The sequence below is a fragment of the Citrobacter sp. A316 genome, assembly GCF_002042945.1.
Classification (GTDB): domain Bacteria; phylum Pseudomonadota; class Gammaproteobacteria; order Enterobacterales; family Enterobacteriaceae; genus Citrobacter; species Citrobacter portucalensis.
The window spans coordinates 1-57,297 of sequence record NZ_MVFZ01000008.1 but is presented as its reverse complement, the minus strand read 5'-3'; the positions used below and the strand labels follow the sequence as shown (position 1 = coordinate 57,297).

59 protein-coding genes, 1 tRNA gene and 2 rRNA genes (1 of these 62 only partly in view) are annotated in these 57,297 nt (G+C 51.2%); 25 read left to right on the top strand and 37 right to left on the bottom strand.

Translation table 11 applies throughout. The annotated features are described in order from the left end of the window. Positions 1–89 carry the 3' portion of a peroxide/acid stress response protein YhcN gene (yhcN, locus tag BZK41_RS11565; RefSeq protein ID WP_079938247.1) on the top strand. The gene continues 178 nt to the left of window position 1, outside the view, so only the last 89 of its 267 coding nucleotides appear in the window; its start codon lies beyond the left edge, outside the window; its stop codon occupies positions 87–89. A gap of 57 nt (positions 90–146) precedes the next feature. On the opposite strand, the gene BZK41_RS11560 is transcribed toward yhcN, so the two are convergent. The 4 genes from BZK41_RS11560 to aaeX form a co-directional block, all read right to left on the bottom strand. Next, complete coding sequence (locus tag BZK41_RS11560) at positions 147–425, bottom strand: hypothetical protein (protein ID WP_003025168.1); 279 nt, start codon at positions 423–425, stop codon at positions 147–149. Between the two features lie 119 nt (positions 426–544). Further along, a complete protein-coding gene (gene aaeB / locus BZK41_RS11555) occupies positions 545–2,512 on the bottom strand; it encodes a p-hydroxybenzoic acid efflux pump subunit AaeB (RefSeq protein ID WP_079938246.1) in 1,968 nt (655 codons plus the stop codon). Positions 2,513–2,517: 5 nt separating this feature from the next. Continuing rightward, the gene (aaeA, locus tag BZK41_RS11550; protein ID WP_057067981.1) at positions 2,518–3,450 is read right to left on the bottom strand and encodes a p-hydroxybenzoic acid efflux pump subunit AaeA; all 933 of its coding nucleotides are present in this window, start codon (positions 3,448–3,450) and stop codon (positions 2,518–2,520) included. Positions 3,451–3,457: 7 nt separating this feature from the next. Next, positions 3,458–3,661 (bottom strand): p-hydroxybenzoic acid efflux pump operon protein AaeX, encoded by a 204-nt coding sequence (gene aaeX, locus BZK41_RS11545; RefSeq protein ID WP_003828816.1) that lies wholly within the window; start codon positions 3,659–3,661, stop codon positions 3,458–3,460. 184 nt (positions 3,662–3,845) lie between these two features. Here aaeX and aaeR point away from each other — a divergent pair, with 184 nt between their 5' ends. Further along, positions 3,846–4,775 (top strand): HTH-type transcriptional activator AaeR, encoded by a 930-nt coding sequence (gene aaeR / locus BZK41_RS11540; RefSeq protein WP_003828817.1) that lies wholly within the window; start codon positions 3,846–3,848, stop codon positions 4,773–4,775. An 85-nt stretch (positions 4,776–4,860) separates the two neighbouring features. Here aaeR and tldD read toward each other — a convergent pair whose 3' ends face one another. The 8 genes from tldD to csrD form a co-directional block, all read right to left on the bottom strand. Further along, entirely contained in the window at positions 4,861–6,306 is a 1,446-nt protein-coding gene (gene tldD, locus BZK41_RS11535; RefSeq protein ID WP_079938312.1) for a metalloprotease TldD, read from the bottom strand. A 163-nt stretch (positions 6,307–6,469) separates the two neighbouring features. Continuing rightward, positions 6,470–10,285 (bottom strand): AsmA2 domain-containing protein YhdP, encoded by a 3,816-nt coding sequence (gene yhdP / locus BZK41_RS11530; RefSeq protein WP_079938245.1) that lies wholly within the window; start codon positions 10,283–10,285, stop codon positions 6,470–6,472. Between the two features lie 111 nt (positions 10,286–10,396). Further along, entirely contained in the window at positions 10,397–11,866 is a 1,470-nt protein-coding gene (gene rng / locus BZK41_RS11525) for a ribonuclease G (RefSeq protein WP_003828822.1), read from the bottom strand. Next, positions 11,856–12,449: a nucleoside triphosphate pyrophosphatase gene (locus tag BZK41_RS11520; RefSeq protein ID WP_079938244.1), complete on the bottom strand. Its 594-nt coding sequence runs from the start codon at positions 12,447–12,449 to the stop codon at positions 11,856–11,858. The genes rng and BZK41_RS11520 overlap by 11 nt, the downstream gene beginning before the upstream one ends. A 7-nt stretch (positions 12,450–12,456) precedes the next feature. Beyond that, the gene (gene mreD / locus BZK41_RS11515; RefSeq protein WP_003025196.1) at positions 12,457–12,945 is read right to left on the bottom strand and encodes a rod shape-determining protein MreD; all 489 of its coding nucleotides are present in this window, start codon (positions 12,943–12,945) and stop codon (positions 12,457–12,459) included. After that, the gene (gene mreC / locus BZK41_RS11510) at positions 12,946–13,968 is read right to left on the bottom strand and encodes a rod shape-determining protein MreC (protein ID WP_079938243.1); all 1,023 of its coding nucleotides are present in this window, start codon (positions 13,966–13,968) and stop codon (positions 12,946–12,948) included. A 66-nt stretch (positions 13,969–14,034) separates the two neighbouring features. Next, positions 14,035–15,078, bottom strand: a complete 1,044-nt coding sequence (mreB, locus tag BZK41_RS11505) for a rod shape-determining protein MreB (RefSeq protein ID WP_000913396.1) — start codon at positions 15,076–15,078, stop codon at positions 14,035–14,037. A gap of 306 nt (positions 15,079–15,384) precedes the next feature. Then, positions 15,385–17,325 (bottom strand): RNase E specificity factor CsrD, encoded by a 1,941-nt coding sequence (gene csrD / locus BZK41_RS11495; RefSeq protein WP_048215442.1) that lies wholly within the window; start codon positions 17,323–17,325, stop codon positions 15,385–15,387. 225 nt (positions 17,326–17,550) lie between these two features. Here csrD and BZK41_RS11490 point away from each other — a divergent pair, with 225 nt between their 5' ends. From BZK41_RS11490 to fis, 12 genes are all read left to right on the top strand, one after another. Further along, on the top strand, positions 17,551–18,525 hold the full coding sequence (locus BZK41_RS11490; RefSeq protein ID WP_079938242.1) for an MDR family oxidoreductase: 975 nt from the start codon (positions 17,551–17,553) through the stop codon (positions 18,523–18,525). A gap of 119 nt (positions 18,526–18,644) precedes the next feature. Further along, entirely contained in the window at positions 18,645–19,649 is a 1,005-nt protein-coding gene (gene msrP / locus BZK41_RS11485; RefSeq protein ID WP_079938241.1) for a protein-methionine-sulfoxide reductase catalytic subunit MsrP, read from the top strand. Beyond that, positions 19,650–20,249, top strand: a complete 600-nt coding sequence (gene msrQ / locus BZK41_RS11480) for a protein-methionine-sulfoxide reductase heme-binding subunit MsrQ (RefSeq protein ID WP_079938240.1) — start codon at positions 19,650–19,652, stop codon at positions 20,247–20,249. It abuts the gene before it with no gap. A gap of 392 nt (positions 20,250–20,641) precedes the next feature. Then, the gene (accB, locus tag BZK41_RS11470; protein WP_003025210.1) at positions 20,642–21,112 is read left to right on the top strand and encodes an acetyl-CoA carboxylase biotin carboxyl carrier protein; all 471 of its coding nucleotides are present in this window, start codon (positions 20,642–20,644) and stop codon (positions 21,110–21,112) included. Between the two features lie 10 nt (positions 21,113–21,122). Further along, positions 21,123–22,472 carry an acetyl-CoA carboxylase biotin carboxylase subunit gene (accC, locus tag BZK41_RS11465; RefSeq protein ID WP_043017829.1) on the top strand — a complete coding sequence of 450 codons (1,350 nt, stop codon included), beginning with the start codon at positions 21,123–21,125 and terminating at the stop codon, positions 22,470–22,472. 107 nt (positions 22,473–22,579) lie between these two features. Then, entirely contained in the window at positions 22,580–22,822 is a 243-nt protein-coding gene (locus BZK41_RS11460) for a YhdT family protein (RefSeq protein WP_079938239.1), read from the top strand. Beyond that, the gene (panF, locus tag BZK41_RS11455) at positions 22,812–24,263 is read left to right on the top strand and encodes a sodium/pantothenate symporter (RefSeq protein ID WP_079938238.1); all 1,452 of its coding nucleotides are present in this window, start codon (positions 22,812–22,814) and stop codon (positions 24,261–24,263) included. Before BZK41_RS11460 ends, panF begins: the two co-directional genes overlap by 11 nt. A gap of 11 nt (positions 24,264–24,274) precedes the next feature. Then, on the top strand, positions 24,275–25,156 hold the full coding sequence (gene prmA, locus BZK41_RS11450; RefSeq protein WP_079938237.1) for a 50S ribosomal protein L11 methyltransferase: 882 nt from the start codon (positions 24,275–24,277) through the stop codon (positions 25,154–25,156). Positions 25,157–25,292: 136 nt separating this feature from the next. Next, positions 25,293–26,033, top strand: a complete 741-nt coding sequence (locus tag BZK41_RS11445) for a carbonic anhydrase (RefSeq protein ID WP_079938236.1) — start codon at positions 25,293–25,295, stop codon at positions 26,031–26,033. A 127-nt stretch (positions 26,034–26,160) separates the two neighbouring features. Then, on the top strand, positions 26,161–26,937 hold the full coding sequence (locus BZK41_RS11440; protein ID WP_079938235.1) for a carbonic anhydrase: 777 nt from the start codon (positions 26,161–26,163) through the stop codon (positions 26,935–26,937). A gap of 298 nt (positions 26,938–27,235) precedes the next feature. Beyond that, positions 27,236–28,201 (top strand): tRNA dihydrouridine synthase DusB, encoded by a 966-nt coding sequence (gene dusB / locus BZK41_RS11435; RefSeq protein WP_008785970.1) that lies wholly within the window; start codon positions 27,236–27,238, stop codon positions 28,199–28,201. Between the two features lie 25 nt (positions 28,202–28,226). Further along, positions 28,227–28,523 carry a DNA-binding transcriptional regulator Fis gene (gene fis, locus BZK41_RS11430; protein ID WP_000462905.1) on the top strand — a complete coding sequence of 99 codons (297 nt, stop codon included), beginning with the start codon at positions 28,227–28,229 and terminating at the stop codon, positions 28,521–28,523. A gap of 114 nt (positions 28,524–28,637) precedes the next feature. Here fis and BZK41_RS27400 read toward each other — a convergent pair whose 3' ends face one another. The 11 genes from BZK41_RS27400 to BZK41_RS11375 form a co-directional block, all read right to left on the bottom strand. Further along, the gene (locus BZK41_RS27400) at positions 28,638–28,895 is read right to left on the bottom strand and encodes an excisionase (protein ID WP_216350679.1); all 258 of its coding nucleotides are present in this window, start codon (positions 28,893–28,895) and stop codon (positions 28,638–28,640) included. 33 nt (positions 28,896–28,928) lie between these two features. Then, positions 28,929–31,430 carry a phage tail tape measure protein gene (locus tag BZK41_RS11420; protein ID WP_079938234.1) on the bottom strand — a complete coding sequence of 834 codons (2,502 nt, stop codon included), beginning with the start codon at positions 31,428–31,430 and terminating at the stop codon, positions 28,929–28,931. A gap of 10 nt (positions 31,431–31,440) precedes the next feature. After that, complete coding sequence (locus BZK41_RS11415) at positions 31,441–33,102, bottom strand: terminase large subunit (protein WP_079938233.1); 1,662 nt, start codon at positions 33,100–33,102, stop codon at positions 31,441–31,443. Beyond that, entirely contained in the window at positions 33,086–33,442 is a 357-nt protein-coding gene (locus BZK41_RS11410) for a phage terminase small subunit P27 family (RefSeq protein ID WP_000113647.1), read from the bottom strand. The genes BZK41_RS11415 and BZK41_RS11410 overlap by 17 nt, the downstream gene beginning before the upstream one ends. Positions 33,443–33,572: 130 nt before the next feature. Beyond that, on the bottom strand, positions 33,573–33,725 hold the full coding sequence (locus BZK41_RS27265) for a hypothetical protein (RefSeq protein WP_172313171.1): 153 nt from the start codon (positions 33,723–33,725) through the stop codon (positions 33,573–33,575). Next, entirely contained in the window at positions 33,718–34,161 is a 444-nt protein-coding gene (locus tag BZK41_RS11400; protein WP_079938231.1) for an HNH endonuclease, read from the bottom strand. The genes BZK41_RS27265 and BZK41_RS11400 overlap by 8 nt, the downstream gene beginning before the upstream one ends. Then, entirely contained in the window at positions 34,161–34,454 is a 294-nt protein-coding gene (locus tag BZK41_RS11395) for a head-tail connector protein (RefSeq protein ID WP_079938230.1), read from the bottom strand. The genes BZK41_RS11400 and BZK41_RS11395 overlap by 1 nt, the downstream gene beginning before the upstream one ends. Beyond that, entirely contained in the window at positions 34,447–34,788 is a 342-nt protein-coding gene (locus tag BZK41_RS11390) for a phage head closure protein (protein ID WP_079938229.1), read from the bottom strand. The genes BZK41_RS11395 and BZK41_RS11390 overlap by 8 nt, the downstream gene beginning before the upstream one ends. Beyond that, a complete protein-coding gene (locus BZK41_RS11385; protein ID WP_079938228.1) occupies positions 34,785–36,020 on the bottom strand; it encodes a phage portal protein in 1,236 nt (411 codons plus the stop codon). Before BZK41_RS11385 ends, BZK41_RS11390 begins: the two co-directional genes overlap by 4 nt. Position 36,021: 1 nt before the next feature. Beyond that, entirely contained in the window at positions 36,022–36,582 is a 561-nt protein-coding gene (locus BZK41_RS11380; protein WP_079938227.1) for an HK97 family phage prohead protease, read from the bottom strand. A 51-nt stretch (positions 36,583–36,633) separates the two neighbouring features. Continuing rightward, the gene (locus tag BZK41_RS11375) at positions 36,634–37,800 is read right to left on the bottom strand and encodes a phage major capsid protein (RefSeq protein WP_079938226.1); all 1,167 of its coding nucleotides are present in this window, start codon (positions 37,798–37,800) and stop codon (positions 36,634–36,636) included. A gap of 262 nt (positions 37,801–38,062) precedes the next feature. On the opposite strand from BZK41_RS11375, the gene BZK41_RS11370 reads away from it, so the two are divergent. Next, complete coding sequence (locus tag BZK41_RS11370; RefSeq protein ID WP_079938225.1) at positions 38,063–38,575, top strand: hypothetical protein; 513 nt, start codon at positions 38,063–38,065, stop codon at positions 38,573–38,575. 31 nt (positions 38,576–38,606) lie between these two features. Here the strand turns inward: BZK41_RS11370 and BZK41_RS11365 are convergent, their stop codons facing one another. The 7 genes from BZK41_RS11365 to BZK41_RS11335 form a co-directional block, all read right to left on the bottom strand. Further along, a complete protein-coding gene (locus tag BZK41_RS11365) occupies positions 38,607–38,867 on the bottom strand; it encodes a hypothetical protein (RefSeq protein ID WP_079938224.1) in 261 nt (86 codons plus the stop codon). A 9-nt stretch (positions 38,868–38,876) separates the two neighbouring features. After that, entirely contained in the window at positions 38,877–39,131 is a 255-nt protein-coding gene (locus tag BZK41_RS11360; protein WP_079938223.1) for a hypothetical protein, read from the bottom strand. 220 nt (positions 39,132–39,351) lie between these two features. After that, complete coding sequence (locus BZK41_RS11355; RefSeq protein WP_079938222.1) at positions 39,352–40,713, bottom strand: helicase RepA family protein; 1,362 nt, start codon at positions 40,711–40,713, stop codon at positions 39,352–39,354. Then, positions 40,710–41,078 (bottom strand): hypothetical protein, encoded by a 369-nt coding sequence (locus BZK41_RS11350; protein ID WP_079938221.1) that lies wholly within the window; start codon positions 41,076–41,078, stop codon positions 40,710–40,712. Before BZK41_RS11350 ends, BZK41_RS11355 begins: the two co-directional genes overlap by 4 nt. Further along, positions 41,075–41,296: an aminotransferase gene (locus BZK41_RS11345; RefSeq protein ID WP_079938220.1), complete on the bottom strand. Its 222-nt coding sequence runs from the start codon at positions 41,294–41,296 to the stop codon at positions 41,075–41,077. The genes BZK41_RS11350 and BZK41_RS11345 overlap by 4 nt, the downstream gene beginning before the upstream one ends. Next, positions 41,289–41,474 (bottom strand): hypothetical protein, encoded by a 186-nt coding sequence (locus BZK41_RS11340; RefSeq protein ID WP_079938219.1) that lies wholly within the window; start codon positions 41,472–41,474, stop codon positions 41,289–41,291. The genes BZK41_RS11345 and BZK41_RS11340 overlap by 8 nt, the downstream gene beginning before the upstream one ends. Further along, on the bottom strand, positions 41,467–41,736 hold the full coding sequence (locus BZK41_RS11335) for a host cell division inhibitor Icd-like protein (protein ID WP_172313168.1): 270 nt from the start codon (positions 41,734–41,736) through the stop codon (positions 41,467–41,469). The genes BZK41_RS11340 and BZK41_RS11335 overlap by 8 nt, the downstream gene beginning before the upstream one ends. 189 nt (positions 41,737–41,925) lie before the next feature. On the opposite strand from BZK41_RS11335, the gene BZK41_RS27260 reads away from it, so the two are divergent. Next, positions 41,926–42,111, top strand: a complete 186-nt coding sequence (locus BZK41_RS27260) for a YlcI/YnfO family protein (protein ID WP_172313165.1) — start codon at positions 41,926–41,928, stop codon at positions 42,109–42,111. 397 nt (positions 42,112–42,508) lie between these two features. On the opposite strand, the gene BZK41_RS11325 is transcribed toward BZK41_RS27260, so the two are convergent. The 3 genes from BZK41_RS11325 to BZK41_RS11315 form a co-directional block, all read right to left on the bottom strand. Beyond that, entirely contained in the window at positions 42,509–42,727 is a 219-nt protein-coding gene (locus BZK41_RS11325) for an AlpA family phage regulatory protein (protein WP_079938311.1), read from the bottom strand. 106 nt (positions 42,728–42,833) lie between these two features. Beyond that, positions 42,834–43,685 (bottom strand): DUF6387 family protein, encoded by an 852-nt coding sequence (locus BZK41_RS11320; protein WP_079938218.1) that lies wholly within the window; start codon positions 43,683–43,685, stop codon positions 42,834–42,836. Next, positions 43,682–44,905 (bottom strand): site-specific integrase, encoded by a 1,224-nt coding sequence (locus BZK41_RS11315; protein ID WP_079938217.1) that lies wholly within the window; start codon positions 44,903–44,905, stop codon positions 43,682–43,684. Before BZK41_RS11315 ends, BZK41_RS11320 begins: the two co-directional genes overlap by 4 nt. 291 nt (positions 44,906–45,196) lie before the next feature. On the opposite strand from BZK41_RS11315, the gene yhdJ reads away from it, so the two are divergent. Together yhdJ and BZK41_RS11305 are read left to right on the top strand one after the other, a co-directional pair. Next, positions 45,197–46,081 carry an adenine-specific DNA-methyltransferase gene (gene yhdJ, locus BZK41_RS11310; protein ID WP_079938216.1) on the top strand — a complete coding sequence of 295 codons (885 nt, stop codon included), beginning with the start codon at positions 45,197–45,199 and terminating at the stop codon, positions 46,079–46,081. A gap of 82 nt (positions 46,082–46,163) precedes the next feature. Further along, positions 46,164–46,328, top strand: a complete 165-nt coding sequence (locus tag BZK41_RS11305) for a DUF2556 family protein (RefSeq protein WP_003025279.1) — start codon at positions 46,164–46,166, stop codon at positions 46,326–46,328. Between the two features lie 46 nt (positions 46,329–46,374). Here the strand turns inward: BZK41_RS11305 and envR are convergent, their stop codons facing one another. After that, positions 46,375–47,031 (bottom strand): acrEF/envCD operon transcriptional regulator, encoded by a 657-nt coding sequence (envR, locus tag BZK41_RS11300; protein WP_079938215.1) that lies wholly within the window; start codon positions 47,029–47,031, stop codon positions 46,375–46,377. A 413-nt stretch (positions 47,032–47,444) separates the two neighbouring features. On the opposite strand from envR, the gene BZK41_RS11295 reads away from it, so the two are divergent. The 7 genes from BZK41_RS11295 (at position 47,445) to BZK41_RS11260 (ending at position 56,839) form a co-directional block, all read left to right on the top strand. After that, positions 47,445–48,605, top strand: coding sequence for an efflux RND transporter periplasmic adaptor subunit (locus tag BZK41_RS11295; RefSeq protein ID WP_079938214.1), 1,161 nt, complete (start codon positions 47,445–47,447; stop codon positions 48,603–48,605). Positions 48,606–48,616: 11 nt separating this feature from the next. Further along, a complete protein-coding gene (locus BZK41_RS11290) occupies positions 48,617–51,730 on the top strand; it encodes an efflux RND transporter permease subunit (RefSeq protein WP_079938213.1) in 3,114 nt (1,037 codons plus the stop codon). A gap of 270 nt (positions 51,731–52,000) precedes the next feature. Next, positions 52,001–52,222 carry a lipoprotein gene (locus tag BZK41_RS11285; RefSeq protein ID WP_003025292.1) on the top strand — a complete coding sequence of 74 codons (222 nt, stop codon included), beginning with the start codon at positions 52,001–52,003 and terminating at the stop codon, positions 52,220–52,222. A gap of 461 nt (positions 52,223–52,683) precedes the next feature. Further along, positions 52,684–53,709 carry an amino acid ABC transporter substrate-binding protein gene (locus BZK41_RS11275; protein WP_079938212.1) on the top strand — a complete coding sequence of 342 codons (1,026 nt, stop codon included), beginning with the start codon at positions 52,684–52,686 and terminating at the stop codon, positions 53,707–53,709. Between the two features lie 69 nt (positions 53,710–53,778). Then, positions 53,779–54,960, top strand: coding sequence for an amino acid ABC transporter permease (locus BZK41_RS11270; RefSeq protein WP_079938211.1), 1,182 nt, complete (start codon positions 53,779–53,781; stop codon positions 54,958–54,960). A 9-nt stretch (positions 54,961–54,969) separates the two neighbouring features. Next, positions 54,970–56,073: an amino acid ABC transporter permease gene (locus BZK41_RS11265; protein WP_079938210.1), complete on the top strand. Its 1,104-nt coding sequence runs from the start codon at positions 54,970–54,972 to the stop codon at positions 56,071–56,073. 7 nt (positions 56,074–56,080) lie between these two features. Next, on the top strand, positions 56,081–56,839 hold the full coding sequence (locus BZK41_RS11260) for an amino acid ABC transporter ATP-binding protein (RefSeq protein ID WP_079938209.1): 759 nt from the start codon (positions 56,081–56,083) through the stop codon (positions 56,837–56,839). An 89-nt stretch (positions 56,840–56,928) separates the two neighbouring features. On the opposite strand, the gene rrf (BZK41_RS11255) is transcribed toward BZK41_RS11260, so the two are convergent. The 3 genes from rrf (BZK41_RS11255) to rrf (BZK41_RS11245) form a co-directional block, all read right to left on the bottom strand. Continuing rightward, positions 56,929–57,044: ribosomal RNA gene (gene rrf / locus BZK41_RS11255) — 5S ribosomal RNA — on the bottom strand. A gap of 38 nt (positions 57,045–57,082) precedes the next feature. Continuing rightward, positions 57,083–57,158, bottom strand: a tRNA-Thr gene (locus BZK41_RS11250). Between the two features lie 14 nt (positions 57,159–57,172). Continuing rightward, a 5S ribosomal RNA gene (gene rrf / locus BZK41_RS11245) occupies positions 57,173–57,288 on the bottom strand. Positions 57,289–57,297: the final 9 nt, after the last annotated feature.

The following is a 57,297-nucleotide window of genomic DNA, read 5'->3' as shown; positions in this document are numbered from 1 at the left end:
AAGCTGAAAAAGCAGGCGCCAGCAGCTATCGCGTCACCGAACTCCGTGAAGGTGCTCACTGGCACGCTACTGCAGAACTCTACAAATAAACCCTCGTCGTCTAAGTCCGACGACTTGCCCCCGCCTGCCGGGGGCTTTTTTATGTTTTACATCGAGTGACGAACGTTAAAACGCAACTGCCCTTCCAGCTCTTCTTCCGCTTCATCGAACAGTAAAATCAACGCGCCGTATCGCCTGCGTAGTTTGTCAGGCAAATGGACAAATTCAATTTCCAGCGGCAGCGGCAAGACTTCGCCGATCACCACCTCCCACAGAGAATCCAAATCAACCACCTTTTCCCGCGCCAGACCGAACGTGCGCGTAAACTCGCGGTAGAAATCACCCTGATCTTCTATCTCGTCAAAATCAAATGTATAGATGTTCATCTATAGCCACCATCCCGACGCCAGCTACTCTACAGACCGCCAATATGTAAGGGTCTCTCGCATTTTCAGGTAAGTATAGCCATAAAAAAACCGACGCTTTTAGCGTCGGTTTTCAACTCTTAATTACTGACCAGCGCATGCTGGTATTTGTGCAGCATCCCGCTGAGTCGCTTTACTGGCTCGGTCACCTGCGGTGGTGCTTGCCAGATAATTAATTTTTCCTGGTAGATATCAAGCTCCTCCAGTAACTGGCTAAAGTAGCGTCGGCGCTTGTCGTCATTTCCTGCTGAAATTACGTGATCGGCAGTTCGACGAAGCTGGCGATGGAATGCGGATAGATCCTCGTTTACCGGTACCGGCGCATCACGCAGGCGCTGGTGCGCGATGATCATCGTCAGCGCCAGGCGAAACTTCGCCAGATCTCCGGGAAACTTGTTCATCAGCAAAAACAGCTGCTGATAAAGTGCCGGAAGATGATTTTCTTTACGACGGACTACGTTGGTGGTCATCGCTGAAACCGCCGCCGATACAAACTGGTTGAGCAACACACGACCCGTTCTGTCACGAGAGTTATCACGCACCAGCAGAATGACGATAAACGCCAACACGCAGCCAACAATCTGCCCCAGCGCACTGTCAAGGAATTGGCTAAAGTGAAAGGTCATCGGGTTATCCAGCACAATGATATTAATGGTGCTGGCCAGCGCCCCCATCGATCCCAGCCGTCGTTTCTGTACCTCAATCCCCAGAAAGAATCCCAGCACCGCCAGGCTCAGGCACAGTAGGAACATACTTTGTTGCGTATTGGGGATAATCACCAGGAAATAGAGCGCTCCGAGCGGTAACGCTGCCAACGTCCCATAGATAAAGTCTATCGCCACCATGCGGGGATTTGGCAAACGCATTGCCAGCGAGGTGACGACCGCAATCATCACCATTGCGCCGCTACCGGAGGTCCATCCCGTCCATAGCCAGAATAAGGTTCCCAGCACACAAGAAAGCGTGGTACGCCAGAAGTTAACCATCGCATGATGACGCTCGGCAGACTCCACTTTCACCACCGGCTCACCTTGCAGGATCTCTTCTTCCGTAGCGCTAATTTTGGTATTACTCACCACACCGCGTTTGAGCAACAGGTAGCGCGTCGCGGCTCCCGCCCAGCTGTATATGGTGACCGGCGTTTCGCGCTCGCCGGTCCAGGCAATCACCCGACGCATCCGCTTCAGCTGTTTGTGGACATCCTGCGCCGTTTCAACCGACGTATCGAACAACTCGCGGAAAGTATCAGTGATCAGTTCTGGTCGGGTGTTCTGAATAAGGTAGGTTTCACAGGACTGCGTGATGAGCGTGAGAGACAGCGTGTTCAATGCTTTAAGCCTGCGGTTAGCACGCCCCCAGCGTGAAGACTCCATATTCAGGTTACTGCGCATGCCTTCCAGTGCTGCCGTACGACGGACTAAATCGCCCCAGGCTTTATCCACGACCTCGCTGTCGCCATGCTTAATGCACAACTGCATAAGCTGATATTGCGCCACCAGCAGGCTGTCCAGCTCAACATCAATCTCTTGTTTTATCGAACGGGGAGAGAAAAGCAGATCGGCCACAATGGCGCAGACAATCCCCACCACAATTTCACTGCAACGTTCGAGCGCAAATTGCGGCGTCAGCAGCGGTTCGGCCTGAATGGTAATGACGATGATCAGCGCCGTATAGCCCGAAAGCCCCCAGGCATAGGAGTTCTCGATCTTCACCAGTGACGAGATCCAGGTACAAAAACCGGCCCAGATACAGCACACCAGGATCATCAATAACGGAGCGCGGATCATGCTGATGATAATGATCAGTCCGGCAATACAACCGATAAATGTCCCGACAATACGCAGCATGCCGCGATAGCGAATAGCACCAGAATAAGGTTCTCCGCCAGCGGCAAAGGCCGGACCTGCCGCCACAATGGCCGCGGTCAGCACCGCCCAACGCGGGGTCTCAAGTTGGAAGTGAAAGCCAACGAACAGCGCCAGTACAATCGCGCACGCCAGTTTTACCGCAAAGCGGATATGCTGGTTGGCAATGGAGAAAATACCCATCGCAATTAACCAAACTCGCGCAGGCGGTGCGCCATTTTACGGAAAAAGGACTCCTGGCTGGCATCACGGTCCTGTTTACCGGTAATGACAACGGTAGCCGTTGTCCCGGCAGGCCACAGAGTTCCCTGCTGCTCATCAAGGCGGATTCGCACCGGGACACGCTGCGCCAGACGCACCCATTCCAGATTGGAATCAATGGTCGCCATACCTTTTGCATCCTGCGTACTGCTGGCATTCGTGACCCCCGCCGCCACGCTATCAACGGTGCCTTTTAAGACATTATTACTGCCAAGCGGGGTGATCTCAGCTCGATATCCAGGGCGAACGCCTTCCAGTTTGGTTTCCTCCATATAGGCCAGCACATAGAAAGAATGCTGCTTGACCAGCGCCACCGCTGTGGAACCACGCGTAATAAATTCGCCGCTATAGACGTTCAGGTTAGTGACCCAACCGTCTGCTGGTGCGCGAATGACGGTACGTTCCAGATCTAATTTTGCCAGGTCGCGGGTCGCTTGTGCTTTCGCAAGCTGGTGTAATACGGTTTGCAAGACGTTGTTTGACTGGTCAATCTCTTCACGAGACATGGCCTGCACGCCCAGGCGGTTACGGCGACCAGCCTCCTGGCGTTTTTCCTGGGCCAGAACCTGATAATAAGAAACATCAGCTTCGGCCTGCTCAAGGGCTTTCTTATAGCGTGGCTGATCGATGGTGAACAGGATCTGATCCTTTTTCACCAGTTGGTTATCATGGACGTTAACGTTGGAAATAAGGCCCGCAACATCTGGCGCAATAGCGACGACATCTGCGCTGAAACGCGCATCACGTGTCCATGGTGACTCGGTGTAATACACCCATGCGCGAAAAATAGCGATGAAGGCCAGAATGACCAGTACGAGAGTCGTGGCCGTACGGGAGAGTTTTTTTGTTAGTGTTTTCACTTCAACCTCAAACGAACAGGCGCGTTATTAAATAGAACAGGCAGCAATACAGCGCGGTGTTAAACAGAGCCGGATGCCAGACAAAATCATAGATGCCGGTTGGAACCAGCATCCGGCGCACCAGCCAGAAAATCGCCAGTGACAAAAGTAATTCGAAAAAAATCGGTGGGAAGGACAAGCCAAACACCACGATAACGGGAAACAGACTCATGTTGACCTTGGTAACTTAAGAGAGTGCAGGTGATAGATTTTCTAGCGTATGTCACCGCAGAGAAGGGCAAGGATGAGCCAGGCGAGAGCGACATAGCTGTTATTTGAATAATAATATATTAACGTAACTGTTATGCTGTTATCTATATTATGTGATCTAAATCACTTTTAAGCCAGAGTGAACAATGGAACGATTAAAACGTATGTCGGTGTTCGCCAAAGTCGTCGAACTGGGCTCCTTCACCGCCGCAGCAAGACAGCTACAAATGAGCGTTTCATCGATAAGCCAGACAGTCTCTAAACTGGAAGATGAGCTACAGGTCAAGCTGTTAAACCGCAGTACACGCAGCATTGGGCTGACCGAAGCTGGTAAAATTTACTATCAGGGCTGCCGGAGAATGCTGCACGAAGCACAGGATGTTCACGAGCAGCTTTATGCCTTTAACAACACTCCCATCGGTACGCTGCGCATTGGTTGTTCTTCAACCATGGCACAAAATGTCCTCGCCGGATTGACCGCGACAATGCTGAAGGAATACCCCGGTCTGACGGTAAATCTGGTAACAGGCATCCCGGCACCGGATTTAATCGCCGATGGTCTGGACGTGGTTATCCGCGTCGGTGCGTTGCAGGACTCCAGTCTGTTTTCACGTCGCCTGGGCGCTATGCCGATGGTGGTCTGCGCGGCTAAAAGCTATCTCGCACAGTTTGGCGCCCCGGAGAAACCCGCCGATCTCAGCAACCACTCGTGGCTGGAATACAGCGTACGCCCGGATAATGAATTCGAGCTTATCGCTCCGGAAGGAATTTCCACCCGCCTGATCCCAGAGGGTCGTTTTGTGACTAACGATCCGATGACATTGGTGCGCTGGCTGGCCGCAGGCGCGGGTATTGCCTATGTGCCGCTAATGTGGGTGATCAATGAGATCAATCGCGGTGAAGTAGAGATCCTGCTCCCCCGCTACCAGTCGGATCCGCGTCCGGTCTATGCGCTGTATACCGAAAAAGACAAACTGCCGCTCAAGGTCCAGGTAGTGATTAACTATCTGACGGATTATTTTGTCGATGTGGCGCAGCTTTTTCAGGGGATGTACGGCCGGGGAAAAGAGAAATAAAAGAGTGTCGACCGGATAAGGCGTTGACGCCGCATCCGAAAAGATGCCCGATGGCACTGGTGCTTATCGGGCATACATCATGATGTTATGCAGTACCACCCACCGTCAGGTTATCCACCTTCAGCGTCGGCTGGCCCACGCCCACCGGCAGGCTCTGCCCTTCTTTACCGCACACACCAACCCCGTTATCCAGCTTCAGGTCGTTACCTACCATCGAAATCTGCTGCATCGCTTCGATACCAGACCCAATCAGCGTCGCGCCTTTCACCGGTTTGGTTACTTTACCGTTTTCAATCAGATACGCTTCAGACGTCGAGAACACAAATTTCCCGGAGGTGATATCCACCTGGCCGCCGCCGAAGTTAGGCGCATAAATACCGTATTCAACGGATTCGATGATTTCCTGCGGCGTGGATTTCCCAGGCAGCATGTAGGTGTTGGTCATACGTGGCATCGGCAGGTGCGCGTAAGATTCACGGCGACCGTTACCCGTTGGTGCGACGCCCATCAGGCGCGCGTTCAGTTTGTCCTGCATGTAACCTTTCAGAATACCGTTTTCGATCAGCACGTTGTACTGACCCGGTGTGCCTTCATCATCAATAGCCACAGAGCCACGACGGTCCGCCATTGTGCCATCATCCACAACGGTACACAGTTCCGACGCCACCAGCTCACCCATGTGACCGCTGAATACCGAGGTACCACGGCGGTTAAAGTCACCTTCCAGACCATGACCGACCGCTTCATGCAACAGAACGCCAGGCCAGCCAGCGCCGAGTACTACCGGCAGTGTACCAGCAGGCGCCGCTACCGCGGACAGATTAACCAACGCCATGCGTACGGCTTCTTTCGCCCAGGCGTCAGCACGAACTTCACCATCGAGGTCGCCGAGGAAATAGTCATAGCCAAAACGACCGCCACCACCGCTGGCACCACGCTCGCGCTTACCATCCTCTTCGACCTGTACGCTTACGGACAGGCGTACCAGCGGACGAACGTCAGCGGCCAACGTGCCGTCGGTCGCAGCTACCAGGATCAGTTCATAAACACCGGTCAGGCTGGCGGTGACTTCCTGGACGCGTTTGTCAGCGGCACGGGCCACGCTATCAACGCGACGCAGAATATCCAGTTTCTCTTCGCGGCTCATGCTCTGTAACGGATCAACCGAGGTGTAAAGCGCCTGATGCTCAACCGCTCCCAGCGTTTTTACTTTGCCGTCACCGCTGTCACGCACGATAGTACGGGCAGCATGAGCACTTTGCTCCAGCGCCAGCAGGCTAATCTGGTCTGCATAGGCAAACCCTGTTTTTTCGCCGCTGATGGCGCGCACGCCAACACCCTGATCGATATTGTAAGAACCGTCTTTAATGATGCGGTCTTCTAAAACCCAGGATTCGTGATAGCTCGACTGAAAATAGAGATCGCCGTAGTCAAGACGGCGTTCGGCCAGTTGGCCCAGAATGGCAAACAGATCCTGATGTTTCAGGCCATTCACCGCTAGCAATTGTTCACTTACCAGGTTCAGACTCATCGTTTTGGTACTCATTAGTTTCTGTTGTAGGCCTGATAAGACGCACCAGCGTCGCCATCAGGCACTTCAATGCCGGATGGCGGCGTGAACGCCTTTTCCGGCCTACGGACTGCGGTAGAAGATCACTGTACTGAGATTGGGGCAATTACTCGCCCCCGTCAAATCATTGCTGGCTTTCTTTGCGCGGCTGACGCAGAACTTCGTTAATCTGCGGTTTATCAACCGGACCGGTGATGCGATAACGCAGAATCGAAACTTTGCTCCACAATGGTCCCAGAACCTTACTGGCAGCAAACACCGCCGCGCCGACAATCGGGTTGACAGCAAACGCAGCGGCAACCCCTACGGTGGCAGAAATTTCAGGCGCGACAATGGCTTCCATATCCAGTTCCCGACGGACCAGATTCACTGAGCCTTTCATCGCAATGTCTGCCTCCAGACCATCCACCAGCGTGTCGTCGGTATGCATCACACCATCTTTGATCCACGCCGTACTGCGGATCGAATCGAAATAGAAACCTTCACTGAAGGTATCGCTAAAATCAAAACGCAGTTTACGTAGCAACGCATCAAAGCTCAGCAGTCGCAATAGTTGCCCCGCATGTCCGGTGCTGAGTTCGGTTATCTCACCTTTGCCCAACCGGGTACGCAAAATCCCATTCAGCGAAGCTTCATCCGGATCCCATGGCGGGTTACGCCAGTGCAGGTCATACTCCACGTTGAACGAAGAGTTACGAATCGGGGTCGATACGCCAAAGAAACTGGCAGCGGAGTCAATTTTATTACCGCTCAGTTTACCCTTCAGTGACGTTCGTTCTTTGCCCGGCACATTCACCCACACACCATCGGTGGTCAGTCTGGCAAAGCCTGTATCCAACAGACCGTTGCTCAGCGTTAGCGTGTCGCCTTTAATCGCTACATCGGCATCAATGCGCCCATATTTCTGCCCCCACATCCAGCACTCGGCACAGCGTAGCTGAAGGTCCGGCCAGCCGCGGAAGCTGAAGTTGTCCACGGCGGAAAACGGCGAGGCTGGAGTACTATTCAGTGCAGCTTTCGTCGGTGAAGCTTTCGCCGTGCTGGGGTTGTAATAAAGATACTTAATATTGGCCAGCCATGGCGCATTATTGCGCATCGCCAGCGTGGCGTTAATTTCGCGCCCCTGCGCCTGCACGATGGAGCCATTGCTCGCAGGCTCGGACACAATACTCAAATTATTCCACTGCTGACCGCCCAGGGATAACGATGGCGTACGCACGGTGATGCGTTGTGGGAAGTTGGCATTAGTGCCAACGTTATCCGCCGCGCCTTTTTGGAACAACGCCAGCCATTGCGCGCCATCCATAGGGGGAAGATTAAGCTCAATGCCTTGCTGCTCAGGTAACGCGGGCACAGTACGGCTTTCCGACGTCCAGATTGCGCGGTCAAGCGTCAGTTTCTGATTCAGCAACCAGCTGCTGTTAAAGTGGTTCTTACTGCCAGCATTACCGGTCAGATCAAAGCTGCGCAGATTACCATTGGCCTTAATATTCACCGGCAACGCTTCACCGGCCGCCTTATTCAGCGGAGCAGGTAAGTGACTACTTACATTCTTCAGATCGCCTTTTAGCTCAATGTCGTAGGTCGGTCCGGCATGATACGGAAGATCGATACCCACCTTGCCATTCCACGCCATGCTGCCGCTTAAGGCATCGTTGACCTGCGCCGGTAAAATCCCCATGCGGGTTGGCTGCCAGTCGCCTTGCAGGTTCACGGCTACCTGATAGGCTTTCGCCCCTTCGGTGGTGGAGAAGTCGACGTTCAGCGGCTGATTAAACCAGTTCGCCGTCATCGGGTCGCTCTTCAGATCGCCGTTGATAAAGCTGAATTTACCATTCAAATTCTTCAGCGTGCTGTCGAGCGGTTTAATAAACAGGCTGTTATTACGCAGGTTGACGTCGCCTTTGGCGGTAACCAACGAGCCGTCTAGCGGAATATCAAGATGTAAGCGAGCATTCACATCACCGTCAATTTGCAACTGTTCCAGCGTGGCGCCGAGAGAATCCTTCAATGGAGTCTCATCAAAATAAGGTCCAACCGCCTTGCCTGGCCCGTTGATATCGGCATCAATCAGCAGCTTTTCTTTTGCATAGTCGGGAATATTGGCCGTCAGGTTACTGGCCTTCACACCGCCTAAATTGACGCTATCCGTCTTCATCCACAGACCATCGTTAATGAAGTTCAGTTCGATATTGAGATCGGTCAGCGCAGGCCAGTCGGGCTGGAAAGCAAATTTCGCATTGCGTAGCGGCACCAGAACCTGAAACTGCCCTTCATTGTGCAGATACGGGAACAGATGCGGGTTGCCGCCATACACCAGCGTGGCGTTATCCGCTTCCCCGCCCTGAATAGCACCGCTGAGGTAGTCAACCAGCTCTTTGCCCATCAGGTTTTCCGGGAAATAGCGCCAGGCCTGAGAGCCATCGTCGGTGCTGATGCCTGCCAGAATGCCCAACCATGGCTCATCACCGGCGGGCTGCAGATAGCGAAAACCACCGCGCGCGCGTACCGCTTTCGCTTTAACATCGATGTTGCGCCCATCCAGCTGGAAGCCTTTATCATTCTTCAGCCAGCTTAGCGTCGCCACACCGTTCTCTATTTCTAGCGGCGCGCGAAAGACGGTTTCATACGGCATTTTGGCTTGCTTCATGGAGGCGGTAAGTGCCCCATTTTCAACGCTGCCCGCAAGCGTACCGGAGAAATGTTCTGCCCCCGGCAGCAGCTTCCACTGTTTCCAGGCCAAATCGGTCCACGAGGACAGGAAGCGGGTTTTTTCTGTCGCCTGTAACGGGATATCCAGTGCCAACACATCGATCTTGCCACTTGGTTGCGTGGCCCGCCAGATATCACCCAACGCAGGCGATAACCTGGACGCCATCGGACGCAGCCCTTCTAACCCGGCCAGTTCCAGATTGCTGGCGCGAATGCGTAGCTCGTCGCTGCGTTTGTTATTCTCGCCACCGACTTCCTGCTCAGGGATCCAGGCCAGCGTTAATGCACCGCTCGGCCAGGGTTTATCATCCATGGTGATACGGGTATCGGGAATAGAGAATTGCCAGCCCGGCCCTTCATGGCTGATGTGCGCCGTCAGATTATCGACGGAGAGCGTGTGCGTACGATTTTCACCCAGCCAACTTGCCCCGCCTTTTTTTAGCCAGACATCGCCACCAGAAACGACGCCTTTGCTGATCGTCATCCATGCTTCCAGGCTAAAACGCGCGGTTTGCAGCGCGACATTATCCTGCATCCATTTACCCAGCCACGGCTTGACGTCGATATCGTCGGCCTGCAGCCAGACCCGACCGTTATTCAACAGCCCGTTGTCGTCACGCAGATCCATACGCACCTGCATAACGCCATGCTGTCCGGTCAGGCTGGAGAGGCTGACCTGACCCTCAGCGCGATGACGATTTTTACCGTTCAGCCAGGTAAGCTGTGGGATCGCCAGTTCTGCACGCTGGCCTGAGACGGTTAAAAAGCTAATCTGGCTGTCGCGTAGATCGAAATGATCAAACTGGCGCAGGAAGAGATCGCTGAGATGGTCAGTTTCAATTCCATCTCCGCCTTCGCTGCGCTGGATAGGAGTATTGGTGCGCAACTGCAGTTGCCAGAAGGTGAGATCGCGAAACTGCCAGCGCATATGCAGCAAACTTTGCCAGACATCCAGCGCCAGCGTGACGCGTTTTACCGAAAATTCGCCCCCGTCTTTCAGCTGCGCATGGATATTGCGCGCTTCAAGCGTAGGGCCGAAATTTTGCCAGCTGGCAGAAAGCTGACTGGCGGAAACAGGTAGACCTGTGGCGGATTCAATCTTGCCAAGAATGGCCGGACGCCAGCTATCAAGATGAGGTAACGCAAGGCGCAGTCCACTGACCAGCAGCGCTGCGATGACAACGAATGCGGCTCCAGTGAGCAGTAATATCCCCGGCAATCGCCTCACGCGCCTCTCCTTGTCTACCAAAAAATATGACTCACACCCCTTGAGTGAATGTTGCCGGATGACGGCGCTTGCGCCTTATCCGGCCTACATGCGCGGGTGCCACTACACGATTTACATCATGACGACGTCGAACTGCTCCTGGTTATACAGCGGTTCGACTTGTACTTTGACCTGTTTGCCGACAAAGATCTCAACTTCCGCCAGCGCATGTGACTCTTCACCTTTCAGGGTTTCAGCCACTGCCGGAGAGGCATAAACCAGGAAACGATCGGAGTCATATGCATGGTGTACCCGCACGATTTCGCGCATGATTTCATAGCATACGGTCTCCACCGTTTTCACCGTACCACGCCCATGGCAGGTCGGACACTCGTTGCACAGTACATGTTCCACGCTTTCACGTGTGCGCTTGCGCGTCATCTCCACCAGGCCCAGCTGTGAAAAACCGTTAATGCTGGTTTTTACGCGATCCTTGCTCAGAGCCTGCTCCAGAGAGTGCAGCACCCGGCGGCGGTGATCTTCATTATTCATGTCGATAAAATCGATAATGATAATGCCGCCGAGGTTACGCAGACGCAGCTGACGAGCAATGGCCTGCGTTGCTTCAATATTAGTATTAAAGATAGTGTCGTCGAGATTACGATGCCCAACAAACGCGCCGGTATTGATATCGACGGTGGTCATCGCTTCGGTTTGATCGATGATCAGATAACCGCCGGACTTCAGCTCAACTTTGCGTTCCAGCGCGCGCTGAATTTCATTCTCTACGTCAAAGAGATCAAAAATAGGCTGGCGCCCGCTGTAATGTTCCAGCTTGCTGGTCATCTCGGGGATATATTCCGCCGTAAATTCCAGTAACGCCTCATAGGTCAGACGGGAGTCGACGCGGATGCGGTCAAGCTGCGCATCGGCAAAGTCACGCAACACGCGCTGTGCCAGTGCCAGTTCACCATACATCTGGTAGCGCGTTTGCGGGCGCTTTTTACGCTCCATGACTTTCGTCCAGACGCGCTTCAGGTAGGCAGCATCCGAAGCCAGATCCTCTTCGCATACGCCTTCCGCCGCCGTGCGAATGATGAAGCCACCCTGCTCATCGCAGTAATCCGCTACCACTTTTTTCAGGCGTTCACGTTCGGTTTCGCTTTCGATACGTTGGGATACGCCAACGTGCGAAGCACCCGGCATAAAGACGAGATAACGGGAAGGCAGCGTGATGTCCGTTGTCAGGCGTGCGCCTTTAGTTCCCAGCGGATCTTTTACCACCTGCACCATCAGATCCTGACCCTGGCGCACCAGTTCAGAAATGTCGCGTACAGTGAACTGTTTTTGTTCTTCACCCGCCACGCATTCGGTGTGCGGCATGATGTCAGAAGCGTGAAGAAATGCGGCTTTATCCAGTCCAATATCTACAAAAGCCGCCTGCATACCCGGAAGTACACGACTTACACGACCTTTGTAGATATTGCCTACGATTCCGCGTCGCGCCTCACGTTCAATATGAATTTCCTGCAGAATACCGCCATCAATGTAAGCCACCCGAGTTTCCGATGGCGTTACGTTTACCAACAATTCAGCCGTCATGTTTATCCCTTTTCTCACGCAGTGCGTTAAAATTGGTCAGCAACTCATACGTTTCTACCAGCGGTAAGCCGACTACGGCGTGATAGCTGCCATTTATCTTCCTGACAAAACAGCCACCCAACCCTTGAATACCGTATGCACCTGCTTTATCCATTGGTTCACCGCTGGCAACGTAGCCCGCGATGTCCTCATCGGTTAGTGCTCTGAATGTCACTTCCGTCACTACCAGGCAGTCCAGACTGTGCTGGCGATCGGCCAGTGCCACGGCCGTCATAACTTGATGCGTTTTGCCCGACAGTTTGCGCAGCATTGCTGCGGCATGGGCGGCGTCGTGCGGTTTTTCCAGCACTTCGCCATTAAGGATAACGATGGTATCCGCACCCAATACCGGCAAATCGCGCTGTGCCAGCGCTACGCCAGCCTGCGCTTTTTCGCGCGCCAGACGGGAAACGTACTGCTGCGCGCTTTCCTGCGGGTGCCGCTGTTCTTCAATCCCAGGGACCAGTCGTTCAAACGTAACACCAAGCTGAGCGAGCAACTCCTGACGACGTGGAGAACCTGAAGCAAGATACAGAGTATTCATATCAACCTTATTGCACCGCAAACTGCTGACGGACTTTACGCATCAGTAAGAATAGCCATGGCCAAAGCACACCATTCACTACACTACTCCAGAACACTTCAGGTCTGAAAGAGACGTTGATCACTAAAAACTCGGCCCAGAAAACAATAATATCCACGACCAGTGATAACAACATGACCACCAGCGCCTGTTGCCAAAGCGCGAGGTTTCGGAATAGCTGGAATTTCAGCGCGACCAGATAAGCAATGATACTCATCGACAATGCGCGCACGCCAAGCGTGGAGCCGCTGATGAGATCCAGTATGGCACCCACCACAAATCCCGTGCCCACATTTACGCGATGCGGCAGCGCCAGGATCCAATACAACAAGATGAGCAGCACCCAGTTTGGCCGGAAAACCAGAATGTCATCCGGCCAGGGCATGACTTGCAGCAACAGTGCAATAAGGAACGAGAGCCAAATCACCCAACGTCCCTGGCTACGATAGCTTGCCACTTACTGTCCTCCCGGCTTACGCGGAGCAGGTTGTGGCGGCGTGGTATCCACAGGCGCAGAAGTCACGCCTGTTGCGGGAGCTGGCACTGGCGCAGGCGGCCCCATGGCATCTGGCGCCGGCAGCACTTGCGGCATCATTTGCATCAGACGTTCATTAGCAACGCGGTGAACTTCTTCCGGCGTCATCGGGTTTGCGCCATTACGATCGGCACCCCACAACAGCAGCAGATAGCGCAGACGCTGCAGACCCGCGGTCGGGCGAGCCTGAATCACGGTATAAGCGCGCTGAGTGTCCAGCTTAACGGAAGAAACAACAGCAACCGGATAGCCTTCAGGGAAACGTCCGCCCAGACCCGAGGTGACCAGCACATCGCCAACACGAATGTCGGTATTGGCCGGCAGATGTTCGAGCTGAAGATCGTCTGTGCAGCCGTTACCGGCAGCGATCACGCGAATATCGTTACGCAGTACCTGAATGGGCAGCGCATGCGTCGCATCGCAAATCAGCAGCACGCGGCTGGTCAGTTTAGCCACCGCCACGACCTGGCCTACTACGCCTTTGTCGCTAATAACCGGCTGACCTTCGTAGACGCCGTTAACGCTCCCTTTGTCGATCACGACCTGATCGCTGTAAGGGTCATTAACCGTTGAGATAACCTGCGTCACCATCTTTTGTTCGTCCTGACGCAATGGCGATCCCAGCAGCTCACGCAAACGCGCGTTCTCCTGTTTGTATTGCCCCAGCATCAGCAGTTCGCTGTTTTTCAGCAACAGCTCCTGACGCAACGCCCGGTTTTCAAGTTCGAGTTGATCACGCGAAGCCAGCGTTTGCGACACGCCGTCGAGTAATTCACGAGGACCATTTGAGATAAAGTAGAAAGGACTGACGGCGGTATCCATGTACGTTCGGATTTGACTAAACGTACCCAGGCGGCTGTCGGCAATAATAACGCCGAGCGCCACCAGCACCGCCAGAATAAGGCGAATCTGTAGCGACGGGCCACGGCTAAAAATTGGCTTCATAGTCTATGCGTATTCTCGTATCAGAGCGGAAGGGCAACCCGCGGGGGCTACCCAACCTGCATCCGATTACTCTTCGCTGAACAGGTCGCCGCCGTGCATATCGATCATTTCCAGCGCCTTGCCGCCGCCGCGCGCCACGCAGGTCAGCGGATCTTCAGCAACAACAACTGGAATACCGGTTTCTTCCATTAACAGACGGTCAAGGTTACGCAGCAGCGCACCGCCACCGGTCAGCACCATACCGCGTTCGGAGATGTCAGACGCCAGTTCCGGCGGGCACTGTTCCAGTGCAACCATTACTGCGCTCACGATACCGGTCAGCGGTTCCTGCAGGGCTTCCAGAATCTCGTTAGAGTTCAGGGTAAAGCCGCGCGGAACGCCTTCAGCCAGGTTACGACCGCGAACTTCGATTTCGCGCACTTCGTCGCCCGGATAAGCGGAACCGATCTCGTGTTTAATACGTTCTGCGGTCGCTTCACCGATCAGAGAACCGTAGTTACGACGAACATAATTAATGATAGCTTCATCGAAACGGTCGCCGCCAATACGGACAGAAGAGGAGTAAACCACGCCGTTCAGGGAGATAACGGCAACTTCAGTGGTACCGCCACCGATATCCACAACCATTGAACCGGTTGCTTCAGAAACTGGCAGACCCGCACCGATCGCGGCCGCCATCGGCTCTTCGATCAGGAACACTTCACGAGCACCTGCGCCCTGAGCTGATTCACGGATCGCACGGCGTTCAACCTGAGTTGCTCCAACCGGTACACACACCAGTACGCGCGGACTTGGGCGCATGAAGCTATTGCTGTGCACTTGCTTAATAAAGTGCTGGAGCATTTTTTCAGTCACGAAGAAGTCAGCGATAACGCCATCTTTCATTGGGCGAATTGCAGCGATATTGCCCGGCGTACGACCCAGCATCTGCTTCGCATCATGACCTACTGCAGCCACGCTTTTCGGCGAACCGGCACGATCCTGACGAATGGCCACAACAGAAGGCTCATTCAATACGATGCCTTGTCCTTTTACATAAATAAGGGTATTCGCGGTACCCAGGTCAATGGACAGGTCATTGGAAAACATGCCACGAAATTTTTTCAACATACTAAGGGATAATCCTGAAAGCTGGGGCGGAAAACAAAATCCGCTTACTTTACCAACCACACGCAGCAGCGACAAGGCGCAAAAATCATCTGCTACGGTGAAAATTAGTGCAGTTCGTTTCCTTTGTTACAAAACCGGCCTGAGTCCATCAGGGCTGAATAAATCAGCAGCACTCCTCGCTTTTGTTTGCAACCTGTCAAAGGTCATTCACCTGCATGTTTGCTGTTACAACCTGGCGAGCAGGCAAGCACACCCCCAGAAGGCACAGCGCGCGTTATTCTACGTGAAAACAAATTAAACGGCAGGTTAAACCGAGTATCTTTGCGAATATTTTTTCACGTTAGTGTCAAGTGGTTGTGATGCGGCAAAAAAATCCCCTTGCCCACCCGCAACTCCGCGTTCTGTCAGCGTATGCCACTCACTACGCGAACGTACGCCCGTGGCGTAAACCTGCGTGGGTGTTCCCGAACAGGCTTCCACCAGGCTTTGAACCAGAAGCTGATTTTCCGTTCGCTTATCAATGTTCCTCACCAGACTTGGATGCAGCTTCAATAACTCAACGTTAAGCTCTTTGATCCAACTGGTGCTCACCAGCGTTAACCCCGCCTGCGTAACGGCAATACGCACGCCCAGCGCATTCATCAATCTGATGACGGGCTGTAACCGGCTGATATGTTGACAGACATCTGCCTCAGCAAGTTCAATAATTATGCGTTTACGTAATGATTTTTCGCACTGCATCAGCGTATCACGCAGCCAGCGCTGAAAACGTGGGCGAATGAGCGATTCGACCGTTGTCTGCATCGCCAGATTTTCCTGCGGCCAGTAACCCAAAAGCAGGATCAGACGGCTTATCTGCAAACGGTCATACTCTTCAGCCAGGCCAAATTGCAGGACCATCGGCATATATTCCGCCGAAATAACCTCTTCATTGCCATCAAAAATACGGCACATCAACTCCCGATGGTGCACCCGGCCTTCACGCGTTACCGCAGGCTTTTGATAAATTCTCGGCCCGCCCCGGCTGAGCATCTGTTCGATCAGCGTTCGCCAGCGCACATTGCCCCGACCTTTTTCCGGCAGCGAGTCATCATAGACCGACCAGCTGTTTCCGCCCTGCAATACCGAATTCCGGGTGGCGGCTTCAGCATGATCCATCACTTGCTCTGGCGACTGACCGCTACGGCAAACGCAAATGCCAATATGAACCATATCGGCACGATCGATCATTTTATTAGCCGGAAGCGCATCTACCGCTTTTAATAGTTGCCCGGCGATGCTTTCCGCCTCTTTCAACGTGCGGTGTGGCAGCAGGATTGCAAAATCGCTACGGTGGTAGCGCGCCAGCAACGCGCCCGGATAGCGGGTCATAAAAGTCGACAACAAATTGATCAGCGTCGAGATTTGTTCTTCCGCGAGGGTGATTCCCCAGCTATCGCGCAGCAGCGTAAAGTCCGGCAGGCGCACCATCATCACGACGCCATGCGAGCCTACTTTTTCCTGATCTTCCAGCAGTGTGGCCAGTTGGTTATCAAAGAACAAGCGGTTGCTTAGCCCGGTTTTTGTATCCTGCGCGACATAGGAACGAATCAGCGTATCCAGGCGGCTGCGTTGCTCGCGGGCATTTTGAATTTCAGTCAGCAGCATATCGAGCGCACTGCTGGTGCGCGCAGGCCATTCATAGACCGTTCCCCGCACGTTCGGCCCACGCTCGCCGTTCAGAATACGTGTGGAACGAATCTCCAGCAGCTCCTGGCCCGAAAGCTGGCGCTGAAGCCAGCGCACAGACAAAAAGAGCATCAGAATAATGAAAGCAATGGCTATCGTGAGCGGTGCGGTGGTCAGTAGCGAATGGAAATAGTTACCCATCGGATCCTGATAAACCAGACGCAGTGACATGCCCGGATGCTTGACCAACGGTACGGTAATCTCGCGGTAGAGATTGTTCGTCCCTGCCGGTCGGTAGCTGCTGGTACGTGAGTGGTCATACACCACGTTTTCGCCCTGCAACAGTTCGATGCGCACGATATCAACTGAAACCATCAGCTCATCGATTTGCGGGGTTAACGCAACGACATCTCTGGAGACCAGATGCGTATCAATCGCCGTCGCGACCGCATGAACGCGCGTGGTGAACTTATATTGAATAGCGTTGTAGAAACTCAGCGAACAGCCGATCAGAGTCACGAAGATCGTTAACCCAGTAAGCAGCGTGACAAAAGCTGAAAATTTCGTCGTTAATCGCATCCTTGTGTTAACTCCGACAGTTATGAAACAGGCCTGAAAGTAATAAATCGACTCTAAAATGCAAAACTGAAGGCAAAATCCGTCAATTTATACAAACTGTGAGGGCATACTACCAAATCAGGTATATCTGGCAATTTATTGCGCAGAATCGGCATCATGTTTTGATTAGCGAGTATAGTCTTCATTATTAATTTTCCAATCCACTATACGAATTGAGGACAGGTTATGCAGGCTTTGATCTTAGAACAGCAGGACGGAAAAACCCTCGCATCCGTTCAACCCCTCGACGAAAATCAGCTACCGGAAGGCGATGTTACGGTGGATGTCCACTGGTCAAGCCTGAACTATAAAGACGCCCTGGCTATCACCGGCAAGGGAAAAATCATTCGTAATTTTCCGATGATTCCTGGTATCGATTTCGCCGGTACCGTGCGCGCAAGCGAAGATCCCCGTTTTCATGCGGGTCAGGAAGTTTTACTGACCGGCTGGGGCGTAGGTGAAAATCATTGGGGTGGACTGGCAGAACGCGCACGCGTGAAAGGTGACTGGCTGGTTGCGCTGCCAAAAGGGCTGGACGGACGTAAAGCTATGGTCATCGGTACCGCTGGCTTTACCGCCATGCTTTGCGTCATGGCGCTTGAAGATGCAGGAATTCGTCCGCAAGACGGTGAGATTGTCGTCACTGGCGCCAGCGGAGGCGTGGGCAGCACGGCCGTTGCGTTACTGCATAAGCTGGGTTATCAGGTTGCGGCGGTTTCGGGCCGTGAAAGCACCCACGATTATCTGAAGAGCCTGGGCGCTAACCGTATTCTTGGCCGCGATGAATTTGCTGAGTCTCGCCCGCTGGAAAAACAGCTGTGGGCTGGCGCGGTGGATACCGTTGGCGACAAAGTTCTGGCGAAAGTCCTCGCGCAGATGAACTACGGCGGCTGTGTTGCCGCCTGCGGTCTGGCGGGCGGTTTTGCTCTGCCAACCACGGTGATGCCATTCATTTTGCGTAACGTTCGTTTACAAGGAGTGGACTCGGTGATGACCCCGCCGGTACGCCGTGCAGAGGCTTGGGCGCGTCTGGTTAAGGATCTGCCAGAATCTTTCTATGCTCAGGCGGCAACAGAAATTACGCTGGCGGATGCGCCGAAGTTCGCCGATGCCATCATCAATAATCAGGTGCAAGGCCGTACGCTGGTGAAGGTGAAGTAACAGACCCTGGCGCAGAAATTTACACTTAATTAACGAAATTTCGCGGCATATCTCCAGACTCCCTGCCATATTAACTACGCGTCCCCTGTCAGTTATGACGCGTAAGCCGGGAGTCTGTTATGAAGAAATTACGTCCATTTACAGAAGCCGACGTCACTGACGAGTCGGCTTTTTTTATGCAGCGTCGCCAGGTGCTGAAAGCACTAGGGATCAGCGCGGCCGCGCTGTCTTTACCCCACTCTGCGCAGGCTGACCTTCTGAGTTGGTTTAAGGGTAATGACCGCCCGCCCGCGCCCGCGGGTAAGCCGCTTGATTTCAGCAAGCCCGCCGCCTGGCAAAATTCGCTTCCTTTAACCCCAGCGGATAAAGTTTCTGGCTACAACAACTTCTATGAATTAGGTCTCGACAAAGCGGATCCGGCAGCCAACGCAGGTAGCCTGAAAACCGATCCGTGGACATTAAAAATCAGTGGTGAGGTCGCCAAACCACTCACTCTCGATCACGACACCTTGACCACCCGTTTCCCGCTGGAGCAACGAATTTACCGCATGCGCTGCGTGGAAGCCTGGTCAATGGTTGTCCCGTGGATTGGCTTTCCGTTACATAAACTGTTGGCACAGGTGGAACCCACCAGCAATGCGAAGTATGTCGCATTCGAAACGCTGTACGCACCGGAGGAAATGCCAGGACAAAAAGATCGCTTTATTGGCGGCGGGCTAAAATATCCCTATGTTGAAGGACTGCGTCTGGATGAAGCGATGCACCCACTCACACTGCTTACCGTGGGGGTTTATGGAAAAGCCCTTCCGCCACAAAATGGCGCACCCATCCGCCTAATTGTGCCGTGGAAATATGGATTTAAAGGCATTAAGTCGATCGTGAGTATCAAACTCACGCGTGAACGCCCTCCGACAACCTGGAATCTGGCCGCGCCCAATGAATACGGATTTTATGCCAACGTGAATCCGCATGTCGATCATCCCCGCTGGTCCCAGGCCACTGAGCGTTTTATTGGCGCTGGCGGTATTCTGGACGTACAGCGTCAGCCCACGCTGATGTTTAACGGCTATGCCGAAGAGGTTGCGTCACTGTATCGCGGACTCAATTTACAGGAGAATTTTTAAGTGCGTCTGACCGCAAAGCACATTACCGGGCTAAAAGTTTGCCTGCATCTTGCCGGTTTTTTGCCGTTTATCTGGCTATTTTGGGCGGTAAATCACGGCGGCCTGAGCGCCGATCCGGTCAAAGATATCCAGCACTTTACCGGTAGGACAGCTCTGAAATTCTTGCTGGCGACCTTGCTGGTTTCTCCACTCGCGCGCTACGCTAAACAGCCATTATTGATACGCACACGTCGCCTGTTAGGGCTATGGTGTTTCGCCTGGGCAACGCTGCATTTAACCAGCTACGCGTTACTGGAGCTGGGCATTAATAATCTGGCGTTGTTAGGGCGGGAATTAATTACGCGACCTTATTTAACATTGGGCATTGTCAGTTGGGTCATATTATTCGCCCTCACCTTAACGTCTACGCAGGCTGCACAGCGAAAGCTGGGTAAAAACTGGCAGTATTTGCACAACTTCGTCTATCTTGTGGCGATCCTGGCACCCATACATTATCTGTGGTCGGTAAAAATTATCTCCCCTCAACCGATTATTTATGCAGCGCTCGCTGCGGTGCTGTTAGCGTGCCGTTACAAGAAGTTTCGCCAGTGGTGGCGGTAGTTTCACGATATGTGCAGTGCGTTGCAAAACACGGACGATCCGATTTTCTTTACATGTTAACGGTTGATTATCTTCCCTGATAAGACCAGTATTTAGCTGCCAATTGCTACGAAATAGTTATAATGTGCGACTTTGCTATCCCCGGTAGCGTTTTTACGCCGCTGAAAGGGTGACAATCGCATATTGAAGGTATATTTTGTCTTTTACCCGAAAATGGCAGAAGATAGCCGCACAATGACTAACAAGTCTGGCAATCTCACTTAATGGCAGCAGCACCCAGTGCAGCGCCTGAGATGCGTGGCATCTTGTCACTCACTGTTATAAAAATGCTATACAGACGGCGGTAAAACGCCTGTCACAATCTCACTAAACAAAGAGTACGGAACCCACTCATGGATATTCGTAAGATTAAAAAACTGATCGAGCTGGTTGAAGAATCAGGCATCTCCGAACTGGAAATTTCTGAAGGCGAAGAATCTGTACGCATCAGCCGTGCAGCGCCAGCTGCAAGTTTCCCGATGATGCAACAGGCTTATGCTGCACCAGTGATGCAGCAACCAGCTCTGTCTAACGCTGTCGCACAAACTGCCTCTCCAAGTATGGAAGCTCCGGCAGCAGCGGAAATCAGTGGTCACATCGTACGCTCCCCAATGGTTGGTACGTTCTACCGCACCCCGAGCCCGGATGCTAAAGCGTTCATCGAAATCGGACAGAAAGTGAATGCGGGCGATACCCTGTGCATCGTTGAAGCCATGAAAATGATGAACCAGATCGAAGCCGACAAATCCGGCGTAGTTAAAGCGATTCTGGTAGAAAGTGGTCAACCGGTAGAATTTGACGAGCCGCTGGTCGTCATCGAATAACGAGGCGAACATGTTGGATAAAATTGTTATCGCCAACCGCGGTGAGATTGCCCTGCGTATTCTTCGTGCCTGTAAAGAACTGGGCATCAAGACTGTCGCTGTGCACTCAAGCGCGGATCGCGATTTAAAACACGTATTGCTGGCGGATGAGACGGTCTGTATCGGCCCGGCTCAGTCCGTAAAAAGCTATCTGAACATCCCGGCTATCATCAGCGCCGCTGAAATCACCGGCGCGGTGGCAATTCACCCGGGCTATGGCTTCCTTTCTGAGAACGCCAACTTTGCTGAGCAGGTAGAGCGTTCCGGCTTTATCTTCATCGGCCCGAAAGCCGACACTATCCGCCTGATGGGCGACAAAGTGTCTGCAATCACCGCGATGAAGAAAGCGGGCGTACCAACCGTCCCAGGCTCTGACGGCCCGCTGGGCGATGACATGGACGCTAACCGCGCCCATGCTAAACGCATCGGCTACCCGGTTATCATCAAAGCCTCCGGCGGCGGCGGCGGTCGCGGTATGCGCGTTGTGCGCAGCGATGCCGAACTGGCACAATCCATCTCCATGACCAAAGCGGAAGCGAAAGCCGCTTTCAATAACGACATGGTCTACATGGAGAAATACCTGGAAAACCCACGCCACATCGAAATTCAGGTGCTGGCAGACGGTCAGGGTAACGCGATTTATCTGGCAGAACGTGACTGCTCCATGCAGCGTCGTCACCAGAAAGTTGTCGAAGAAGCACCAGCGCCGGGCATTACCCCGGAACTGCGTCGCTACATCGGCGAGCGTTGCGCCAAAGCCTGTGTTGATATCGGCTATCGCGGGGCGGGTACTTTCGAGTTCCTGTTCGAAAACGGCGAGTTCTACTTCATTGAGATGAACACCCGTATTCAGGTTGAACACCCGGTAACCGAAATGATCACCGGCGTTGACCTGATCAAAGAACAGCTGCGCATCGCAGCGGGTCAACCGCTGTCCATCAAGCAGGACGAAGTTGTGGTTAAAGGCCATGCGGTAGAATGCCGTATCAACGCCGAAGACCCGAACACCTTCCTGCCAAGCCCGGGTAAAATCACGCGTTTCCACGCGCCGGGTGGTTTTGGTGTGCGTTGGGAGTCTCATATTTACGCAGGCTACACCGTACCTCCGTACTATGACTCAATGATCGGTAAGCTGATCTGCTATGGCGAAAACCGTGACGTCGCTATCGCCCGTATGAAAAACGCATTGCAGGAACTGATCATCGACGGTATCAAAACCAACGTTGACCTGCAGATCCGTATCATGAATGACGAGCACTTCCAGCACGGTGGAACCAATATCCACTACCTGGAGAAAAAACTCGGACTTCAGGAAAAGTAAGCGTGCGTTAACCGAAAAGGCCGGAAATTCCGGCCTTTTGTTTTTCTCCCCTCCCGCACGTGCCATAAGGTACAATCCCCGCTTTCTTTATCCACAAGGGACAAAAAATGGACGCTCGTTTTGTTCAGGCCCATAAAGAGGCGCGCTGGGCGCTGTGGCTAACCCTTTTATATCTGGTCACATGGTTAGTGGCCGCTTACTTACCTGATTCAACGCTGGGTTTTACCGGCTTACCGCACTGGTTCGAAATGGCCTGCCTGCTAACGCCGCTGGCTTTTATCGTGCTGTGCTGGGCGATGGTGAAGTTTATCTATCGCGACATTCCGTTGGAGGATGACGATGCAGCTTGAAGTTATTTTACCGCTGGTCGCCTATCTTCTGGTGGTCTTCGGTCTCTCAGTTTATGCCATGCGTAAGAGAGTTACCGGTACCTTCCTGAATGAATATTTCCTTGGCAGCCGCTCCATGGGTGGGGTCGTGCTAGCGATGACGCTAACGGCAACCTACATTAGCGCCAGCTCGTTTATTGGCGGTCCTGGCGCCGCGTATAAATACGGGCTGGGATGGGTTCTGTTGGCGATGATCCAGCTGCCTGCCGTCTGGCTGTCGCTGGGGATTCTCGGCAAGAAATTCGCGATTCTGGCGCGACGTTACAACGCCGTCACCCTCAACGATATGCTGTTTGCCCGCTATCAGAGCCGTTTGCTGGTCTGGCTGGCGAGCCTCAGTCTGTTAGTCGCCTTTGTCGGAGCAATGACCGTACAGTTTATTGGCGGCGCACGTTTGCTTGAAACCGCAGCGGGCATTCCTTACGAAACTGGACTGCTGATTTTTGGCGTCAGTATTGCATTGTATACGGCGTTCGGCGGATTTCGCGCCAGCGTACTAAATGACACCATGCAGGGCATGGTGATGCTGATTGGTACTATCGTTTTGCTGGTCGGCGTCGTTCATGCTGCCGGTGGCCTTAGCAATGCGGTGGTAACCCTGCAGACTATCGACCCAAAACTGGTCTCGCCGCAGGGCGCTGATGACATTTTGTCACCCACGTTTATGACCTCATTCTGGGTGCTGGTATGCTTTGGCGTGATTGGCCTGCCGCATACGGCGGTACGCTGCATCTCTTATAAAGACAGTAAAGCGGTACACCGCGGTATTATCATCGGTACCATCGTAGTGGCGATCCTGATGTTTGGTATGCATCTGGCGGGCGCTCTGGGACGGGCGGTAATCCCTGACCTGACGGTACCGGATCTGGTTATCCCTACGCTGATGGTCAAAGTCCTGCCGCCGGTCGCTGCCGGGATTTTCCTCGCCGCACCTATGGCTGCGATTATGTCGACGATCAATGCCCAATTGCTGCAAAGTTCCGCTACGATCATTAAGGATCTGTACCTAAACCTTCGCCCGGAACAGCTGGAAAACGAAACCCGACTCAAGCGCATGTCTGCAGTGATTACCCTGCTGCTGGGCGCGTTACTGCTGTTGGCCGCCTGGAAACCGCCAGAGATGATTATCTGGCTTAACCTGCTGGCGTTTGGCGGGCTGGAAGCGGTCTTCCTGTGGCCGCTGGTGCTGGGCCTGTACTGGGAGCGGGCGAACGCAGCAGGCGCGTTGAGCGCGATGATTGTCGGCGGCGTGTTGTATGCCGTACTCGCTACCTTTAACGTTCAGTACCTGGGCTTCCATCCGATTGTGCCTTCGTTACTGATAAGCTTGCTGGCTTTCCTGATCGGCAACCGTTTCGGTTCTGCCGTCCCGCAAGTCGCCATATTGACTACTGATAAATAAAGAGTTTTGCCATGCCATGGATCCAACTGAAACTGAACACAACCGGTGCCAACGCTGAAGAGTTGAGCGATGCGCTGATGGAAGCGGGCTCCGTTTCCATTACTTTCCAGGATACGCATGATACGCCGGTATTTGAACCTCTGCCGGGCGAGACTCGCCTGTGGGGTGATACCGACGTTATCGGCTTGTTCGATGCAGAAACCGACATGAAAGAAGTGGTTGCCACCCTGGAACAGCACCCGCTGCTGGGTGAAGGCTTCGCGCATAAAATCGAACAGCTCGAAGACAAAGACTGGGAACGCGAATGGATGGATAACTTCCACCCGATGCGCTTTGGTGAACGTCTGTGGATTTGCCCAAGCTGGCGCGATGTCCCGGATGAGAATGCTGTCAACGTGATGCTGGACCCGGGTCTGGCGTTTGGTACAGGCACGCACCCCACTACCTCTCTGTGCCTGCAATGGCTGGACGGTCTTGATCTTAACGGTAAAACGGTTATCGACTTTGGCTGCGGCTCCGGCATTCTTGCCATTGCGGCACTGAAGTTGGGTGCGGCGAAAGCCATTGGCGTGGATATCGATCCGCAAGCGATTCAGGCCAGCCGTGATAACGCCCAGCGTAATGGTGTTTCTGAGCGTCTGGAGCTTTATCTGCCGAAAGACCAGCCAGAGGCGATGAAAGCCGACGTGGTGGTCGCCAACATCCTTGCTGGGCCATTACGTGAACTGGCTCCGTTAATCAGCGTGCTGCCTGTTGAGGGCGGTTTGCTGGGTCTTTCTGGTATTCTTGCCAGCCAGGCGGAAAGCGTCTGTGAAGCCTATGCCGATCTCTTTACGCTCGATCCGGTTATCGAGAAAGAAGAGTGGTGTCGCATTACTGGCCAGAAAAAATAACCCCTTCTCGTGGCCTCTCTGTAGGCCACTTTTCCCCTTTTTTGTCTCTCCCAGCCAACGTCGTAATGCTAAGATAAACGCTTAACTCATTGAAGTTAAAATATAAAAAGAATTTATCATTCATTGGACGAATTACATGAAAACAACTTTTGGTAAGGCAGGGCTACTGGCCCTAAGCATCATGCCCGTAACGGTATTTGCCTCTCACTGGGGCTATGAGGGGGAAGGCGCTCCTGAACACTGGGGCGCACTCAGCGAGGGGTATAAAACTTGCCAAACAGGGATGAACCAATCCCCCATTAACATCGACACTACGCTTAAAGCGCATCTCCCGCCGCTGAACGTTCACTACATTGATGGACCCACTACATTCATCAACAATGGTCATACCCTCCAGGCGGGTCTGACGACCTCGACCAAAAACACCGTTACCCTCGATGGAACGCCATTCACCCTGCAGCAGTTCCACTTTCACGCACCGAGTGAAAATACCATTCATGGCAAACATTACGCTATGGAAGCACATCTGGTACACAAAGATGCGAAAGGGGATGTAGCCGTCGTCGCGGTAATGTTCGATGTTGGAGGAGAAAATGCAGAACTGAATAAGCTATGGACAGCAATGCCTGAAAAAGCGGATCAGGAGGTCAAAGTAACCACTCAGATGGATCTTAACGCACTGCTACCGACCAATAAAACCTACTGGCGCTTCAGCGGCTCCCTGACGACACCACCCTGCACCGAAGGCGTAACCTGGATTGTCCTGCAACACCCAATGACGCTTTCCGAAGCGCAGCTTAAAAAATTCACTCAGGCAATGCATCACAACAACAACCGGCCAACACAACAGCTTAATGGTCGCGCGATCGTGGAGTAACACCTTCCGGCGTGGTTACCTGACCACGCTATTTTCAGACAATTGACCAGCACAGCAACACACCCCATCGAGATATAATATTTAATTGATTTTGTTAATTTTATATTGCCTTTCGTTGAGTGTATGCATGCGTTTCAACCGTTTTACCACAACTTTACTGGCAACATGCCTGATGCCCCTGACCACGCTGGCCGCACCATGGGGCTATACCGGAGAAACCGGCCCTGCTCAGTGGGGAGAAATTAGCAACGAGTATGCAACGTGCCAGACAGGCATAAACCAATCCCCCATAGACATCCAGACCACCCCTGCCAGTAAACTCGGTCTTCCCGCGCTCAACATACAGTACGTCGATGGCCCAACCAGATTTCGGAGCATTAACCATACGTTGCAGGCAACGATGAGTAGCTATGCTTCTAATTCTATTGAAATTGATGAAACGCTTTATTATTTAAAACAATTTGATTTTCATGCCCCGAGCGAACATACCCTCGATGGTAAAACCTACCCGCTGGAGCTGCAGCTGCTCCACAAAAATCAATCCGGAGACATCGCTATCGTGGCGGTTATGTTTGAGGTCGGCGAACCGAACCAGGCGATTCAAAATTTGTGGGAGTCCTTTCCAACCATGGAGGACAGCAGTATGCCCATCTTCTCACCAGTTAATATCAATCAGCTTTTACCCGACAATAAAACCTACTGGCGGTATCGTGGTTCGTTAACAACGCCTCCCTGCACCGAAGGCGTCACCTGGGCTATCCTGAAAACGCCTGTTGCTCTTTCAGCCGAACAGTTGGATAAATTTCACTCCATTGTTGGGCCAGCGAACAATCGCCCGCTGCAGCAGTTGAATGAACGCGAGATTACGGACAGCCATTCAGGGGATACCGAGATCCTGTACTAAAATGAGGCAGCGATCACACAATGGCGAGGTAATTTGCTGATTAATTCAGCAGAATATCTTGCCAGTACCTTCTGCTGCTGAAGAAAAAATGAGAAGTTACGCAAAATTATATGTGTATATAAAATCGACGCATTTTTATAATACGATGATTTATATGATTAAATATTTTTATGCGTTCACATTTACGGCAATTCATTGATCCACCTCAGTGGATTGGTCAAAGTTTGGCCTTTCATCTCGTGCGAAAAATGCGTAATATACGCCGCCTTGCAGTCACAGTATGGTCATTTCTTAACTCATGCGCATCGGACAATACCAGCTCAGAAATCGCCTGATCGCAGCACCTATGGCTGGCATCACTGACAGACCATTCAGGACGCTGTGCTATGAGATGGGAGCCGGATTGACGGTATCCGAGATGATGTCTTCTAACCCGCAGGTTTGGGAAAGTGACAAGTCTCGTTTACGGATGGTGCACGTTGATGAGCCAGGAATTCGCACGGTGCAAATTGCCGGTAGCGACCCTGTTGAGATGGCCGATGCCGCACGTATTAACGTGGAAAGCGGCGCCCAGATTATTGATATCAATATGGGGTGTCCGGCTAAAAAAGTGAATCGCAAGCTCGCAGGTTCAGCCCTCTTGCAGTACCCGGATTTAGTGAAATCGATACTAACCGAGGTCGTCAATGCAGTGGACGTTCCTGTCACACTCAAGATTCGCACCGGCTGGGCTCCGGAACACCGTAACTGCGTAGAGATTGCCCAACTGGCTGAAGACTGTGGCATTCAGGCTCTGACCATTCATGGACGCACCCGCGCCTGTTTGTTCAATGGAGATGCTGAGTACGACAGTATTCGGGCAGTTAAGCAGAAAGTTTCCATTCCGATTATCGCGAATGGCGACATTACTGACCCGCATAAAGCCAGAGCTGTACTCGACTATACGGGGGCGGATGCCCTGATGATAGGACGTGCAGCTCAGGGAAGACCCTGGATCTTTCGGGAAATCCAGCATTATCTGGACACTGGGGAGCTGCTGCCCCCGCTGCCTCTGGCAGAGGTGAAGCGCTTGCTTTGTGCGCACATTCGGGAACTGCACGACTTTTATGGTCAGGCAAAAGGGTACCGAATTGCGCGTAAACACGTATCCTGGTATCTCCAGGAACACGCTCCGGATGACCAGTTTCGGCGCACATTCAACGCCATTGAAGATTCCAGCGAACAGCTGGCGGCGTTGGAGGCATACTTCGAAAATTTTGCGTAAACAGAAATAAAGAGCTGACAGAACTATGTTCGAACAACGCGTAAATTCTGACGTACTGACCGTTTCTACCGTTAACTCTCAGGACCAGGTAACTCAAAAGCCCCTGCGTGACTCGGTTAAACAGGCACTGAAGAACTATTTTGCTCAATTGAATGGTCAGGATGTTAATGATCTCTATGAGCTGGTACTGGCTGAAGTAGAACAGCCCCTGTTGGACATGGTGATGCAATACACCCGCGGTAACCAGACCCGTGCTGCCCTGATGATGGGCATCAACCGTGGTACGCTGCGTAAAAAACTGAAAAAATACGGCATGAACTGATACTAATCAGTTAAATGTTTGTTTTAAAAGGCGCTACTCGGCATGGGGAAGCGCCTTTTTTATTAAACTGACTGCACCACTGACTGCACAACCAGACGAACAGTGTTGAACAACTCACTTCTTTTTCTTTCTTAAAACTCTCTTGGCGGTCATGTGTTCCAGAGCCTCAAGATTAAATCCTAATTCTTTATCCGTTAGTGGAACTGAATGTAATCTTACCCAGCGATTAACCTCATCCAAATCAACCCACCAATCCTTACATCCTGGAATTTTTATAACATGCGTTCCCAAACGCCATGCTTTCGATTCAACCCTTCTTTTTACTATCTCCGTACTCTCACCAGTTAACAAGCAATAAGCGTTCAGTGGCACGCATTCTAATCCGCACATAAGCCCCCATTTTGTTTAAATTCCTAATAGACGACGCCCATGTCCTCTGGTCTGAAAATCTTTGAGCATTTGTTGATAGCCCTGCTTAGCTCCTTCTCTGGCTCCCTTGGCAGAAGCTTGTTCCATAGCCTGTTTGAGTGCCGCATCACCGTTCCCTGAAATATTAAAATGATTGGTTTGTTGCACAATAACCCCACCAGGTGAGCCACCTTCAGGATTCACTTTGCTAACAGCATCATCAACGGCCCTGATCCCCAACGTACCGTCAGCAGTTCTGGTTAATGGCATGATGGCTTCCGGGCCCGCTTCCCCCATTAACCCAGCCCCCTTGGCGAACGCAAACATTGTGGGGCTGCTGACAATGCTACCACTGAAGCTACTGAGGTCGGCAGATTCGTAAACACCACCTTTTGCATTCAGCGTTAAACCAGACGCAGCAGAATTGTAAGCTCCTGACGGTGTGCTTCCACCAGCCGAAGCACTGGATCCAAACATTCCGCCAAAGATACCGCTTCCACTGGCAGACTGAATGGTGTTAATTAACATCGCGCGTAACAAAATCTTCTGCATTTCGTTGAGGACACTCGTTCCCCAGTCGGCCCAGTCCTGTTTACTCCCGTTCAGCGCGGCGGCCATATTATCAACCAAACCATCAAGGGTGTTGCCAACCAGATCGGACACCTGGCTGTAATAGTTACTGGATGTGTCAACCCAGTTAGCCAGCCCATCCTGAGCTCCGGCGAGCCAGTTACCCTGCAATCTGTCCAGTTCATCATAATGTGAGCGGTATTTATCGAGTCGTTCCGCAAGCGCTTTATCCAGTTCCTGGTTATAGCGGTCATATTCCTCAGAGGTTTGAATGCTTCCTTCCTGGCGACGGCGCTGCAACTCTTCCCGTTTCTCATTAAATTCGCGTTCAATGTCGAGTTGTTCGCGCATGCGTTCACGTGCCTTATCACCCAACCCGGCACCAATTATGTCGGAGTTCAGAGAAGCTCCGGCATTCGTATTTTCACGCTGAAGATTCGAGACGTACTCGGCAAGTTTAATGTTTTGCTCGTTGGCTTTTTTAACTGTATTGAGTTGATCAATTTCAGAAGCCAGTTGTGACAGGCGCTCTTTCTGTTTTTCATTCAAACCAGACAGCTTTCCTTCAGCCATATCGAACTGCAATTTCTGCAATTCGGTCACTTCGACCGTTTTCTTTCCGGTGGTATCGATCAATGCTTTCTGACGAAGATAACTGGTCTCCATTGATTTGAATGCGTTATCAAGTTTTTTAACCGCTGTGTCCGGCGTGGTTTTCCCGTTATTTTCATCCTTTCCAAGACCGTACTCACTGCTCTTATTGATAATGTCCTGCACTTCTTTAGCGGCATTTGCACTATCAATCAGGACTTTCTTTCTCTCCTGAAGCGCGGCTATCTCTTTCTGAATACCTTCAATACCACTGGCCGAACCATATTTCCTTGCAACTTCATTTCCTGGCGCATTGTAACTTGCTACTTGCTGACCAAGCTCCATAAGCCTGGCATCAATTGCTGAAGTGCTGTCGTAACCACTAACATCCACGCCGTTGATAATGTTGGCACCAACTCTGGATGAAAATTTTGTCGCTAACGACACCAGTTTACCGGCTTCAGCAGCGGTGCGAATCATAAAGCCAGCCAGTTGAGCAACACCGGTTACAAGGTCAGAAAGCCCCTGCAACACTTTGGGATCGGTCAGCGTCTTTTTAACATCACCAAGAGCATCTTTCAGAGGGTCGAGATTCACTTTGGCAAGGCCGGAAGCAATCTCCATTTTGAGGCCTTTAGCCTGAGCCTCCATATCCTCAAAAAGGCTGTTAACTTTTACCAGGTCATCAATTGACTTGGGATCAGGAGCAACACCGTAATCTTTCGCCAGAGTGATGAATTGCTGTAATTTTTCGTTATTGTTATCAAACAGAGGAAGCAATTTTGAGAGGTCGTTACCCAGGCTCTCCAGAATGGTTGTCTTTTCAGCGTTTGTACCGATTTTTCCCAACGCATCACCAATAGCCAGTAACTGCTGATCAGGTGTTGCCTTTGATAGTTTCTCCGCAGACAAACCAAGCGCATTGAGTGCGTCGACTGCTTCACCCGACTTATTCAGTACGGCGTCACCGATCTTGTCGCCGATATCCTTGAAGATGTCGGCCATCTGATCCCCTGACACACCCGCTTTCTCAGCTGCGAACTGCCAGGCCAAAAGGTTCTGTGTAGACATCTTGAGGGATTTGGCCCAGCGGTCTGTTTCGGTTATCTGCTTTGATGTGTTCTTTACCAGGTTGAATCCGGCAACCCCAACCGATGTGGCGGCAGCGGCGGCCGCCAAAGCAATGGAACCGAGCGCCACGCCCACCATTTTTGCATCACTCTCAACCTGTTTGCGCCACTTCTGTGAAGAACGCTCGGCCTTATCCATCCCTGAAGAAAACCCGCCAGTTCTCGCAATCAGGTCAAGTGTTAATGTTCCAAGTGATTTACCTGCCATAATATTTCTCCTAAACCCCGTCAAAATGACTAAGGCGATCTTTGTGGGATTCACTCATATCGAATGCAAAATCCTCGTGCTCCGCCTGGAATGTGCCGAACGCCATCAACGCTGATACCGCAGGGTCTATCTTGTTGGAGGATTTTTTCTTGTTGGGCTTAATGTTGGCATTGGCATCAGTCTCCATCACCACGTTACCAATCGCCCAGGACAGAACAGGATCGCCGCGGTGACGCACTATCTTACGGTTAACAAAAACCTCAAAGGATTTCGCCACCGGGCTGAACTTTAGATAGGTTTGCGGGAACGGCTCCACATCGATCCCTGCTCCCTGTAGCTGGGTGCGCAGATGCGTGGCGTTCCACGTATCGAAACCCACCAACCGGATATTGAAGGTTTCAGCATCGCGCAAAATATCGTCACGGATGCGGTCATAGTCGATGCAGTCGCCGGGCGTGGTGCGTATCCATCCCGCTTTTACCCACTGGCGGTAGATGGCGCGGTTTTTGTTGGCGACGTTAAGCAACTGCGCTTCCGGCAGATAATGACGTGTAAGGAGTCTGATCTCCCTGTCGAACGGGAATGCGTAGCTCACACTGGTAATATCGCTGGTTGAGGACAGGTCAAATCCGGCGTAACACTCCATCCCGGACAGATCTTCTTCGGCATAATCGAGTGCACAGGCATCCCATGCCCCGGCCCCCATCCACGGAGTGGAACCCTGACACCAGATATTGAAACGCTTGGTCAGCATCTCCACCCATTGTGACGGTATACCCCGCGCTTTTTGGATGGTGGATTCCAGCTTCGCCGCGTCAACGGACACATGCAGGTTAGGGTTGGCCTTGATCCACATTTCAGGCTGCTCAACCTCGCTTTCGTCGTCCAGCTCGTAGATCAGGACAAACAGCGAATCGTTGCTCTCTTCCCCGGCCAGAATCTGACAGCAGTAGTCGTAATGCTGTTTACAGGCGGAGACAACGTTACTCCCGGCGGTCGTTATGGCGAACAAAATCGCCTCAGGACGTGCGCCCATACCCAACTCAAGGGCGGAATAAACGCCGTTATCCGGGTGTAGGTGGTACTCATCGACAATCGCCAGGCTGGGGTTAGTCCCTTCAATGGTGGCCGCTTTCGCCGCCAGCGGCTTTAGCAGGCTGTTGCTCTTCGGGAAAATGACTTTATGCGCCTGAATATTTACGCGCTTTTTCAGCGGTTTTGACAGCAGGCACATCTGGCGGGCATCGTCGAACACGATTCGGGCCTGATCCCGGCTCACCGCCGCCGTGTAGATATCCTGCTGCCCCTTCTCCATTACCAGAAACCAGTTAGCCAGCATGGCGGCCACGGTGGATTTGGCATTCTTGCGCGGCACCTCAATAAAGGCGCTGCTGTACTTACGGCGGCCTGTCTCTCTGACTTTAAAACCCAGCAGGTTAGCAAAGGCGAACTGCTGCCACGGTTCCAGATCGATTGGCTGGCCCCGAAGCGGGCCTTTGACGTGAGGACAGAGCCGCGAGAACGCAATAAACCGCTCTACGGTCGCCGTATCGAACTCATATCGTGGATCATTCAGGTCTGAAAAGTACCTTTCCACGGCCTGTTTTACGCGCTTACAGGCCGGAATTTCGCCCGTTTTTATCGCATTTGCGTACTCATTCCAGACGGTCAAGCTCGTCCTCCTCTTCCGTTTCTACCGGGTTACGGCGGCGGCTTACCGGATCAAAGCCCAGCAGCGACGACATTTTAATCATGATTTTTTCAGCATCGGCCTTTGCGCTTAGCGCTGGATTTCGGCTCTCACCCCCCTGGCTGTTAACAATGCTGAACCCACGGCTGGCAAGGTCTTCCACTGCTTTGCGGTACATCGAATAGTTGACGCAAAAAAGCTCAAGGTTGTTCCAGTCGGCGGGTGTCAGATCGCCACGCTCTGCCAGTTGCTTCGCTTTCGCTTTCCACTGCTGCGCGGCTAACTCATCAAGGTAAGCTGGCGGTTTTGGTGGTCTTGCCATAAAAATTTCTCGTTTCCATCGCGTTTTATTTTCAAAAAAATCACCGTGCGTAAAAATTTGAGGGGGGGGACGGTGCCTGGCGCTTTAATGTTTGTCCTGAGAACCTCCCCCACCCCGTCTGTTTGACCTGTCAGCGGTTGCGGAAGCATTCCATCACCTCCCGTTCACGCTCACTCATGCGCCTTACTGGCTGGTGCTTATCGCTCCTGGTGCGAGTCTGCATAAAACCATCGCGGCATCGGACCAGAGACTGATAAAGACTCACCACATCTTTCTCATTCATTACCGGCCTCATACATCCAGTTATTGCGCTGTGCTGCCCGCGCTTCCTGCTCACGGTACATACCTGCTTTGCGCTTCGCTTTGGTGGTTGGATCTTGCTGTGTGGTCTTCTGGTTATGATGTGTCTGGCATAACGGCTGGTGATTCCACTCAGGCCAGAAAAGAACATCATCACCGCCGTTGACAGGGATGATGTGATCGACAATCTTTGCGGGAACGTAGAGGCCCAGCCTCTGACACTCAACACACAGTGGATGACGCTTCAGATACTGGGCGCGATACTTCTCCCATGAAGCGGAGTAACCACGGGCGCGGCGGTGTCCTCGTCTGGCATCTTCCGCCCGCCACGCTTCCCGTTTGTGCTCATCACACTTGCCGGACTTCACCCGCTTATTACATCCCGGCTCGGTGCACCGGCGCATTGGCTGCCACGGCATCAGTACACCCCCACGTCACGATAGACAGACCACAACGCAGAAATAGCCAGAGGAACCTCTTTCGCTTCCGCATCGCTGATCATCGTCCGGTACTCATACAACTGTGAGACGTACATCAGGCAACCAATTTTGATGGCCGGGGTTAACTCAAGACCATCATCAAAACGTTTACCGATATGCTTCTGGCAGACCTCAAGCGCGGCGTCGATATAAGCCTGAATGAGTGTATCTTCATCATCACCATCAATGCGGCAGTGAAGTTTTGCTTCTGCAAGTTCAATGGGTTCATCCACTGGTCAGCCCTCCGGTACACATAATTTCAAGACGAGTGCGATCAGCATCAGGAAGGACGGCTTTGATGTCGTAGACAGTTGCGGGCATTCCCTCTTCCGTGCAGGTCAGTCTGTTTTTAGTTGTCACGCCTTTGCGATAGCGAATCCAGATCCTGACGGTCATTTCTGCCTGTTCAGCCTGAGCCGCTATAAGCTCGCGACCACTCACGCTACTGATCTCACCCCAGATAGTGGCAACATCACGCCACTCCTTCACGATTGAGCCAGTTTCCGGGTTCTGAAAGCTGACGTACTCCTGGATAGTGACGCGGCGCTTCATCTTTCCGGCTCTCATTCATCACCTTCCTTGCTGTCTTTGCTGATTTTCACTTCCTGCTTCCATGCCTGGCTGTACTCGTCACCACCTTCACGAGGTGGCATCCCCTCACGTTCACGGGCTTCGTTCGGGTTCATGATCCCGTTCTTGATGCCTCGTTCATACGTGGCGTAACGTTCGGTTGGGGTAGCACGGAGGAGATCAGCCGAATCAAACTCCACCTGATAGCGAATGCCCGGTACAGGTGAGGCCACCAGCAAAGCGGATTTAATCTGCTGCTCGAAGTTCGCCAGCCAGGGGCGCATCGTCATGGTGAGAAAAGCGCGGCTCGCTTCACTGAAGTTGCTGTAAGTGCTGTTGCTGTATTCCTGGAGAAATATCGGCGACACGTTGAACATGCGGGCAATGTCTTCAATAGTGAAGCGGCGGGAGGCCAGCCATTCGGCATCCTGATTGCTCATGCCAAGCTGCTTGTAGTCCATACCCCCTTCAAGGATCGGCGTTTTCCCGGCATTTCTGGCACCTTTGTAACGTTCCAGCGCATCCATTGCCTGTTTGCCTTTTACACTGTCCAGCCATTCTTTAGCGGTGATGACACCAGACGCCATCATGCCATCCTTCATAATGCTGGCACCGTGGCGCTGTTGGGCAAGACCTAACCCCAGCGCCTCACGGCAGATGGAGATCGGGGAGCGCCCCAGAAAACCATCGTCAGTGGAGTAACGCAGGTGCAGCATTTCTTCCTGGAGGTAAGTGCGCACAGCCCCAGTAAACGGCTCAGTAACGGTGTATTTGTACTTATGCTGGCCGATACGCTCAGGAACAACCGCCCCCGGCACATACGGATGCAGGGATTGCGGCTGGCCGTCGCGGCCCCACTGGATCACCGCATAGGCGTTACCGTTCAGCAGACAATGACGCATCATCGTGCGTTTAAACTGGTAAGGCGTCTGGCAGTCATTCGGTTGCTCGTTCAGGAGAAAATCTACCGGATGATTGCTCAGCCATTCCCGTGCTTCTCGCCCGTTATCGTTGCGCACGCGGTAGAGATAGCAGGGCATTGTTGCCACCGCCTCACTGATAACTGACACGGCGTTCATGACCGCCGGCAGAGATTCCGCAGTACCCGCAGACACGTACTCGCCTGATCCGGTATTTGGAATCCCTGCCATCGCCAGCCACTCATCAATGGTCATGCTGCGCTGTTCGGAGGGTTCAGACTTACGGCCAAACGGCCAGATATTCCACATATCAGAGCCCCGCTAATTCAGCCCAGCGGCGACGGTTATCGCCAGCGCGACGCAGTTCAGGATGTTGGGAGAAAAGTGAACGGTGCGCGATTTCCACGCCAGAATCAGGATAAGCAGGCATAGAGGTAACAGTAATCTCCCGCAGTTCGGCGGCAGTGACAGTGCGCAGATATGGAGACTGAGCAATATCCCACGCCTCTTTCAGCGCACGGAAACCGAAGCTCATGCCGGAGATATCCCCGCGCTCCACCAGCTCCAGCACATCTTTGCCAAGCTGGGTATTCGGCGGTGTCAGCTCGAAGCGCAGCCCGGTATCATCTTCGGACAGCACCAGCGTGCCGGATTTGGTGCGGCCCAGCAGCTGGGTATAGTTATGCTCGTACAGCGCACGCACATCGCTACCGGATGCCAGGCTGTCTTTAAACGCTCCCGGCGCAAACTGCTCGCGGAACTCGTCCCAGATAATTTCTGAGAGGCTATTCCAGCGCACGGCATAGCCCACCAGCTTTTTGTTGCTGGCGCTCACTTCGGAGGTACGGATTTCAAAATCGATTGTTTTCATTACTGGACTCCACAGAGGGCAAAAAGGGGCCGCAGCCCCTTAAACGTCAAATCAGGAACCGGAGCCGGAAAGCTCAAGCACCTTTATGGCGTTGGAGTCCACCACGCCGCCGCCCAGGTATTTATCGGTATGCACCTTGTAGAAACCCGGTTCGGTGATGTTGTCAGGACGGGTACGCACGCCAGTGGTGTGATCCACAATGAAATAGCCGCGCTTGAAGTCGCCCACCGCGAGGAACGCTTTACCCGCCTCCGCATCCGGCATGGTTTCCAGATACTGAACAGGACGGCCCAGCAGCGTATCGGGAGAACCGGCAACCAGACGATCGCGCCAGATGTAATCTCCGTTGCCGTTTTTCAGCTTTTGCAGTTTGGCGGCGGTGTTGGAGTTCATCACCCATACGGCATTTTTGCGGTATTTAGCTTTCAGCTTATACAGCAGGTCGATCAGGCCATCAGAGGAAACGTCAGCAGTTTCCATCTTCTCCAGCGTACCGAAAGGACGGGTTTTATCGGCAGTGGCCGCGCGAGGGTAAGACAGGAAGCCCTTGGATTTTTTATCACCGTCGCCGTTTACGAAGTCACTCTCTTCGGTCGCGGTGAAGGTGTCTGCAATTTCAGAAGACAGCCAGCCCAGAATATCCACCTCGGAGAAGTCGAGAATCTCCTGAGTGGTTTTCGGGTAGGCGTAGATCGGGTTGACTTTGATATCAACGCGCTCCATCTTCGGCGTGCTGGTTTCGGTACGTGGTTCACCTTCGGTGCCGCGATTAACGGTAGTACCGCCCACAGATACCAGCTTCTGGTATTCGTTGTTTTTGGTGGTCTTCACCGTTGCGATGGAGCGCATCACGCTATCATCCTGCAACTGGCGCATGATCTCTTTGTCCAGCTCAGGGATAACGGTATAGCCGCCGTCAGCCTGCACCAGCGTGGAGAGTGAGCGGGTATCACCTGTCATGATGTAGTGGCGCAGCTCGTCGTTGCTTACTGGCTCACCTTCAACGGAAGTGCCTGGCAGATTGCGCTGATCGTCGGCGACGGCTTCAAGACGGGTGATTTCAACTTCAAGCGCATCAGCCTGGGCGCGGAGTTCGTCGAACTTTTTGCCCTCTTCTTCGTTCAGGCTGCGCTTTTCGGTATCGGCTTTGTCCAGCATGGAACGCATCTGATTTTTGAGAGCGGCTTTCTGCTGGCGTAATTCGAGTAGTTTCTTCATAGAGTGGTTTCCGTAACAATTAACGTTGAGACGTGAAACCAGCGCTTGGAGGGAAGGCCGTCAGTAAAGGAGCCTGTCTGAAGGGCAAAAAACCTGACGGCCTGTGGCGGCTCACGTCTGAGTGCCACTCTTCAACATATACATGATTTTTATGAAGTAAATGCCACTTTTTGTAGCTGAACCATAATGAATGTTATCGAACAAATAATTTACAAAATTTGATATGCTCAAATATGATTCCATCCACATTTTAGGAGATTTTATGGACTTCGATTTTGATGATATGGCATACCCAGATACTTTTTTAATTTCTGGCACAGAGTTCAAAGGAAGCAGGAATACAGGAAAGAACCAAGTAGATGTACCATTTACTGACGATCCACAAATTGAATTAGGCGATATTATTGTTCAGAAAATCGGAAGTCGTGAGTTAAGTCTTAAAGTAGTTGATCTTTCAATATCAAAAAATGGAACGCTTTACGCTGGTACAACACACCCCCATTTACTTACATTATCTGTAGAAAATCTATCTTCCGACGCACACAGGACAGCCAAGAGTATGAATACCTTCAATATCGGCTCCGTCAGCGGTGAACAAGTTCAAATAGGTGAAAGTAACCATATGCTGGTTAATATCAGCATAACCGAACTGGTAGAGAAAGTTTCGAAATCTGAAGATCCACAGGCTAAATCAATTTTGAAACAGCTACTAGAAAATAGTACTGTTGCCAGTATTGTTGGTGCAGGTGCGTCCGCGCTGTTAGGCCTGCTGTAAAGTAGAAGCCTGGCACAGCCAGGCCTACTTTTTATTTCTCGCTCATCCAGTCTGGTGGTGTTGGCATCTTGTTTCGGTACTCTTGCAAATGCTCAATCATTGCATCAAGCTGCTCACGATTTGTTGCCAAGATCTCCTCTGATAAAGTGCTTCGCACAAAGTCATGGTGATCAATCCAGAAGAATGCTCCATCTGATAAGGATTTTCGGTATTCCTCTGTGCTCATAGTGTCCAGGTCATGAAGCCCGAATTGGTCTTTGTGAGCTTTAATATCCTGTATTGTGATTGGCATAAAATCTCCTTAATGAATTGTTTCGCCGCGTTCCAGCATCTCGTGACCATATTTCAATGAAATAAGAAGCCGATTGATTGCCTCTTCGGGAGTAAGGTTCAACTCTTTTCCCATCTCCACTGCTTTATCTATTGCAGCAGCGGCCATCATTCTTGCTGCAACCTCGGTTAATTGAGGTAGCGTATCTGGTGGAATGAAGCCAATAAAGCATTCAATGATTTCTTTCTCAACTCCGGCATCTACTTCAAACTTTTTATCTTCCACTTGATAATACCCTCATATGTCCAACGTGCCGCACTTAGCGCCGCGCTTGCCAATGCCACACTTCATGCCGCGCCAGATTTCTTAAAATAATGCTCAAAGCCAGTAATGACGGGGGTTTCAGTGAAATGCCGCACTTAGCGCGTGTATACAGGGACTAAGTGCGGCATTTGGTCATAAAACATACTAAATGCCGCACATGCCGCACTTACCGCCGCATTTACTAGACTGTTACCGGGTAAAGGTTCTCACCCTCGATGCGAATGATTTGCTCACTCTCCAGCTTGTCCAACCAGCGCGGGAATGACTTTCTTACTTTGTCTGCACCCAGCGTTGCACGTAGATCGTCTTTAATGACGGAGATAGTGCATGGCTCCCCCTTAGCTGTGCGGCTGCGTACTGCCTGCCATAGTGCATGGTGGTTATCGCTAAGACGGGAGACATTGGCCAGTTCAGGCTCAACCTCTTTAGCCTCTCTCGGTTGATCGTGCACAACCAGAGAGCACACAAGCTCACCATCTTCATCGGTGTAAAGCTCTGCCGTTCTCAGGTCATACGCCTTACGTTCTGGCTCCTCCGCGTCTTTCATCTTGGTACAGGTCAGAATAAGCGCCTTTCCTTCCCCTTCACGCTTAACGTTAAACTCGGTATCAAGCGCTGCGCGGAAAGCACTGGAACCACGAGCTCCCTTCCCCTCATCCTTGCCGGAGTGGTGTACTACCAGCACCGTTGCCCCCGTTTTCTGTTTGATAACGTCACAGCCCTCAATAAACGCCCCCATATCACGAGCATCGTTCTCGTCATTACCCCCAAAACAACGGGCCAGCGTATCGATCACCACCATGCGAACCGGCACACCACATTCGGCTTCAATCTGCCTGGCAGCAAGAAGCACTTCTGTAACCTCTGACTCACGCACAGGGAACACCGGACGATTAACCAGCCAGAGGTTGTCTGCCTGTATGCCGTGCACCTGCTCCCAAGCCTTTATTCGCCTGGGAACGCCTACGCCCCCCTCGCCAACCACATACAGCACCGCGCCGGAAGTGACCTTCTTCCCCGCCCATGACAGACCAGCAGCGATATGACAGGCCCACGATACGGCGAGAAAACTCTTATACGAACCGCTTGGGCCATAAATGCTGCACAATGACTGCGCTGGCAGGAAGTGTTTGAGGATATAGTCCTGCCTAACATCAAAGCCCTCTGAGCCACGAGTGAGCGGTAACTTTGTCCTGAACTTTGCATCAGCATCAGGGAAGACGCGGTGAATGCGCTGCACGTCAGACAGCAAAGCATTCATCTCCTCTTCGCCTATCTCCTCCACCAGCACAGAACGCCGCGCGAAAACCATTTGTTTGCGGTCTGTATCGAGATACCCGGCATCACAAAGCTCCTCATATGGCATCGCTGATATCTGGTTAAGCCGAGCCACAAGCTTTCCGTAACGGGTAGTTGGATCTTTATGCTGGTGGAGGGCTTTATCCAAATCGCTGCGGCTGTACTGCTTGCCATGCGCCCATAGATAAGAACAGGTGAACAGGGCATCAGATACTGTTTCTACAGCTGTCAGTTGTACCGTCATTTTGGAATGCCCCCGCTCATCTGGAATTTACCGATCAGAGGATGGAACCAGTACGCAGAGCCATACTTGCGCTTAGCACTGCGCAGCACCAGCCGCGCCGCTTCTCTAAACTTTTCATCAGGTGCAACGAACCCGCCAGATTTCAGCTTAACCAGCATCACCCCTGTGTTTTTCGCCAACTCCTCAGCCTTTTTGGTTGAGATACCATATTCAGCGGCCAGTGTTGCTACCGGCGTCATCCCCGGAGGGATTTCTCCACCCTGACTATCGGTGAGTGACTTAACCTGCGCCTCAAGGCACAAAATCTTCTCAACTAGCAGTTCGAGGCGCTTTTCCAGTTCGTTGAATTTCACGTTACTGATCATTTGCGTTCCCCTTCAACTGTAAGGACGGATGACTTATCCAACGCGTCAGCCAGATCATCAGCTAAGCGCGATGCAATACCCATTAAAGCCATCAGGTGAATGCGCTTCTTTTCATCGTTCGATATAGATACAAAAGCTGCACACGAAAGAAGAGCCGCAACCTCTTGAGCAGTGGTCAGTAAATCTTGATCGCTCTTATAGGTGTATAGGTTATCCATTGAGCGCCCCCGTTGAATTCTGCTCTACCATGCTTGCCGCCAGTTGATCCGATACTCGTCTGGCCAGGCTGATAAGATTTTCACGCCCAACGGAATCAATCTCGCACTCTTCAACAACCATCAACAAAACAGCCAGTTCACAAGCTATTGAAGCGCTTTTATTTGTTAACTCACGCATGGCGTACCTCCTGAATCGCGGCGCTGTCGAACTCCCACCCACGACGGGAGGTGTAATCGAAGAACGCTACACGACAAGGGGAATGAGCGCGGATTTTGGCAGCGAAAACTAAATCCCAGCCGGGGAAAGCGGCGCGGGCTTTATCTTCAGTGTCAGCATCAAAGCGCAGTACTACTGGTGAGCATTCTGGCATGTAGCCAGGAGTTTCCAGGAATAACCATGTAAATTCCGGGCGAGTTTGGGTATGCTGTTGATCAGCCATAACTGTTACCTCACATAACTGTTTTGGTTAGAGGCCCGGTGGGTGTTCCTAGCACTTCCGGGCTTCGCGCTTTCAAGGTGTATGTCACCTTCTTTTTTAAACCTAGCCCAAAGTGAAATACACCTCAAGACTTTTCTTCTTATTTTTTTTACGTATACTGAAATACACCTAACACAAGGAGTTTCAGTAATGGCAACAGGTGCGAAGAACGCTAAATCACAAATGACCACCGTAAGAATCCCCCACGAAGTTATGGAAGATATCGAGCGACTACGGGAAGATGGAGAAAGCACCGCAGGATTTCTGGTAACAGCGGCAAAAGGCGAAATTAAACGCCGAGAGCGCAAAAAGACCAAAAAAGTCGATAATGATTGATACTTATAATCTTGGCTTCCCCAAAGTTGGGGAGATGCACCGAGTTGCATTTCTGCAACTCTAAATGAGGTGCGCAAAATCAGTGTACCCGCTACCGGCTCACACTCCCCCCATTGGGGGAAGTATTGGGTATGCTGCAATGCAGTACACCCAACACTGAGAATACAACCGACTATCTTTGAGCTAACCAGACTCAAATTTGAGCTTTGCTTGGATATCAGTATGTTGTGATTTAACTGCGCCGTTGGCGCGGTTACCGATGCACTAAAAATTGCATTGCCCGACCTTTGACGACCAGCAACCGGCCTGGTAAGATCAAATGGAATTGTTTTGCGATATTCGTATCCACACTGGCGGTTGAGCGCGACCGCCTTTGTTTTATCTGCCATAACCCACCTCACATAATTTCTGAGGCTTTGCAGCGGCTATGCTGCCAGTCAGTCACTTCTGAGAGTAACCACCCAACGGCACGACCACCCAACTTTCGACGGGCGGGAAATCTTCCCTCTTTTTCCATCATGTATCGCGTGGTTCGGCATATTCCAGTTAACTGGCGGCATTCTGCCTCACGTATAACTCTTTCTGCTGGCTGGTGGTGTTGTTTAATAATGTTCATAAAAAAATGCTCTCGTTCGCTAAGGTTCGAGAGCATTCTTATTCAAGAAAAATACCAGTGCGACGGTGCAAAAAAATCTATTTTCCTCTTAAAGATTTGTGCTCAATCATTTATAGCAAGACAATTCTTTTCTGATTTTATCTAAAGAATCACTTCTTATGATTTTATCCAAGAAAGGTTTTACCGTCTGAGCTATGGCAAATGACTCTTTCTCACCATCAGGGAACAGGGATACGGCGAGTACACCAAGAGATATTTTGCTGTCTGTAGCGCTTTCCCATGACATCAAATCTATAAGCGGAATTATTCTGTAGTCGATAATCTTGCGTCTAACGCTCTCCCAGTCACCTGAAACAGGCTTATCTGGTTCAGGGATGCCGAGCTCTTCGCGCCACTTTGGAAGTAGGCTAGCGAATGCCTCTATAAGCAGATCGTCTCGGTTATTTAGGTCGACGGTAACCATCACATTTTCCACAACATCTGAAAGTAAGTTTACAGGCTCACGCATGACAGCCCAGAACATGCCGTTATCTGCTGTAAACAAATCGCCGACCATATCATCATCAACGACAATTGGCTTTCCTTTCCAATAACCTTTATCGGCGTTAATCTTATTCAAAAACGCGAGTTCAAATCGCATTAATGGTTTTATTCCATCACCATAACTTAGCTTCAGCAAATCAGGCTGTGTTTTATATTCATACTCTCGTTGTTTTTCAAGAAACCATTCCTCTTCCTTTAACTCTCCGAAAGGGTCGCCATAATTATTATTAAGTGGATATTTAGCACCAAATTGCAATCCATAGTCAGGGCAATCAGTATTTTTGACTTCCAAGTCATCACATCGCCAATAAAGCTGACGAAACAGGTCCTTATCTGACATAGTCTCAAGGTCATTATATTTATCAAGACTAAATGACTTTGGTAATTCTCTTTTGCTATTTATTTTCTTCGTCATCTTGTGACCTCAAGAATAGTGACATTTGAAATATCAGATGAAATAATCTCTAATCGTTCCATCCATTTATTCAGTGCATCAAGCTTTTCAGGTAAATACTGGCTGCGGTTATATACAGCCATTACTCCACCCAGCGTGTGTCCAAGTAACTGCTCTACCACGTGAGGGGCGATCCCCATGTTGTTAAGTGTGGTGGAGAACGTCCGGCGAATATCATGCAGCGTCCATGGCTCAGCGTGACCAAGGCGTCTATGGATACCGCGCCCCCACTGGCTGACTGCCTCCGGCTTCTTCATCTCTCCCAGCAGCAAGCCACTATCTCTGTGCTGCTCAAGTAACGCCACAATAAACGGTCGAATAGCTATGGGAATTGGTCGTAAAATCTTCTCCCCGCCTTTGCTGTGCTCTTTAGGTACCGTCCAGATCCATTCCTTTAAATCCCATTCAGTAATCCGAGAGAGGCGTAGTTCCTGTGTGCGGCAACCAAACACCACCAGCAAGCGAAGCAGAGCAGCATAGTACGGCTTAAATTTAAGGCCTGAGCACTCCCGCCATATATCAGCCAGTTCTTGCCGGGTATGCTCCCTGTCTCGCTTATTCTGTTTACGTCCAACATCGTCAATGGTCAGATCATCCAGGACGTTACTCACAGCGTACCGATGTACCCTGCAGAACTTGAGGGCTTGCTTACACATTTGCAGAAGATAGCCAGCCGCCACAGGCGCTTCATTCCTTACCCTGGCGAAACATTCGAGCCAGTGCCGAGTTTCACACATAGCAAGTGGGTACTCCCCAATGTATGGGTAGATGTGTTTATTCAGTTGCTCAGTGTGTTTATCTACATTCGATCTCTTATGCGTAGCATATTCCCTGATCCAGTAGTCCAGCGCTTCTTTTACAGTTACTGGTTTTAACGTTTCCTGCGTGGTAATGCTCAATTGGTGTTTCGGATTCTTACCTTCAGCCAACCATGAACGGCACTGTTCCCGCTTTTCTCTGGCTGCTTTAAGGGAAAGGTCAGGATAGTTACCCAGCTTAATGCGCTGTGAATTGGATTCACGCCCACCAATCCTGAACGTGAAATACCAGGTAAGCACACCAATCTTAGAAACCTTTATGCTTAACCCGTCACCATCAGCGTAAAAACTGTCGCTTGGGCTTTCCCTTCCCACCATCTTACGCAGTGATGTATCGCTTAGTTTGTTCGTCCCACCAGCCATAGAAAAACCTCAGTTCATATCATCTAGTGCGCCAAACTGACTGCACCACTGACTGCACATCTGAATGTTACTCTATGAACGGCAATGAACAAAGACAAACCAGAAAATCACCTTTCTTGTTTTTATTCAATACGTTGAATGAACATTAACGAACCATGCTAAACTGCAAAAAACGTAGGTTTTGAAAATACGGCATGAACTGATACTAATCAGCGAAATGTTTGTTTTAAAAGGCGCTACTCGGCATGGGGAAGCGCCTTTTTTATTGACGTCACACGGGAGGCTTTGGCGATGAACGCGAGATGTGAACCTGTCTATTTTGGCGATGAATCTAAAAAGATAATCCTGGGTGATGCGCTAACTGAACTAAAAAAACTGCCGTCTGAAAGCGTCGAACTCATTTTTGCCGACCCTCCTTATAACATCGGGAAAGACTTTGATGGGATGGTGGAATCCTGGGACGAAGAGACCTTTCTCGCGTGGTTGTTTGAGTGCATCGACGAGTGCCATCGCATTCTCAAACCGCACGGAACCATGTACATCATGAACAGTACGGAGAACATGCCGTACATCGACCTCAAATGCCGCCCGCTTTTTACTATCAAGAGCCGCATCGTGTGGTCATACGATAGCTCAGGGGTACAGGCCAAAAATTACTTTGGTTCGATGTATGAACCGATCCTGATGATGGTAAAAGATCAGAAAAATTACACATTTAATCGTGACGATATTCTGGTTGAAGCCAAAACTGGCGCTAAACGCGCGCTAATAGACTACAGAAAAAACCCACCGCAGCCATACAATCAAAAAAAAGTGCCGGGCAATGTCTGGGAATTCCCACGCGTTCGCTATCTGATGGACGAATACGAAAACCACCCCACCCAGAAACCCAAAGCCCTCCTGGAGCGTATAATTCTGGCATCCTCGAACCCAGATGACAGGGTGTTGGATCCGTTTGCCGGCAGCTTCACCACCGGTGCCACCGCCGTGGAATTGGGTCGCAAGTTCATCGGGATTGAGATCAATACTGAATACGTAAAAATGGGGCTCAGAAGACTGAGTATCGGTTCTCATTTTTCAGAAATTGAGCTTGCCAAGGTGAAAAAACGTAAGACAAAAAACCTGTCTAAAAAGAGTCGATTGACGGCAAAGAGTGGCGATCTTTCAACAAAGTAAAGGCATTGTAAGTCTGCTTTTCAGCTAAAAAATTTCGTGTATATTCCCTGCACGCTTGGGCATGAATACACAGGGTTTAGGAATGATTCGCAAGTATTGGTGGCTGGTTGTTTTTGCGGTATTCGTTTTTCTTTTTGATGCGCTGCTCATCCAATGGATAGAGCTGATGACAACAGAGCACGATAAGTGCCGGAATATGAACTCAGTGAATCCCCTTAAGCTGGTCAACTGCGTCGACCTCGAATAGCACTTTAGGTAACGCTTCAACAGCCTTCAGCCTCTGGCTGTAAAAACTATCCGACCTGGTTCTCACTCTGCATTAATTGCATGACGCTACCGTCTGGGCTTAACATTTTTAATACATTATCAACTAATACTGGAGCTTGCCCATATAGATCATAACTCACTGGATTCATTAACCAGTTTTTTATAATTCCGCTAAAGCTACCGTGCAAAATAATGATGATGACATCTAAATCAAGAGTGGTGGCAATCAGATTGTCATCTACACACTTTTGTAGGGAATCACGAATGCTTTGATGACTGATACCTATTTTATCGCGAATAGCCTGCTCAGATATCATCTCGTTATGAAATTCACACTTATGATATAAAATCTGCATTAATGCCTGCTGACGGGGGTTCTCGGCAATATATTGTAACCCCACCACAAACTTTTCTCGCAATCGCTGTAAAGGGTTATCACCCCAACGACCAATTAGCTTTTCCTGAATAAGATCGCGTAAAGGTGGTTGTTGTGACCATAGCTCATTAAACAATTGAGTTTTATTTTCGAAATGCCAATAGAGCGCGCCACGCGTCACGCTGGCGGCATCCGCAATGTCGTTTAGCGTCGTATTGCTTACGCCGCGTGCGGCGAACTGTACAATTGCCGTTTCTATCAGGTGCTGCCGCGTTTTGAGGGCATCAGCTTTCGTTTTTCTGGCCATGGTTCCGACTGTCTGAGGTAGAGTAGAGAATGATTAACTTTCTTATCTAATATTTGCGATACGGAACAAATGTATCACTTAGCATTTATTTAAACGAGTTCTAAAAAATATTATTACGGACTTTGCACACGAATAAACAAAACAAATACCAACAACCAATATATTCACAAACCAAATGCTTATTTCAATTTGTGTTTATGCGCATCATAGTATTGCGATTAACACCACAATGAAACAGCTATCGATTAATCTTTTTTTGCTTTTACGTGCCGTGCACCGCGCCCATAAATAAGTATTGCTTACATCGCAAGCTAATAATTTGTAGGATAGCCAACTATTATTTTTTCTTGTGCGCGTTATCGCCCCTGCATTACCCGGTTAATAACGAGCGTTCGGTTTTTTAAGGAATAGAAATGACGAAAAATGCCAGGTTTTCACTCCTGCCCTCATTCATCATCGTCTCCGCTGCATTACTCGCCGGTTGTAACGATCAGGGAGAAACACAAGCTCATCCCGCTGAACCGCAGGTGACTGTCCATGTCGTCGAAAAGGCTCCTTTAGCCGTAACGACCGAATTACCCGGGCGCACAACGGCATTCCGAATTGCAGAAGTCCGTCCCCAGGTCAGCGGGATAGTGCTTAAACGGAATTTCACTGAGGGAAGCGATATTGAAGCCGGACAGTCACTTTATCAGATCGATCCCGCGACTTATCAGGCTGACTATGACAGCGCCAAAGGTGAACTGGCGAAGAGTGAAGCGGCGGCTACAATCGCGCATTTAACGGTAAAACGCTATGTGCCGTTGGTTGGCACCAAGTACATCAGCCAGCAAGAGTACGATCAGGCAATTGCTGATGCTCGTCAGGCCGATGCCTCCGTGATCGCGGCAAAAGCGGCGGTCGAAAGCGCGCGTATCAATCTGGCCTACACCAAAGTGACATCGCCGATTAGCGGACGCATCGGTAAATCTAACGTCACCGAAGGTGCATTAGTCACGAATGGCCAGGCCACTGAGCTTGCTACCGTTCAACAGCTCGATCCCATTTACGTCGACGTAACACAGTCCAGTAACGACTTTATGCGCCTCAAACAGTCCGTTGAACAAGGGAGTCTGCATAAAGACAGCGCCAGCAGTACTGTCGAACTGGTGATGGAAAATGGTCAGTCATACCCGCTAAAAGGCTCTTTGCAGTTTTCCGATGTGACGGTTGATGAAAGCACCGGATCAATCACCCTAAGAGCCGTGTTCCCTAACCCACAGCACACGCTGTTGCCAGGCATGTTTGTGCGCGCACGCATTGATGAAGGCGTTCAGCCGAATGCCATTCTCGTTCCGCAGCAGGGGGTAACGCGTACACCTCGCGGCGATGCCACCGTAATGGTCGTCAATGACAAGAGTCAGGTTGAGTCTCGCGCAGTCGTTGCCGCACAAGCCATTGGCGACAAATGGCTCATCAGCGAAGGCCTGCAACCGGGTGACAAAGTTATCGTGAGCGGCTTACAGAAAGCACGTCCAGGCGTTCAGGTTAAAGCAACCGCCGATACCGAAACCCCTGCCACGAAAGCCCAATAAGGTAACCGGACATGGCTAACTTTTTTATCAGGCGTCCTATCTTTGCCTGGGTACTGGCCATCATTCTGATGATGGCGGGGGCTCTGGCAATCATGCAACTGCCCGTGGCACAGTATCCGACCATTGCGCCTCCTGCGGTCGCCATTTCTGCCACCTACCCTGGTGCAGATGCGCAGACGGTTCAGGACACAGTCACACAGGTTATCGAACAGAATATGAATGGTATCGATAACCTGATGTATATGTCCTCCACCAGCGACTCGGCCGGGAGTGTGACTATTACACTGACTTTCCAGTCCGGTACCGATCCCGATATCGCGCAAGTGCAGGTGCAAAATAAACTGCAGCTCGCCACTCCGTTACTGCCGCAAGAAGTTCAGCAGCAAGGGATCAGCGTCGAGAAATCGAGTAGCAGCTTTTTGATGGTCGCGGGTTTTGTTTCTGACAACCCACAAACCACGCAGGATGACATTTCCGACTACGTCGCTTCGAACGTTAAAGACTCAATCAGCCGTCTGAATGGCGTGGGTGACGTGCAGCTGTTTGGTGCACAGTACGCCATGCGCATCTGGCTGGATGCAAACTTATTGAACAAATATCAGCTCACGCCGGTTGATGTGATCAATCAGTTGAAGGTACAGAACGATCAGATTGCCGCAGGTCAGTTAGGGGGGACGCCTGCATTACCTAACCAGCAGCTGAACGCTTCTATCATTGCGCAAACGCGACTGAAAGACCCTGAAGAGTTCGGTAAAGTGACTTTACGCGTGAACAGCGATGGTTCGGTTGTTCACCTGAAAGACGTCGCGCGCATCGAGTTGGGTGGGGAAAACTACAACGTCGTGGCACGTATTAACGGTAAGCCTGCATCAGGCCTTGGGATCAAGCTGGCAACCGGGGCAAACGCGCTGGATACCGCTAACGCTATTAAAGCCAAGCTGGTTGAACTGCAACCATTCTTCCCGCAGGGAATGAAGGTGGTCTACCCGTACGACACGACGCCGTTCGTGACTATCTCCATTCATGAAGTGGTAAAAACGCTGTTTGAAGCGATCGTACTGGTGTTCCTGGTCATGTATTTGTTCCTGCAAAACATCCGGGCAACGCTCATTCCAACCATCGCTGTACCTGTCGTATTGTTGGGCACATTTGCCGTACTTGCCGCGTTTGGCTACTCGATAAACACCCTGACGATGTTCGGCATGGTGCTCGCCATCGGCCTATTGGTCGATGATGCGATAGTGGTGGTGGAAAACGTAGAACGCGTGATGATGGAAGATAATCTGCCGCCCAAAGAGGCGACGGAAAAATCCATGTCGCAAATACAGGGGGCACTGGTTGGTATCGCCATGGTGCTGTCTGCGGTATTTATCCCGATGGCCTTCTTTGGCGGTTCAACCGGGGCTATCTATCGGCAGTTCTCCATCACCATCGTTTCCGCCATGGCGCTTTCTGTACTGGTCGCGCTGATCCTGACTCCCGCACTTTGTGCAACGCTGTTGAAGCCGGTATCGGCTGAGCATCACGAGAAAAAAAGCGGTTTCTTTGGCTGGTTTAATGCCAAATTCGATCACAGCGTCAATCACTACACCAATAGCGTCAGCGGTATTGTGCGTAAAACCGGGCGCTATCTGGTCGTCTACCTGGTAATCGTCATCGGAATGGCAGTTCTGTTTATGCGCCTGCCGACCTCCTTCCTGCCAGAGGAGGATCAGGGTGTATTTATGACAATGATTCAACTTCCGGCAGGCGCTACGCAAGAACGCACCCAGAAAGTACTGGATCAGGTTACTCAGTACTACCTGACCAATGAGAAAGCTAACGTCGAAAGCGTCTTCACGGTTAACGGTTTTAGCTTCAGCGGTCAGGGGCAAAACTCAGGTCTGGCATTCGTTAGCCTCAAGCCCTGGGATGAACGTAGCGGCGAGGAAAATAATGTTGAAGCGGTCATTGCACGCGCCACACGCGCGTTCAGCCAGATCCGCGATGGGTTGGTCTTTCCCTTCAATATGCCCGCTATTGTTGAATTGGGTACCGCAACCGGCTTCGATTTCGAGTTGATCGATCAGGGCGGTCTGGGACATACAGCGTTGACGCAAGCACGTAACCAACTTTTGGGGATGGTGGCTAAACACCCCGATCTGTTGGTTCGCGTTCGTCCCAACGGGCTGGAAGATACTCCGCAGTTTAAGCTGGATGTTGATCAGGAGAAAGCACAGGCACTGGGGGTATCGCTGTCGGATATCAACGAAACTATCTCTGCATCGCTGGGCGGTTACTACGTTAACGACTTTATTGACCGTGGCCGCGTGAAGAAAGTTTACGTCCAGGGGGATGCAAAATACCGCATGCTGCCAGCGGACATCAATAATCTGTATATCCGCAGCGCCAATGGCGAAATGGTTCCGTTCTCTGCGTTCAGTGCATCACATTGGATTTATGGTTCACCGCGTCTGGAACGTTACAACGGTATGCCATCCATGGAAATACTGGGCGAAGCGGCACCAGGGCGAAGCACCGGTGAAGCAATGGCGCTGATGGAAAGCCTGGCGGAAAAACTGCCAAACGGCATTGGTCATGACTGGACGGGGATGTCCTATCAGGAAAGGCTGTCGGGCAACCAGGCGCCTGCGCTGTATGCCATCTCGCTAATCGTTGTCTTCCTTTGCCTTGCCGCATTGTATGAAAGTTGGTCTATTCCTTTCTCGGTGATGCTGGTTGTACCGCTCGGTGTTGTGGGCGCATTGTTAGCTGCATCACTGCGTGGGATGAATAACGATGTGTATTTCCAGGTTGGCTTACTAACCACTATCGGCCTCTCGGCTAAGAACGCCATCCTGATCGTCGAGTTTGCCAAAGACCTGATGGATAAAGAAGGCAAGGGGTTGATTGAAGCGACGCTGGAGGCATCGCGTATGCGTCTTCGTCCTATCCTGATGACATCCCTGGCCTTTATTCTGGGGGTTATGCCTCTGGTTATCAGTCACGGAGCAGGTAGTGGTGCGCAGAATGCGGTCGGTACAGGTGTTATGGGAGGAATGCTGACCGCAACATTGTTGGCTATCTTCTTCGTCCCCGTGTTCTTTGTTGTCGTAAGACGGCGTTTTAGTCGGCACAACGATTAATTTGTAAAATAAAGGCGTCTACGGACGCCTTTTTCACCTACGATGCTCCTCTTTATTTATTAGTAAGATAGCCATTTATTTCATTTAAACTATCCCTCTAAACTCGCCTGCAACCTTTCTTTTTATCCATTATTTTTACAATCCACATGAATTGAGATTATTCCTCATGTCAGTCCTTTTTTAAGAAGTGGTAAAATAACCACCGAGTTCGCAGATGGCTTAGCGTTTGTCTTTGCTTAATTAGCGAAACGCTTATTTTGAGGTAACACCATGAAAAGATTAATATCCGTTGCATTGCTTACCGCATTCCTGGCTGGCTGTGCACACGATTCTCCTTGCGTACCTGTATACGACGATCAGGGGCGCCTGGTTCATACCAATACCTGTATGAAAGGCACCACCCAAGATAACTGGGAAACAGCCGGAGCCATCGCCGGTGGTGCTGCAGCCGTTGCCGGACTGACGCTTGGGATTGTCGCCCTGACCAAATAAATCATCTTAAAAGCGCGGTTATTACCGCGCTTTTAGCAATAAGCATAAAATCTACATATAAGACAAAACGTTGCTTAATAGCGCCTGGCATATAATAAAATTATTATAGAGTTCCCTCACACATCCACGATTTGAAATTAGCATTTTTTCTGTTTTTCGTAACACCACATTTTCTATTCATTATTCTCACACCATTAATATTAACGCCAGAAATCGTTATCACGCGTCCTGTATGATTTTTAAATTTTTTGCGCCGAAATGTGGCTTACGTTTCAATTTTGCACCACTTCAGGGCGCTGCATTTATTTTTTCCTGTCTACACTCTGCATATTGCGTCGAATAATCAGGCGCAAAAAAACTGGCACTACCTTTGCTTAAAAGAGTATGGCCAAAGCCACAGACAGGTAAAAGACGTTTTCAGAACGTTTCCATAACAATAATTCCTCCACACAGGATGCTCTATGAAAAAGATGATAATCGCCAGCCTGGCTGCGGCCGGTGTGCTGCTTGCTGTTGCAAATCAGGCACATGCCGGCGCAACACTTGATGCCGTAAAGAAAAAAGGGTTTGTGCAATGTGGGATCAGCGACGGCTTGCCTGGCTTTTCTTACGCCGATGCAAGCGGCAAGTTCTCGGGTATTGATGTTGATGTATGTCGTGGCGTTGCCTCCGCCGTATTTGGCGATGATAGCAAAGTAAAATATACCCCGCTCACCGCCAAGGAACGCTTTACCGCATTACAGTCTGGTGAAGTCGACATGCTCTCTCGTAATACCACGTGGACCTCTTCTCGTGATGCCGGTATGGGTATGTCCTTCACTGGCGTAACGTATTACGACGGTATTGGCTTTCTTACCCACAATAAAGCAGGTCTGAAGAGCGCTAAAGAACTGGATGGCGCGACAGTCTGTATTCAGGCGGGAACCGATACCGAGCTGAACGTAGCCGACTACTTTAAAGCTAACAAGATGAAGTATACCCCCGTCACCTTTGACCGCTCGGATGAATCAGCCAAAGCTCTGGAATCTGGACGTTGCGATACTCTGGCTTCCGACCAGTCTCAGCTGTATGCCCTACGCATCAAGCTGAGCAATCCTGCGGAGTGGCTCGTCCTGCCAGAAGTTATTTCGAAAGAACCGCTGGGACCTGTCGTACGTCGTGGGGACGATGAGTGGTTCTCCATTGTTCGCTGGACGCTGTTCGCCATGCTGAATGCGGAAGAAATGGGTGTTAACTCGAAAAACGTCGATGAAAAAGCGGCTAATCCAGCAACACCGGATATGGCACACCTGTTGGGTAAAGAAGGGGATTATGGCAAGGATCTGAAGCTTGATAACAAATGGGCCTACAACATTATCAAGCAAGTTGGTAACTATTCGGAGATCTTTGAACGTAACGTTGGATCGGAAAGTCCGCTGAAGATCAAACGTGGACAGAACAACCTCTGGAATAACGGTGGCATTCAATATGCGCCACCGGTGCGCTAATGCGTAGTGATGTAACGGGCGCCGCAACTGCGGCGCTCAGCCCAGAGTCATAGTTACTGAGGTTTTCTTATGTTCCATCGCCGCTCAACCGTAAAAGGATCATTATCCTTTTCTAACCCTGCGGTCCGCGCCTGGTTATTTCAAATACTCGCCGTCATTGCGGTTATCAGCATTGCGGTCTATCTCATTCATAACACGATAAATAACCTGAACAATAGCGGTATTACCTCGGGGTTTTCTTTTCTCGATCGCAGCGCCGGATTTGGTATTGTCCAGCATCTGATCGATTACGAGCAAGGCGATACGTATGGTCGTGTCTTTGTAGTCGGCCTGCTCAATACGCTGTTAGTTTCTGCATTGTGTATTGTTTTCGCATCAATTCTCGGTTTCTTTCTCGGACTGGCACGCCTGTCAGATAACTGGTTATTGAGAAAACTCTCGACGATCTACATCGAAACGTTCCGCAATATACCGCCGCTGCTGCAGATCTTTTTCTGGTATTTCGCCGTATTACGTAACCTGCCCGGCCCACGCCAGGCTGTTAACGCGCTGGATTTGATGTTCCTGAGTAACCGGGGGCTCTATATTCCGGCCCCGCAAATGGGAGAAGGTTTTTTTGCCTTTTGCACCGTTGTCGTTATCGCTATCGTCGTCACCATCGGATTATTTCGCTTCAACAGAATGCATCAGACCAAAACCGGTCAGCTACGTCGTACCTGGCCCACGGCTCTGGCGTTGATCGTACTTTTACCGGTGATTTCACAGTGGCTGTTTGGCGCTGCACTTCACTGGGATATTCCCGCGCTTCGTGGTTTTAACTTCCGTGGCGGTATGGTGCTTATTCCCGAACTGGCAGCACTGACTCTGGCGCTTTCGGTATATACCTCGGCATTTATTGCAGAAATTATTCGGGCGGGCATTCAGGCCGTTCCTTATGGCCAACATGAAGCCGCACGCTCGCTGGGTCTGCCAAATCCGGTGACGCTACGCCAGGTAATCATCCCACAGGCGCTACGCGTCATCATTCCCCCACTGACCAGCCAGTACCTGAATATCGTCAAGAACTCTTCTCTTGCGGCCGCCATTGGCTACCCGGATATGGTTTCACTGTTTGCCGGTACGGTACTCAATCAAACAGGGCAAGCCATTGAAACGATCGCCATCACCATGTCGGTGTACCTGATCATCAGTCTGAGTATTTCTTTGCTGATGAATATTTATAACCGCCGTATTGCACTGATTGAGCGCTAAGGAGCCATGATGACAAAAGCACTGCTGTCTCCCCCCTCGCGCCAGCGCAGTAACCCGGCAAGCCGCAGCCTACTCTGGGTGCGTAAAAACCTGTTCTCCAGTTGGTCAAATAGCCTGCTCACCCTGCTATGCGTATGGCTGATTTGGTCATTTCTCCCGCCACTGTTGAACTGGGTATTCTTTCAGGCCAACTGGGTCGGTTCTACCCGGGCAGACTGTACCAAAGCGGGAGCCTGCTGGGTGTTCATCCATGAACGCTTCGGGCAATTCATGTATGGGCTTTATCCACACGATCAGCGTTGGCGCGTAAATCTGGCCCTGATGATTGGTCTGGTTTCTATTGTTCCGATGTTCTGGAAAACCATTCCCCACCGTGGCCGTTATATCGCCATCTGGGCAATCATTTATCCGATTGTTGTCTGGTGGCTGATGTACGGGGGTTTTTTCGGGCTTGAACGCGTAGAAACCCGGCAGTGGGGTGGACTAACACTGACGCTTATTATTGCATCCGTGGGGATTGCAGGCGCGCTTCCATGGGGCATTTTACTGGCGTTGGGACGTCGTTCCCATATGCCAGTCGTGCGGGTTTTATCCGTCATTTTCATTGAGTTCTGGCGCGGTGTACCGTTGATTACCGTTCTGTTTATGTCCTCGGTCATGCTTCCTCTGTTTATGTCCGAAGGAACCAGTATCGACAAGCTTATCCGGGCGCTGGTCGGCGTTATTCTTTTCCAGTCGGCCTATGTCGCAGAAGTGGTTCGTGGAGGGTTACAGGCCCTACCAAAAGGTCAGTATGAAGCCGCGGAATCACTGGCGCTAGGTTACTGGAAAACTCAGGGGCTGGTCATTCTTCCGCAAGCCCTCAAGCTGGTTATCCCTGGACTGGTTAACACGATTATCGCCCTGTTCAAGGATACCAGCCTGGTCATCATCATCGGTCTGTTTGATCTCTTCAGTAGCGTACAGCAGGCAACTGTGGACCCTGCGTGGCTGGGTATGTCGACGGAAGGGTATGTTTTTGCCGCACTGATTTACTGGATCTTCTGTTTCAGCATGTCGCGTTACAGCCAGCATCTGGAAAAACGTTTTAACACCGGGCGTACACCGCACTGAGGAATTTATGAGCCAATTATTAATGCCGTCTACCGACTCGATGATTACGCTGGAAAACGTCAACAAATGGTACGGACAGTTTCATGTCCTGAAAAACATCAACCTGAAGGTAAAACCGGGAGAGCGCATCGTATTATGCGGACCTTCCGGTTCGGGTAAATCGACAACTATCCGCTGTATTAACCATCTGGAAGAACATCAGCAAGGACGCATTGTGGTGGATGGGATTGAACTCAATGAAGACATCCGCAATATTGAGCGCGTCCGACAAGAAGTCGGCATGGTCTTTCAGCACTTTAATCTCTTTCCTCATTTAACTGTCTTGCAAAACTGCACACTGGCGCCTATCTGGGTGCAAAAGATGCCGAAAAAAGAGGCTGAAGTACTGGCAATGCACTACCTTGAGCGGGTCCGCATTGCCGAACATGCGCATAAATATCCCGGGCAAATCTCTGGTGGGCAGCAACAGCGTGTAGCCATTGCTCGATCGCTGTGTATGAAACCCAAAATTATGCTATTTGATGAACCCACATCAGCGTTAGATCCTGAAATGGTAAAAGAAGTACTGGATACCATGATAGGTCTGGCACAATCGGGCATGACCATGCTATGTGTAACCCATGAAATGGGCTTTGCCCGCACAGTAGCTGACCGGGTGATCTTTATGGATCTTGGCGAGATTGTGGAACAGGCACCACCAGATGAGTTTTTTGCTCACCCCAAATCGGAACGCACTCGCGCGTTTTTATCGCAGGTTATTCATTAAAGCCATATGCCGGATACAGGTCCGGCATTTTTATCCGTATAAAAACGCAAAAAGGCCATCCGTAAGGATGGCCTTTTCACTTATTTGATGTCTGGCAGTTCCCTACTCTCGCATGGGGAGACCCCACACTACCATCGGCGCTACGGCGTTTCACTTCTGAGTTCGGCATGGGGTCAGGTGGGACCACCGCGCTACAGCCGCCAGACAAATTCTTTTCTAAGTGCCGAACTTTAACCGAAAAACTGGTGCTGATACCCAGAGTCGAACTGGGGACCTCACCCTTACCAAGGGTGCGCTCTACCAACTGAGCCATATCAGCACACTAAATTTGATGCCTGGCAGTTCCCTACTCTCGCATGGGGAGACCCCACACTACCATCGGCGCTACGGCGTTTCACTTCTGAGTTCGGCATGGGGTCAGGTGGGACCACCGCGCTACAGCCGCCAGGCAAATTCTG

Excerpts from the sequence above, each read along its gene's own strand:
- BZK41_RS11560 (WP_003025168.1), bottom strand. The coding sequence starts at position 425 with ATGAACATCTATACATTTGATTTTGACGAGATAGAAGATCAGGGTGAT.
- aaeB (WP_079938246.1), bottom strand. The coding sequence starts at position 2,512 with ATGGGTATTTTCTCCATTGCCAACCAGCATATCCGCTTTGCGGTAAAA.
- aaeX (WP_003828816.1), bottom strand. The coding sequence starts at position 3,661 with ATGAGTCTGTTTCCCGTTATCGTGGTGTTTGGCTTGTCCTTCCCACCG.
- aaeR (WP_003828817.1), top strand. The coding sequence starts at position 3,846 with ATGGAACGATTAAAACGTATGTCGGTGTTCGCCAAAGTCGTCGAACTG.
- tldD (WP_079938312.1), bottom strand. The coding sequence starts at position 6,306 with ATGAGTCTGAACCTGGTAAGTGAACAATTGCTAGCGGTGAATGGCCTG.
- rng (WP_003828822.1), bottom strand. The coding sequence starts at position 11,866 with ATGACGGCTGAATTGTTGGTAAACGTAACGCCATCGGAAACTCGGGTG.
- BZK41_RS11520 (WP_079938244.1), bottom strand. The coding sequence starts at position 12,449 with ATGAATACTCTGTATCTTGCTTCAGGTTCTCCACGTCGTCAGGAGTTG.
- mreC (WP_079938243.1), bottom strand. The coding sequence starts at position 13,968 with ATGAAGCCAATTTTTAGCCGTGGCCCGTCGCTACAGATTCGCCTTATT.
- mreB (WP_000913396.1), bottom strand. The coding sequence starts at position 15,078 with ATGTTGAAAAAATTTCGTGGCATGTTTTCCAATGACCTGTCCATTGAC.
- csrD (WP_048215442.1), bottom strand. The coding sequence starts at position 17,325 with ATGCGATTAACGACGAAATTTTCAGCTTTTGTCACGCTGCTTACTGGG.
- BZK41_RS11490 (WP_079938242.1), top strand. The coding sequence starts at position 17,551 with ATGCAGGCTTTGATCTTAGAACAGCAGGACGGAAAAACCCTCGCATCC.
- msrP (WP_079938241.1), top strand. The coding sequence starts at position 18,645 with ATGAAGAAATTACGTCCATTTACAGAAGCCGACGTCACTGACGAGTCG.
- accB (WP_003025210.1), top strand. The coding sequence starts at position 20,642 with ATGGATATTCGTAAGATTAAAAAACTGATCGAGCTGGTTGAAGAATCA.
- accC (WP_043017829.1), top strand. The coding sequence starts at position 21,123 with ATGTTGGATAAAATTGTTATCGCCAACCGCGGTGAGATTGCCCTGCGT.
- BZK41_RS11460 (WP_079938239.1), top strand. The coding sequence starts at position 22,580 with ATGGACGCTCGTTTTGTTCAGGCCCATAAAGAGGCGCGCTGGGCGCTG.
- panF (WP_079938238.1), top strand. The coding sequence starts at position 22,812 with ATGCAGCTTGAAGTTATTTTACCGCTGGTCGCCTATCTTCTGGTGGTC.
- prmA (WP_079938237.1), top strand. The coding sequence starts at position 24,275 with ATGCCATGGATCCAACTGAAACTGAACACAACCGGTGCCAACGCTGAA.
- BZK41_RS11445 (WP_079938236.1), top strand. The coding sequence starts at position 25,293 with ATGAAAACAACTTTTGGTAAGGCAGGGCTACTGGCCCTAAGCATCATG.
- BZK41_RS11440 (WP_079938235.1), top strand. The coding sequence starts at position 26,161 with ATGCGTTTCAACCGTTTTACCACAACTTTACTGGCAACATGCCTGATG.
- dusB (WP_008785970.1), top strand. The coding sequence starts at position 27,236 with ATGCGCATCGGACAATACCAGCTCAGAAATCGCCTGATCGCAGCACCT.
- fis (WP_000462905.1), top strand. The coding sequence starts at position 28,227 with ATGTTCGAACAACGCGTAAATTCTGACGTACTGACCGTTTCTACCGTT.
- BZK41_RS11420 (WP_079938234.1), bottom strand. The coding sequence starts at position 31,430 with ATGGCAGGTAAATCACTTGGAACATTAACACTTGACCTGATTGCGAGA.
- BZK41_RS11410 (WP_000113647.1), bottom strand. The coding sequence starts at position 33,442 with ATGGCAAGACCACCAAAACCGCCAGCTTACCTTGATGAGTTAGCCGCG.
- BZK41_RS27265 (WP_172313171.1), bottom strand. The coding sequence starts at position 33,725 with ATGAATGAGAAAGATGTGGTGAGTCTTTATCAGTCTCTGGTCCGATGC.
- BZK41_RS11400 (WP_079938231.1), bottom strand. The coding sequence starts at position 34,161 with ATGCCGTGGCAGCCAATGCGCCGGTGCACCGAGCCGGGATGTAATAAG.
- BZK41_RS11390 (WP_079938229.1), bottom strand. The coding sequence starts at position 34,788 with ATGAGAGCCGGAAAGATGAAGCGCCGCGTCACTATCCAGGAGTACGTC.
- BZK41_RS11385 (WP_079938228.1), bottom strand. The coding sequence starts at position 36,020 with ATGTGGAATATCTGGCCGTTTGGCCGTAAGTCTGAACCCTCCGAACAG.
- BZK41_RS11380 (WP_079938227.1), bottom strand. The coding sequence starts at position 36,582 with ATGAAAACAATCGATTTTGAAATCCGTACCTCCGAAGTGAGCGCCAGC.
- BZK41_RS11375 (WP_079938226.1), bottom strand. The coding sequence starts at position 37,800 with ATGAAGAAACTACTCGAATTACGCCAGCAGAAAGCCGCTCTCAAAAAT.
- BZK41_RS11370 (WP_079938225.1), top strand. The coding sequence starts at position 38,063 with ATGGACTTCGATTTTGATGATATGGCATACCCAGATACTTTTTTAATT.
- BZK41_RS11365 (WP_079938224.1), bottom strand. The coding sequence starts at position 38,867 with ATGCCAATCACAATACAGGATATTAAAGCTCACAAAGACCAATTCGGG.
- BZK41_RS11355 (WP_079938222.1), bottom strand. The coding sequence starts at position 40,713 with ATGACGGTACAACTGACAGCTGTAGAAACAGTATCTGATGCCCTGTTC.
- BZK41_RS11350 (WP_079938221.1), bottom strand. The coding sequence starts at position 41,078 with ATGATCAGTAACGTGAAATTCAACGAACTGGAAAAGCGCCTCGAACTG.
- BZK41_RS11345 (WP_079938220.1), bottom strand. The coding sequence starts at position 41,296 with ATGGATAACCTATACACCTATAAGAGCGATCAAGATTTACTGACCACT.
- BZK41_RS11340 (WP_079938219.1), bottom strand. The coding sequence starts at position 41,474 with ATGCGTGAGTTAACAAATAAAAGCGCTTCAATAGCTTGTGAACTGGCT.
- BZK41_RS11335 (WP_172313168.1), bottom strand. The coding sequence starts at position 41,736 with ATGGCTGATCAACAGCATACCCAAACTCGCCCGGAATTTACATGGTTA.
- BZK41_RS27260 (WP_172313165.1), top strand. The coding sequence starts at position 41,926 with ATGGCAACAGGTGCGAAGAACGCTAAATCACAAATGACCACCGTAAGA.
- BZK41_RS11325 (WP_079938311.1), bottom strand. The coding sequence starts at position 42,727 with ATGAACATTATTAAACAACACCACCAGCCAGCAGAAAGAGTTATACGT.
- BZK41_RS11320 (WP_079938218.1), bottom strand. The coding sequence starts at position 43,685 with ATGACGAAGAAAATAAATAGCAAAAGAGAATTACCAAAGTCATTTAGT.
- BZK41_RS11315 (WP_079938217.1), bottom strand. The coding sequence starts at position 44,905 with ATGGCTGGTGGGACGAACAAACTAAGCGATACATCACTGCGTAAGATG.
- yhdJ (WP_079938216.1), top strand. The coding sequence starts at position 45,197 with ATGAACGCGAGATGTGAACCTGTCTATTTTGGCGATGAATCTAAAAAG.
- BZK41_RS11305 (WP_003025279.1), top strand. The coding sequence starts at position 46,164 with ATGATTCGCAAGTATTGGTGGCTGGTTGTTTTTGCGGTATTCGTTTTT.
- envR (WP_079938215.1), bottom strand. The coding sequence starts at position 47,031 with ATGGCCAGAAAAACGAAAGCTGATGCCCTCAAAACGCGGCAGCACCTG.
- BZK41_RS11295 (WP_079938214.1), top strand. The coding sequence starts at position 47,445 with ATGACGAAAAATGCCAGGTTTTCACTCCTGCCCTCATTCATCATCGTC.
- BZK41_RS11290 (WP_079938213.1), top strand. The coding sequence starts at position 48,617 with ATGGCTAACTTTTTTATCAGGCGTCCTATCTTTGCCTGGGTACTGGCC.
- BZK41_RS11285 (WP_003025292.1), top strand. The coding sequence starts at position 52,001 with ATGAAAAGATTAATATCCGTTGCATTGCTTACCGCATTCCTGGCTGGC.
- BZK41_RS11275 (WP_079938212.1), top strand. The coding sequence starts at position 52,684 with ATGAAAAAGATGATAATCGCCAGCCTGGCTGCGGCCGGTGTGCTGCTT.
- BZK41_RS11270 (WP_079938211.1), top strand. The coding sequence starts at position 53,779 with ATGTTCCATCGCCGCTCAACCGTAAAAGGATCATTATCCTTTTCTAAC.
- BZK41_RS11265 (WP_079938210.1), top strand. The coding sequence starts at position 54,970 with ATGACAAAAGCACTGCTGTCTCCCCCCTCGCGCCAGCGCAGTAACCCG.
- BZK41_RS11260 (WP_079938209.1), top strand. The coding sequence starts at position 56,081 with ATGAGCCAATTATTAATGCCGTCTACCGACTCGATGATTACGCTGGAA.